Genomic DNA, 57,418 nt, shown 5'->3' on the forward strand with positions numbered 1-57,418 from the left:
AGCGGGAAGCCTGCGTACGGCCGCAGGGCTAACCGTGCGTTAGCGACATCCATTACCCCGGGCGACACTGCAAGGTCGATGTCTATGGTTTCCAACTGCCACATCAACTCTCGGATCCCGCGCTCGCCGAAGTGTTCGGTCCGAGCTACTGCTACAGTGTCCGCACCGCAGCCCACGGCCGCAGCCGCCGCACAGCTGTCGTCACCGAGAATCGGAATCGCCTGGCCGTGAACCTTCAGTGCCTCGCCGCGTGGCGGTCCATATCCCGGAATACAGGCACCAACCACGACGTAGCCGTCTTCCGGGTTACGGGTCAGTTCATCCGCCAGATGTAAGACGCTGGACCGGTCACCGATTGTCAGTACCTTCGTTTGGTATTCGCCCTGCGCTCGTTTCCGGCCGACGTACCTGCGCCACATGTTGCGGCTTGTCAGCAATCCCATCGTGCCGACGGGAAGAGCGACCGCCAAGTAACCCCGGGCCAGATCGATCTTGGCGAGCAGTGTGATCATCGCGATGAATCCGAATGTCTGGAACGACGCGTGCGCGATGCGGCGGTACTCGTCGATTCCCGCTCCGATGATTCGCGTTGACCGTGTTTGGAATATCGCGAGCGACGATAGCCAAAGCGCCGCGAACAGCACCGAGAACATCGTCATCACTCCGCCGGCGTAACCGGACGCGGATGGCGAACTCCCGAACCGGGCAAACTGCGCCAGCATCACCGATCCGGACACGATTGCCGTGTCGGTGATGCGCACTCCGTCCGCATACTTCGCCTGCCAGCGGCGGGGGCTGCGACCGCCGGTCCTTGGCAACGAGAGGGAGGCTGTTGGCGCGCTCCCGGTCGGGCGGCCTTGCAAGACGATTATGCTGGGCCGTTCTTTTAGTGGTGCGACCGCTCGTCCGTGCTGCATCGCATCCCGGATGGCGTGGCTCATTCGCTGAAGTGGACAAGCTGGCAGGGCGGTGACATACGCGCCGGGATAACCGATGGGTCATAGGTTGACGATTTGGCCAACAGTCGGTCTACGTCCATCATCACCGCGACTGCGCCGCGGGTGCAGCGGATTAGCTTGGCCTCGGCGTGCGGCGGCGCCTGACGGTGCAAGCCTCGCACCGTCCCTCGGGTGTGGGTAAAGGCGATGTTCGTCTGCACGACATCCGCGATCAGCCCAATGTCGGCAAATTCTTCGGCGCAGAAGGACTGTGAGACGAAGCCGCGATGATCGCAGCTGGGCTCGATGTCGATGATCGTCACTCCTGCGACAGTCGTGGGCGTGTACTTCACTTATGTCTCCTTTCAGAGCAGAAGGTCGTAGGGACGCGGTTGGTTTTGATGGTGCGCATGCCGCAGCTGCCGCAACTTGAGTGGCTATCCGTAACCGGCGGCCGGCGGCTGCGCCATGACGGTGGGGATCAGGCCATAGCGCGGACCCGGGGTGGCCCCCGCTCCATTCGTTGCCGCCCGCAAGGGCACTCCGCCCAACATGCTTGGTGGTGCAGCCGAGACACCACCTGCAGCGCCGTTGGGCAGGGACGAAAGGACACCGCCTAACGGTGACGGTGGAATCACGCTCGTCCATGCCGGCGGCACCGCCAACGGCCCCAGTGCGCTAGCCGAACCCATGCTGGCCAGCACGCCGCTCCCCGAGCCTCCCAGCGCGGTGGCTCCCGACGCGGCCTCGGCTGCGCCCGCCGCGGCAGCCGCTCCGAGGTCAGCGCCGACAGAGCCCGCGGCGAGCCCCATGGACTGGCCGCTCTGTGCGATCCCCAGGACGCTGGCCATCGCGTACAGCGGGGTGGGCGCCGCCATCATCCAGATGCCGGCTATGTTGCTGAGATTGGAGATCGACCCCGAATCAAACACTCCCGAGGCAGCGTCTCCGAGAACACTTGTTGACCCGACTCCCGTCGGCGTTGAAAACGCTTGCAGTGTCGAGGGAATGCTCTCCACCAGCCCCTTCAGTCCCGCTTGCTGTCCAGTCGAGATTCCGGTGGCTTTGGCGACCGCGGCCTGCTGGGCCATGCCGCTCTCGTTGGTCACGTGTGGTGCCGGGTTGAACTCGGTCACCGAGCACGCGGCGGCCGAGCCGGCGGCGTACTCATACATCGCCGCGGCGTCCTGCGCCCACATCTCGCCGTACTCCACTTCGGTGGCCGCGATCGCCGCCGCGTTCTGGCCGAAGAAGTTGGTCGCGACCAGCACCGCGAGCTGGGAACGGTTGGCGGCGACCGCTGGTGGCGGGACGGTCATCGCGAAGGCGGCTTCGTAGACCTCGACGGCGAGCCTGGCCTGACCGGCCGATTCTGCGGCCCGCGCGGCGGCGCCGGCCGTCCACGCCATGTAGGGGGCGAAGGCGGAGGCCATCGCCAAAGACGACGGGCCCATCCAGCGCTGGGTGGTCAAGCCCGCGATCACGGTGCGGTAGCAGCTGGACGCGGCGTGCAGTTCGGCGGCCAAACCGTCCCAGGCCACTGCGGCGGCGGTCAGTGACAGCGGGCCGGGGCCGGCGTACATCCTCAAGGAGTTGATCTCCGGGGGAAGCGCTCCGAAATCGATCATTTCAGACCGCGGCCGTCAGGCGGGCCGAGGCGGCGGTGGCGGCGGAGGAGGTGCTGCTGACCAAAGATGCGCCGATAAACCGCAGGTCAGCCGTGGTCTGGCGGTCGTATAAGACCTGTGACCAGCGGTTCGCCGTGACGAACGACATGTGCTTCCCCTTATGCGGTGCAGACGGCCGAGACGATGTTTAGGCGGTTTCCAAACTGACGATCTGACAATAGCCTATAAAACATACTAATGGTTTGACAAGAACGTGTGATCTAGACCTCAGGTATTTACGCGGGCGTCAACCGGGACAGCCGTATGACTGCTAACCTCAGAAGCGGACTGGATATCTTCGAGCGACGCGGGTGCGTGTTCGCTCCCAACCCTTGAAGAACCGAGGTAGTTGTGCCCTGCTTATGCAAGGCGTTTGTCGACGTGACGGCGGGTGACGCTGCCCGCGACGTCAGCCTCGGCCTGGACCTTTGCGTCAAGACTCCTGCCGCGGGGAATCCGAGTTCTCGATTGCGATGACGACCCACTCGACTGATGGACGAGCCGATGCGACCCGGCAACAGATACTGCGGGCCGCGTCTCATCAGTTCGCCCGACGCCCGTACCACGACGTCGGCCTCGACGACATCCTCGCCGAGGCCGAACTGACCAAGGGCGCGATGTACTTCCACTTCAAGTCGAAGCACGCGTTGGCGGTCGCGATCATCGACGGCCAGACCGAGGCCGGCGCCGAAGCCGTGCAAGAACTGCTGTCGCGCGGTCTCTCGGGCCTCGAGACCCTGATCGACTTCTCCTATCTGATCGCCATCAAGGACATCAAGACCGACGTCGTCAGGTCAGGACTGAACCTGATGGAGTCGGTCGGCCTGGCGGACGGGCTGCAGGAGAAGTTGTTCGATCAGTGGATAAAAGCGCTGGCCAGGGTCGCCGAGCGGGCCAAGACCGAGGGCGACATCAACGACGAGTGCGACCCGCAGGACATCGGCCGCTTGATGGTCTCGCTGCACATGGGCCTGCGGAAGACCAGCAATCTGGACGAACCGGAGCGATTCCTGCGCGACCTGGAAAAGTGCTGGTCTCTGCTCCTGACCGGGGTCCTGCAGCCGGACCGCACCGAATACTTCCGCCAATTCCTCAGGCGGCGTGCGGCGCTCGCCATCAACGCCAGTTCCGCGGATGTCGACTAGTGGCGGAAACGCCGGGGGGTTGCACAGGGGGATCGCCGTGGTGGCGGCTGATACTGTGGGCCGTCTTGCGAGCAAGGTGAAATCAGATGAGCGATCTGCGCATCCGATGAGACTCCGGAGGTGCGTGCACAATGGCGCGCCAAGTTCGCTCTGAAGCCACTCGCCGAAAAATCCTCGATTCCGCGATCGAAGTTTTCGGTGACGTCGGGTACGCCGCTGCTGGATGGAGCACCATCATCGAGCGCACGGGAATGACCAAGGGTGCTCTCTATCACCACTTCGATTCAAAAGAATCGTTGGCGTCGAACATCATCGAGGAAGGCTCGGACACACTTCTCGGCGCTTTCCGCAACGTGTGTGGGGCGTCGTCGCCGGGGCTGGAGAATCTGCTGCACGGCACATTCACGATTGTCGAGGTGTTGAGCTCGGACAGAATGGCCCGCGCGGCTGCGCAATTGGCCACGGCATTGACCGGATTTAACGGGGCGGCGTCGCGCTTCTTCGCCAATCTGATGTTGGAGACGGCGCAAGAGGCACGCCGCGCAATCAAGGAGGGCGACCTCCGCGGCGAAATCGATCCCGACGTGCTCAGTGCGTCGATCATCGGCACCATTTTCGGAGCCCGGTTGGTGGCCAACGCCATATCCAGCCACGGCAGAATCGGCGACATCATCGGCGACCCCACCGCGCGCCTGCATCAGATATGGAAGCTGCTGCTGCCCGGCGTCGTCTCGGAAGCGTCGCTGCCTTACTTCGAGCAATTCCTGCACCGCGAAGGAATGCGCCACGCGGCGGCCAGGGCTGCCCGCGACCAAGCCGCAGCGCAATCGGAAACCGAATAGCGCCCGAAGGTCGGGGTGGCTGATCTCGAAGAGGCGGCGCCAGATACCTTTTCGCGGTCGCGACGATTCCGTTATTGGGGTTGAAGCGCTTTCAACAATGCATACTGTTCCGGTGACGTACCGGAAATCTCTCCGCCGAGTATTTGCACTGGCCGGTATCGTCGGATTCTTGGTGATGAATGCCCCGGCATCGTGGCCGTGCCCGCCGATCACCGTCAGCGCGGTCGGGCCCCGCGACAAGCCGGCCAAGCTCACGCTGGACCCCGTGTTGCGGTTCGCCTCTCTCCGAACGGTTTTCAACCGCGGCCGGTCGCTGCTGGTCGCGACGTCCAACGGAGCGCCCGGACAGCTCGACAAGCTGATCAGGTGGTGTCCGGCCAAGACCCGGTGACCGTCGATCACCCGCCGCTGGCCGCCGGTGCGGCCGCCGCGTGGTCCGGAGCACGTTCCGACCTCGACTGGCTGTGGTGGTTCGGCGCCGGCTGGGTCGCCGTGGCCATCGTCGGTGCCGGGGTGATCCTGTGGCGCGTGAGACGCGAATCATGGCGGCGTCAATGGGGTTTGACGCCTGAAGGCACGAGTCAGGAGCGCGCTGATGCGCCCGGCCGTCAAGAACATCGCGGCCCGATTACCGTGCGCCGCCGGGGTTCCTGCGCTGGCGCGGCGACGGCACCGCGACGTGCTCGCCATCGTCATGTTCCATGGCGTCGAGGACCACCCGCTGTCGCCGCCGCGCGCACTGGCGATCACGTTCGACGACGGCACCCGCAACCTCGCGACACACGCGCTGCCGGTGCTGCGCGAGCTGAACCTGTCCGCGGTGGTGTTCCCCGCGACGGGCCCGATCGGCACCGGCGCGACCTTGTGGCCCGACTGGCTGTAGCTGGCGATCGCCCGCAGTACTGCCCCCGAAGTCGATTTGGCGCACTGGGACTGGGGACGCGCTCGCTCGGAGACAGCGCCAAACGTGGCGCTGTCTCCGCGGGAGATGGCCGCCGATCCTCCGGTGACGCTGTATCCGCACACGGTCACCCACCCCATCCTCGCGCGGTGCGGCGACGACAAAGCCGAGCAGGAGATCGCCGATTCCTGCGCGGCGCTGGAACGCGAGACCGGGCTGGCGCCAACAATTTTCGCCTACCCGAACGGCCGGCCTCAGGATTTCGACGCCCGAGCCATGGACGCGTTGCGCCGCCGTGGGGTGCGCTGGGCATTGTCCACCGCGCCGGGATTCGCCGATCGCCGCTGCGACCCGCTGGCATTGCCACGGTTGGCGGTGGGCAGCAATTCCTCGTTCGACTACTTCCGGCTCATGGTCTGCGGCGGCCTGCCGCGCCGGCGCGCGACGGCCGTTGCCACGCGCCGCTGAGGGGTTGGTACAGCTAGCGCGCTTCTTCCCAGAGCTGCTCGGTCAGATCCTGAAACGCCGCAAGGGCGAACTGGTCGTCCACCCGGCGCACGGCGGACTTGCTCATCAGCGCGCGCACAACCGAACCGTCCTTGTGCACCAACTCGACGACCTCGTTCGCCAGGGCATGAACGGTTGCCAACAGCGATTCCGAGGCCGGTGCGTGATGGAAGATCTGCTCGAATCGCAGGGACGTGGCCTCCTCGGGGTCGTAGCCCACCATGTCGGCAAATGCGGTGTTGGCGAATAAAATACTGCCGTCATCGCCGATGGCCAGCACGGGAACCGGCATCCGCTCCAGCACAACCAATGCGGGTAGCCCCTTCAAGGTCGTCATCGGCGATTGGCTCTGCTGCCTATTCTGGCGTCGTTCCACACCGAAGATTATGGTCCATACCCGAAGTTATGTTGGACGCTTTACTCCAACGGGGCAGAGAAGTGCTCGCGGTTGGCGCTGGACGCGCTTAGGTATTCACCCGACTGTCCGAGTTTTCGACCATGGGTCACTCGACTTCACGGTTCTGCTCACTCGACTCCGGTGTGGGATGCGCGTCTCGTTCGCATCACCGCACTTTGAGCGTTCCGCTCACTCGACTTCGGAAACCCGCTGGTAGCGGGGGAACACGGCCGCGGGCGCCGGCAGCGCGGTGCCGGGAGCCAGCCTTGTGCCGACGGCGGCAAACGCTCGCTGCTCTGACGGCTGGCCGAGCAGGTCCAGCAGCTTGCCGGCCGATTCGGGCATGACGGGCTGCACCAGAAGCGCGGCGATGCGGACCGCCTCGCAGGTGACGTACAAGACGGTGCGGAATCGTTCCTGATCGGCCGGGGAATCGCTCTTGCGCAACACCCACGGCTGCTGCGCCGAGAAGTACTTATTGGCCTCGCCGAGCATCAGCCAGATCGCTTCCAGCGCCAGATGCATCGCCTGCGAGTCGAAGCTGGCCCGCACCCGTTCCAGCAAACCGTCGGCCGTGGCAAGCAACTCGGTGTCGGCGGCAATCAGCTCACCGGGTTCGGGGACGACCCCATCGAGGTTCTTGGCGATCATCGACAACGACCGTTGGGCCAGGTTGCCCAGCTCGTTGGCCAGATCGGAGTTGATCCGGGTGACGATGGCGTCTTCGCTGAAGCTGCCGTCCTGGCCGAACGGCACTTCGCGCAGCAGGAAATAGCGCACCTGGTCAACCCCGAACGTGTCGATCAGGTTGATCGGGTCGACCACGTTGCCCACCGACTTGCTCATCTTCTCGCCGCGGTTGAGCAGGAACCCGTGCGCGAAAACCCTGCGCGGCAGCTCGATTCCGGCCGACATCAGAAACGCGGGCCAGTACACGGTGTGGAATCGGATGATGTCCTTGCCGATCATGTGCAGGTCGGCCGGCCAGTAGCGCCGGAACGGCTCGGATTCGGTGTCCGGGTAGCCGACCCCGGTCAGGTAGTTGGTCAGCGCGTCGACCCAGACGTACATCACGTGGTCGGGATGTTCGGGCACCTGCACGCCCCAGTCGAACGAGGTGCGCGAGACGGACAGGTCGCGCAGCCCGCCCGAGACGAAGCTGACCACCTCGTTGCGCCGCACGTCGGGCGCGATGAAGTCCGGGTTCGCCTCGTAGTGGGCCAGCAGCTTGTCGGTGTAGGCCGAGAGCCGGAAGAAGTAGGTCTGCTCCTCGGTCCAGGTCACCGGCGCGCCCGTCTCCACGGCCAGCCGGGTCCCGTCCTCGAGAAGTTTGGTCTCCGATTCGACGAAGAACCGCTCGTCGCGCACCGAGTACCAGCCCGAGTAGGTGTCCAGGTAGATGTCACCGGCCGCCGACATCCGGCGCCAGATCTCCTTGGACGCCTCGTGGTGGTCGGGATCGGTGGTGCGGATGAACCGGTCGAAGGAGATGTTCAACCGCTCCTGCAGCCGCTGGAACACATCGGAGTTGCGCCGGGCCAGCTCGGGCGTCGGGATGCCCTCGGCCGCCGCCGTTTCGACCATCTTGAGGCCGTGCTCGTCGGTGCCGGTCAGAAACCGCACATCGAACCCGTCGAGCCGCTTGAACCGGGCGATCGCGTCGGTCGCGATGTACTCGTACGCGTGACCGATGTGCGGATCGCCATTGGGGTAGGTGATCGCGGTGGTGACGTAATAGGGCCTCATCGCCCCCAACCTTATTTGGGGGCGACTTATTGTGTGCGCGTGAGTTCCAAACGCCGGCCGCCGCCGGCACCCGAGCCGTTGAGCCCGCTCGTCGATGCGCACACCCACCTGGATGCGTGTGGTGCCGCCGACGCCGAGGGCGTGCGGGCCATCGTGGACCGCGCCGCGGCGGTCGGGGTGGGGGCGGTCGTCACTATCGCCGACGACCTGGACTCGGCGCGCTGGGTCACCCGCGCCGCCGAGTGGGACCCGCGGGTCTATGCCGCGGTGGCCCTGCACCCGACCCGCGCCGGCGCGCTCGACGACGCCGCTCGCGCCGAAATCGAGCGACTGGTGGCCCACCCCAGGGTGGTGGCCGTCGGCGAGACCGGCCTGGACCTGTATTGGCCCGGCCGCCTGGACGGCTGCGCCGAGCCGGCCGTGCAGCGGGAGGCGTTCGCCTGGCACATCGACCTGGCGAAGCGGTGTGGAAAACCGCTGATGATCCACAACCGCGACGCCGACGAAGAAGTGCTCGACGTGCTGGCGGCCGAGGGCGCCCCGGACGCCGTGATCTTCCACTGCTTTTCCTCGGATGCCGCCATGGCCCGTCGCTGCGTGGACGCCGGATGGCTGCTGAGCCTGTCCGGCACCGCGAGCTTCCGCAACGCGCACGCCCTGCGCGAAGCCGTCCCCTTGATACCGCCGGAGCAACTACTGGTGGAGACCGACGCGCCATTCTTGACGCCGCATCCGTATAGGGGGGCGGCGAATGAGCCCTATTGCCTTCCTTATACTGTTCGGGCGATCGCCGAACTGGTGGATCGTCGCCCGGAAGAGCTGGCCGAGATAACAACGGGCAATGCTGCGCGGGTGTACGGATTGGTCACAGTGTGACGTAAACGACCAGGCGATTCGTTGATTTTCGCCGCGTCGGAGTTGCCCAACAGTGACCGGTTCGTTACCGTCTTGTGATCGAACGGTGGGGCCTTATGGGCCCTTAATTTGTGACTTGCTGCTGAATGATTGGGTTGTTGAGGGTTGGGTAGCGCGCGTTGAGTGTATTGACAAAACTTCATCAGTCCCCGTCGCCGATGTTGCGGTTTGTAGTCGGAGGGCTGCTGGTAGTCCTGGCATTCGCGGGCGGATACGCGGTCTCGGTGTGCAAGACGGTGACGCTGACCGTCGACGGGGTCGGCATGCAGGTGACCACCATGAAATCCCGGGTGATCGACGTCGTCGAGGAAAACGGCTTCGGCATCGACGAGCGCGATGACCTGTATCCCGCCGGTGATGTCGCGGTGCACGACGCCGGCAAGATCGTGTTGCGGCGCAGCCGTCCGCTGCAGATCTCGCTGGACGGCCATGACACCAAGCAGGTGTGGACCACCGCATCGACCGTCGACGAGGCGCTGGCCCAGCTGGCGATGACCGACACCGCCCCGGCCGCGGCCAACCGCGGCAGCCGCGTTCCGCTGGCCGGAATGGCGTTGCCCGTCGTCAGCGCCAAGACCGTCCGCATCAACGACGCCGGTGCGATCCGCAATGTGCACCTGGCGGCGCCCAACGTCGCCGGCCTGCTGAGCGCCGCCGGCGCGCCGCTGCTCGACAGCGACCAGGTGGTGCCCGCCGCGACGGCGCCGATCGTCGACGGGATGGAAGTCCAGGTGACCCGCAACCGGATCCAGCAGGTGACGGAACGGATCCCGTTGCCCCCCAACGCCCGACGCATCGAAGATGCGGGCATGAACATGAGCCGCCAGGTCGTGGAGGATCCGGGCAGCCCGGGCACGCAGGACGTCACCTTCTCGGTGGCCACCGTCAACGGCGTCGAGACCGGCCGGCTACCGATCGCCAACACGGTGATCACGCCCGCCCGCGACTCCGTGGTCCGCATCGGCACCAAGCCCGGCACCGAGGTGCCTCCGATCAGCGACGGTTCCATCTGGGACGCGATCGCGGGCTGTGAGGCCGGCGGAAACTGGGCGATCAACACCGGCAACGGGTATTACGGGGGTGTGCAGTTCGACCAGGGCACGTGGGAGCGCAACGGTGGTTTGCGGTTCGCCTCCCGCGCCGACCTCGCCACCCGCGAGGAGCAGATCACCGTCGCCGAGGTGACCCGTGAGCGCCAGGGTTGGGGTGCGTGGCCAGTGTGCAGCGGAAGAGCTGGTGCACGCTGACCATCCGGCTACTCGGGCGTACCGAGATCAGGCGGCTGGCCAAAGAACTTGATTTTCGGCCACGGAAATCCCTCGGCCAAAACTTCGTCCACGACGCCAATACGGTGCGCCGGATAGTCTCGACCTCCGGGGTGAGCCGGTCTGACCACGTCCTGGAAGTCGGGCCCGGTCTCGGGTCGCTCACCCTGGCGTTGCTCGACCGCGGCTCGCCCGTCACCGCCGTCGAAATCGACCCGGTACTGGCCGAGCGTCTGCCCCAGACCGTCGCCGAGCACTCCACCAGCGAAAGCCGGCGCCTAACCGTGATCAACCGCGACGTCTTGACCCTGCGCCGCGACGAGCTGGCCGTGCAGCCGACCGCCGTGGTCGCCAACCTGCCGTACAACGTCGCCGTCCCGGCGCTGCTGCATCTGCTTGCCGAGTTCCCGTCCATTCACACCGTGACGGTGATGGTGCAGGCCGAGGTCGCCGAGCGCCTGGCCGCCGAGCCGGGCGGCAAGGAGTACGGCGTGCCCAGCGTCAAGGTGCGCTTCTTCGGCCGAATTCGTCGTTGCGGCACGGTGTCGCCGACGGTGTTCTGGCCGATTCCGCGGGTCTACTCCGGGCTGGTGCGCATCGACCGCTACGCGACCTCGCCGTGGCCCGCCGACGAGGCGTTCCGTCGCGAGGTGTTCGCACTGGTCGACATCGCGTTCGGGCAGCGGCGCAAGACCTGCCGCAACGCATTCGTGGACTGGGCCGGCTCGGGCAACGAGTCGGCGGATCGGTTGCTGGCCGCCAGCATTGACCCCGCCCGCCGCGGTGAGACGCTGTCGATCGACGACTTCGTGCGGTTGTTGCAGCGATCCGCCGACCGCCCCCACAGCGCCGCCGAGACGACTCCGCACAGCGCCGAGCAGGGGGCGTCGGCCGGCTGACGGCGGACCTTCGGGGCGCCGTTGCGTGTGGTTAGCTCTCAGCAGCGATAGTCTGCTGCGGTGTCAGCGTCTGACGGCAACACCGCCGCGGCTTGGGTGCCCACCGGGTCGGTCACCGTTCGGGTCCCCGGAAAAGTCAACCTCTACCTGGCGGTCGGCGACCGCCGCGAGGACGGCTATCACGAGCTGAACACGATCTTTCAGGCCGTGTCGCTGCTCGACGAGGTGACCGTCCGCAATGCGGATGTGCTCTCGCTCGAGATCGTCGGCGAGGGCGCCGAGAAGCTGCCCACCGACGAACGCAATCTCGCCTGGCAGGCCGCCGAGCTGATGGCCGAACACGTCGGCCGGGCGCCGGACGTGTCGATCATGGTCGACAAGTCGATTCCGGTGGCCGGCGGGATGGCCGGCGGCAGCGCGGACGCGGCGGCCGTGCTGGTCGCGATGAACTCGCTGTGGGAACTCAACGTGCCGCGCCGCGATCTGCGCGCGCTGGCCGCCCGGTTGGGCAGCGACGTCCCGTTCGCGCTGCACGGCGGAACCGCGCTGGGCACGGGCCGCGGCGAGGAGTTGGCGACGGTGTTGTCCCGCAACACCTTCCATTGGGTGCTGGCGTTCGCCGACAGTGAGCTGCTGACGCCGGCCGTCTTCGCCGAACTGGACCGGCTGCGCGAGGTGGGGGACCCGCCCCGGCTGCCCGCTCCCGGGCCGGTGCTGGCCGCCCTGGCCGCCGGCGATGCCGAGCAGCTGGCGCCGCTGTTGGGCAACGAGATGCAGGCGGCCGCGGTGAGCCTGCACCCCGCCCTGCGACGGACGTTGCGCGCCGGCGTGGAGGCCGGGGCGCTGGCGGGGATCGTGTCCGGGTCGGGCCCGACGTGTGCCTTCCTGTGCTCTTCGGCGGCCGCCGCGGTCGACGTCGGCACCGAGGTGTCGGGGGCGGGTGTGTGCCGCACGGTGCGGGTCGCCAGCGGGCCGGTGGTGGGCGCGCGGGTGGTCCCCACGCCGACCGAGGTGTGAAAATTTTCCCAATTCGCGCATTGGTTTGGCGCCACCCTAAGGGGAGTTTAAGATAATCCGCGGTGACGGGAAGCGTTGAGCAAGATCACTTATGTCCATCGTCCGCCGGGCATTCCGGCGGGCGATTAATGCATCGGGCCCGGCCAGGTTTCTCCGGCCCGATTCGTGCTCATCGGGTGATCGAGCGCCGCCGCACTGCGGCGGGTGCGGACGCATCACCGATCCGAGACCTAACCGCCGCCCAACTGTGTTTGCGTGCTTGCGGCGAAGAGTTACCCGGCGGGCGGAACATGAGATTCCGGGCATTGGGACGAGGGCTGGAACCCAGGAGGTTTTTGTGAGCAGGTTTACCGAGAAGATGTACCGCAATGCCCGGTCCGTGACGACGGGCATGGTCACCGGTGAACCCCACGAACCGGTCCGCCACACCTGGGGCGAGGTCCACGAGCGCGCGCGCCGCATCGCGGGTGGCCTGGCCGCCGCGGGCATCGGGCCCGACGACGCGGTGGGCGTGCTCGCCGGCTATCCGGTGGAGATCGCGCCGACGGCGCAGGGCCTGTGGATGCGCGGGGCCAGCCTGACCATGCTGCATCAGCCGACGCCGCGCACGGACCTGGCCGTGTGGGCCGAGGACACCATGAACGTCATCGGCATGATCGAGGCGAAGGCCGTCGTCGTCTCCGAGCCGTTCCTGGTGGCCATCCCGGTGCTCGAGGAGAAGGGCATCAAGGTCGTCACGGTCGCCGACCTGCTCGCGGCGGAGCCCGTCGAGCCCGTCGAGGTCGGCGAGGATGCGCTCGCGTTGATGCAGCTGACCAGCGGCTCGACCGGATCTCCCAAGGCGGTGCAGATCACCCACCGCAACATCCATTCCAACGCCGAGGCGATGTTCATCGGCGCCCAATACGACGTCACCAAGGACGTCATGGTCAGCTGGCTGCCCTGCTTCCACGACATGGGCATGGTCGGCTTCCTCACCATCCCGATGTACTTCGGCGCCGAGCTGGTAAAGGTCACGCCGATGGACTTCCTGCGCGACACGCTGCTGTGGGCCAAGCTCATCGACAAGTACAAGGGCACCATGACCGCGGCGCCCAACTTCGCCTACGCGCTGCTGGCCAAGCGGCTGCGCCGCAACGCCAAGGCCGGCGACTTCGACCTGTCGACCCTGCGCTTCGCCCTGTCCGGTGCCGAGCCCGTCGAGCCCGCCGACGTCGAGGACCTGCTCGACGCCGGAAAACCGTTCGGCCTGAACCCCTCGGCGATCCTGCCGGCCTACGGCATGGCCGAGACCACGCTGGCCGTGTCGTTCTCGGAGTGCAACGCCGGCCTGGTGGTCGACGAGGTGGACGCGGACCTGCTGGCCGCCCTGCGCCGCGCCGTACCCGCAACCAAGGGCAACACCCGCAGGCTGGCCACGCTCGGCCCGCTGCTGCGCGACCTCGAGGCGCGCATCATCGACGAGAACGGCGACGTGATGCCCGCCCGCGGCGTCGGTGTCATCGAGCTGCGCGGTGAGTCGCTGACGCCGGGCTACCTCACCATGGGCGGCTTCATCTCGGCCCAGGACGAGAACGGCTGGTACGACACCGGCGACCTCGGCTACCTCACCGAAGAGGGTCACGTGGTGGTCTGCGGCCGCGTCAAGGACGTCATCATCATGGCGGGCCGCAACATCTATCCCACCGACATCGAGCGCGCCGCCTGCCGCGTCGAGGGGGTGCGGCCCGGTTGCGCCGTCGCGGTCCGGCTGGACGCCGGCCACTCTCGCGAGACGTTCGCGGTGGCCGTGGAGTCCAACGCCTTCCAAGATCAGGCCGAGGTACGTCGCATCGAGCACCAGGTCGCCCGAGAGGTCGTGGCCGAGGTCGACGTGCGGCCGCGCAACGTGGTGGTGCTCGGTCCGGGGACCATCCCGAAGACGCCGTCGGGCAAGCTGCGCCGGTCGACGTCCGTCAGCCTGGTCACCTAGTCCGGGCCGGCGGGGCTACCAGGCGTGGACGCTGTTCTGCGCGGGCTCTAGCCCCAGTTCGATCAGCAACTCGGTCGCGTCCGCGGCTTGCTCGCAGATGGTGGGAACCTCGGCGCGCTCGGCGGCGTTGAAGGCCTCCAGCACAAACGCTGCCGGATCCTTGCGTCCCGGGGGACGGCCGATCCCGATGCGAACCCGTTGAAAGTCCTTGCTGCCCAAGGCATTAGCAACTGAACGCAGGCCGTTGTGGCCGCCTTCGCCGCCACCGATCTTGAGCCGGATACGCCCGAAGTCCAAGTCGAGATCGTCGTGGATGACGATGACGTCGCCCGGTGTCACCGAGTAGAACTTCGCCAACGGGCCGACCTGACGGCCGGATTCGTTCATGTAGCAGCGCGGCTTGGCCACCACCACCGAGCGCCCGGCGAGCCGGCCGCTGACGATCTCGGCGCCGGAACGCTTGTGCGCCTTGAACTTCGAACCCATCCGCGCCGCCAGCAGGTCGGCGACCATGAACCCGACGTTGTGCCGGGTCCGGGCGTAGTTGTCTCCGGGATTGCCCAGGCCGACGACCAGCAACGGCTCGGCCACGTTGTGATCCGCCTACTCGGACTCGGCCTCGGCGGCCTCTTCTTCGCCGGCCTCGGCTTCTTCTTCGCCTTCGGCCGCTGCGGCCTCCTCGGTGACCTCGCCGGCGCCCTCTTCGGCGAGTTCCTCGGCCGTCGGCGCGGTGACCACGTTGACCACCAGGGTGTCCGGGTCGGAGATCAGGGTGACGCCCTTGGGCAGCGTGATCTGTCCGGCGGAGAACTGGGTGCCGGGCTCGGCGCCCTCAACCGACACCGTCAGCTGCTCGGGAATCGACAAGGCGTCGGCCTCGATCTCGATGGCGCTGGCGTCCTGGGTCACCAGGGTGCCCGGCACGGCCTCGCCCTCGATGAGGACGCGGACCTCGACGACCACCTTTTCGCCGCGGCGCACGACCAACAGATCGGCGTGCTGGATGGTGCGGCGGATGGGGTGGATGTCCAGCGACTTGGTCAGGGCCAGCTGCTCCTTGCCCTCGATGTCGAGGCTCAGCACCGCGTTCGTGCCCGCGTGCCGCAGCACCGCGGCGAAGTCATGGCCGGGCAGTTCCAGGTGCTGCGGGTCGGTGCCGTGGCCGTAGAGGACGGCCGGGATCTTGCCGGCGCGGCGGGCTCGCCGGGACGCACCCTTGCCGGTCTCGCCGCGGACCGCGACCTTCAACTGGTTGAGTGCTTGCTTGGCCATCGTGTCGCTCCTGTGTGCTCGCTCGTGTTTCGGGGCACGGCCAGGATCGCGACGATTCGTCGGTCTCCGTCGATAACGGTGCTGGCCAACCAGCCACCCTCGCCGTGACGCCCGGCCAGGTTAGCGCATCCGCACCTCAGAGGGGAAATTCGGAGAGCAGGCGCCGGGCCCGGGTGGCACCCCGTTGTCGCTCGAAGGCGGGCAAACGTCTATTGGTCGGCCGGGAGACTGACGTGGCGGACGCGACCGATGAGGCTCAGCGGCTCAGAGCGGGAACCTGGTCTTCGTGAGTTGCTCGGACAGCGACCAGAGCGCCGCCGCCGTGGCCGAATCCCGGGCACGCCGGCTGCGCCCGACCGGTTGGGTTCGGCCCATCTGGCCGAATCGGGGCCCGACGAAGGTGTCCCCGGGCAAATTCTGGGACGCCGCGTACAGCGTTTGCCGGGCGCCGAAATCGGCGTCGGTGGCGACCACCCGGGTGACCGCCGACATCAGCGCGTCACCCAGCTTGCGGCCGGAGGCGCCCTGCAGGTTGGTGTGCGAGTAGCCGGGGTGGGCCGCGAGCGCCCGCAGCGGGGAACCGGCCGCGACGAGCCGGCGCTGCAGCTCGCTGGTGAACAGCAGGTTGGCGAGCTTGGACTGGCTGTAGGCCAGCCACGGCGAATACCGCCGGTTCTGCCAATTCAGGTCGTCGAGGTTGATGCTTCCGGGCCAGTGCGCCATCGACGACACGGTCACTACCCGGTCGGTCAGCTTGGGCAGCAACAGGTTCGTCAGCGCGAAGTGCCCGAGATGGTTGGTGCCGATCTGGGTCTCGAAGCCGTCGACCGTCAGTGCGAAGGGCGCGGCCATGATGCCGGCGTTGTTGATCAGCACGTCGGCCTTGCTCACCCCGTCGGCGAACCGGCGCACCGACGACAGGTCCTGCAGGTCGAGCTCTCGCACCTCGACCTGGCCGGCCATCTGGCGGGCTGCCGTCTCGCCCTTGCGGATGTTGCGGACGGCCATGATGATCGTGGCCCCTCGTCGCGCCAGCTCGCGGGCGGTCACGGCGCCCAACCCGCTGTTGGCACCGGTGATGATGACGGTCCGTTCGGCGAACGACGGTAGATCTGCGGCGGTCCAGCCAGTCATGGCTGACAACACTAATCGCGACGCGCGCCGGAGCGCCCAGTGCCCGGCGTCGAATGCCGGCGGCAGGGTGCCGCTACTTCGCCGCGACGACGAATCCGTGGATGATCGCGTCGATGTCGCTCGACTGCGCGGCCGCCTGATTGGCGAAGCCGGTGATGGTCAGCTGCACGAGATAACGCTGGTGTGCGGGCGATGATCCGGTCGCAATGACGATGCGGTTCCAGCTGTGCAGCCGCATGCCACCGTCGAGGTCGTAGCTGCCCTGGATCATCGACGAGGGAAAGCCGTTGTAGGGCGCGCCCGAGGCGTCCAGTTGCTTGAAGTTCTCGAACAATTGCGCATCGTCGTTTCCGTGCTTGATCACCTGGGCCGGATCGAAGTCACCATTCAACTTGAAGACCACCAGCCGCGCCGTCGGGAACTTGCCGCCCTGCGAGATGATCAGCGTCTGGGGACTGATGTTCGGGCTGGTGAACGGCGACCAGCCCGGGGGTGTCGGGATCGACACCGTCAGGTCGGGCAACGATCCCGGTGCCACCGGCTCTCCGGTCACCCCGATGCTTTGCAGATACTGCGACAGGGGGACCGGCTTCTCCGCCGGCTTGGTGGTCGTGGTCGTCGGGGTCTTCGACAGGATCGATTGGTAATCAGGCGGTTTCGGTGCACAGCCGCTCGCGGAGAAGGCCACCGCAACCATCGCGGCAGCGGCCACGAGGCGGCCGAGCCGGTTCACAGAATCTCGCGGACCGCGTCGATCGGGCGGCCCAGCCGAGTGCCCTTCGGCGTGATGACGAAGGGTCGTTCGATGAGGATGGGGTGTTCGACCATGGCGTCGAGCAACTGATCATCGGTCGCGTCCGCGAGATTGAGCTCCTCGTACAGCGACTCGCGCTTGCGGGTCGCGGTGCGCACGCCGATGCCCGCGTCGCGGATCATCTTCACCAGCTCCGCCCGGGTCGGCGGGGTCTTCAGGTACTCGACCACGGTGGGCTCGAAGCCGTTGTCACGCAACAGGTCCAGCGTCTTGCGGGAAGTGCTGCAGCGTGGGTTGTGGAAGATAACGGCGTCGTCTGGCTTAACCGCCATCTAGGCGTCTCCGTCGAAAAGCCCGGTGACCGAACCGTTTTCGAAGACGGCGCGGATGGTGCTGGCCAGCAGCGGCGCGATGGACAGGACCGTCAGCTGCGGGAAACGCTTCTCCTCGCCGATCGGAAGCGTGTTCGTCACGATCACTTCCCGGGCGCCGCAGGCGGCCAGCCGCTCGGCGGCCGGATCGGAGAGCACCCCGTGGGTGGCCGCGATGATCACGTCACCGGCGCCCTCGTCGCGCAGTAGCTTCACCGCTCCGGCGATGGTGCCGCCCGTGTCGATCATGTCGTCGATCAGCACGCAGGTGCGTCCGGCCACCTCGCCGACGACGCGGTTGGACACCACCTGGTTGGGCACCCGCGGGTCGCGGGTCTTGTGGATGAACGCCAGCGGGACCCCGCCCAGCGAGTCGGCCCATTTCTCCGCGATGCGCACCCGGCCGGAGTCGGGCGAGACGACCACCATGTTGCCGTCGGGGTAGTTGTCGCGGATGTAGCCGGTCAGCAGGTTCTGCCCGCGCATGTGGTCGACCGGCCCGTCGAAGAAGCCCTGGATCTGGTCGGTGTGCAGGTCGACGGTGACAATCCGGTCGGCGCCCGCGGTCTTGAGCAGGTCGGCGACCAGCCGAGCCGAGATCGGCTCGCGGCCGCGGTGCTTCTTGTCCTGCCGGGCGTACGGGTAGAACGGCATGACCGCGGTGATCCGCTTGGCGCTGCCCCGCTTGAGGGCGTCGATCATGATCAGCTGTTCCATCAGCCAGTTGTTCACCGGGTCCGGGGCCGACTGCAGGACGAAGGCGTCGCATCCGCGCACCGATTCGTGGAATCGCACGAAGATCTCGCCGTTGGCGAACTCCCGCGCGGTCTGTGCGGTGACGTGGACGTCGAGCTCCTTGGCCACCTGCTCGGCCAGCTCCGGATGCGCACGGCCGGAGAAGAGCATCAAGTTTTTGCGGTTGTCGGTCCAGTCGTGGCTCAACGCACTGCCCTCGCCAAATCGGGGTGGGGGATGGAAGGCCCCATCGTACGAAGCGAATCGTACGGAAATGTGGCCGGGTTGCCAGGTAGCACATTCACGGTGTCTATTCGGCTTTTGGTGTGGAGCCCTCCGCAGGACTCTGACCAGCGGCTTTCTCGGCGGCCTCGGCCGCTTGCGCGGCCGCGCTGCCCGGGCGCTTGCGGTGCACCCAGCCTTCGATATTGCGCTGTGGACCCGCGGATACCGCCAGCGTTCCGGGCGGGACGTCGTTGCGCACCACCGTGCCCGCGCCGGTGTAGGCGCCGTCACCGACGGTCACCGGCGCCACGAACATGGTGTCCGAGCCGGTGCGCACGTGCGAGCCGATGGTGGTCCGCCGTTTGCTTTCGCCGTCGTAGTTGACGAACACGCTGGACGCGCCGATGTTGCTGTGTTCGCCGATGTCGGCGTCCCCGACATAGGTCAGGTGCGGCACCTTGGAGCCGGTGCCGATGGTGGCGTTCTTGGTCTCGACGAACGCGCCGAGCTTGCCGTCGTCGCCCAGCACGGTGCCGGGCCGCAGGTAGGTGAACGGCCCGACGGTCGCTCCGGCGCCGATCGACGACGCGGTGCCGTGGGTGCGGACCACCGAGGCGCCGTCACCGACGCTGACGTCGGTCAGGGTGGTGTCCGGGCCGACGACGCAGTGGCCGCCGACCTGCGTGCGGCCCAGCAACTGCGTCCCCGGCTGGACGACGGTGTCGCGACCGATGCTGACGTCGACGTCGATCCAGGTGGTGGCGGGGTCGACGATGGTGACGCCGGCCATCTGGTGGGCCGCGATGATGCGGCGGTTGAGTTCGGCGCCCAGCTGCGCGAGTTGGACGCGGTTGTTGACGCCGGCGACCAGCGCGCTGTCGTCGACGTGGCGGGCGTGGATGGCCAGGCCGTCACCGCGCAGGATGGCGATGACGTCGGTGAGGTAGAGCTCCTGCTGGGCGTTGTTGGAGCTCAACCGGTTCAGCGCCGAGCGCAGCGCCGCGGTGTCGAAGGCGTAGACGCCGGCGTTGACCTCACGGATCTCGCGTTGCGAGGGCGTGGCGTCGGCGTGTTCCACGATCGCCATGACCTCGTTGTCCTGGGTGCGCAGGATGCGGCCATAGCCGCTGGGGTCGCTCACGGTCGTGGTCAGCACCGTGACCGCGGCCGGCGCCGCGTTGTGGGAGGCGATCAGGTCGGCCAGGGTGTCGGCGTCCAGCAACGGGGTGTCGCCCGAGGTGACGACGACGACCCCGGCGTAGTCGTCGGGCAGCGCGGACAGGCCACACAGCACGGCATCGCCGGTGCCGCGGGGCCGGTCCTGCAGCGCGACGTCGATGGGACGTCCCAGCGCGTCGGCCCAGTCGGCCACCAGCGGTGCGATCCGTTCGTGGTCGTGGCCGAGAACGACGGCCAGGTGCTGAGGAACCACCTTGGTGATCGCGTGCAGGAGATGGGACAGCATGCTGCGTCCACCGATGTTGTGCAGGACTTTCGGGGTGTCCGACCGCATCCGGGTGCCCGGCCCGGCCGCTAGCACCAGGACCGCGGTATCACCAGGAGACGACATCGACCCTCCTCTTGGGTTCGTCCCGCGCGGGCTGCGCGCGGAAGCGCCGACACGCCGTCAAGCGTGTCACTTCAGCTGCGGTGTAGGCAAAAAAACGATGGGATATCGGAACCGGCAATCGAAGCTCCGTCGCCAGGACTCGAACCTGAACTATCTGAACCAAAATCAGAGGTGCTGCCGATTACACCACGACGGATCGCTAACCCATGGCGAGCGGCGGTTGAGACCTACCGCGCCATCAAGACTTTAGTCTGACGACGATGCGGGCCGCTTGTCGGCTGTTGACCGATACGCTGAACAACGTGGCCGTGCTGGACAAGGAACCGGACAAGGAGGGGCGGGCGCCGCGCGCGCGGATGACCGGCACCGAGCGCCGCCAACAGCTGGTCGGCATCGCGCGCACGCTGTTCGCCGAACGCGGGTACGAAGGCACCTCGATCGAGGAGATCGCCCTGCGCGCCAACGTGTCCAAACCGGTCGTCTACGAGCATTTCGGCGGCAAGGAAGGCCTGTACGCCGTCGTCGTCGACCGCGAGATGTCGGCGCTGCTCGACGGCATCACCTCGTCGCTGACCAACAACCGGTCCCGGGTGCGCGTCGAGCGGGTCGCCCTGGCGCTGCTCACCTACGTCGAAGAGCGCACCGACGGCTTCCGGATTATGATCCGCGACTCGCCGGCTGCCATCAGCTCGGGCACCTACTCCAGCCTGCTCAACGACGCCGTCAACCAGGTCAGCTCCATCCTGGCCGGCGACTTCTCCCGTCGCGGGCTGGATCCGGGGCTGGCGCCGCTGTACGCGCAGGCGCTCGTCGGCTCGGTGTCGATGACGGCGCAATGGTGGCTCGACACCCGCGAGCCCAAGAAGGAAGTGGTGGCCGCGCACCTGGTCAACCTGATGTGGAACGGGCTGACCCACCTCGAGGCCGACCCCCGGCTGCAGGACGAGTAGCCGGCCAACCCGATGGTGGCGACCCGCTGCGCCCGGCTACGCCGCGCTTGCGATCGCCACGAGCTAGCCGCAATCGCGGGCCAGCAGATCGGTGACGGTCTCCCGGCGAACCAGTTCGCGGGCCCGCCCGTCCTTGACGGCCACCAGCGCGGGGCGCCCGACCATGTTGTAGTTCGACGCCATGCTGTGGTGGTAGGCGCCGGTGCAGGCCACCGCCAGCAGGTCGCCGGGGTGCAAGTCCGCCGGAAGGTCGACGTCGCGGGCGATCTCATCGCCCGCCTCGCAATGCCGGCCCACGACGGTGACCCGCTGCTTGAGTCCCATCGAATGCCGGTTGGCCAGCGCGGCCGTGTATTGCGCGCCGTACAGCGACACCCGCGGGTTGTCGCTCATGCCGCCGTCGACCGCGACGAAGGTGCGTCCGCCCGGCTGGGTCTTGATCGAGCACACCCGATACAGCGTCACCCCGGCCCGGCCGCAGATGGCCCGGCCCGGTTCCACCACGATCTGCGGCCGCGGGAAATGCTCGGCGGCGCAGGCCTCATCGAGGACGTTCTCGATGACGTCGGCCAGTTCCTCGAGATTCAGCTCGCGATCGCCGGGGACGTAGGGGATGGCGTGCCCGCCGCCGATGTTCAGCTCGGTGAGTATGACGCCGTGCCGGGCACGGATATCGGCCATCGCGGCGATCAACCGGCGGATCGCCTCGCCGTACAGGGCCGGGTCGGCGACCTGCGAGCCGATGTGGCAGTGCAGGCCGACGAGGTCGAGAATCGGGTGCGACAGCACGCGCTGGGCCGCGACGTCGGCGCGGTCGCCTTGAAGCGTGAACCCGAACTTCTGGTCGCTGACGCCGGTGGTGACGGCGCGGTGTCCGTGAATGTCGATGTCGGGGGTCACCCGGATGAGCACGGGTTGGCGCCGTTGCGCCAGGCCGGCGAGGTAGGCGATCTCCATGCCGGAATCCAGCACGATGCGCCCGACGCCGACGCGCACCGCTTGGCGCAGCTCCTCGGGCGATTTCGCGTTGCCGTGCATGACGATGCGCGTCGGGTCGACACCACCGGCAAGGGCGACGGCCAGCTCGCCGCCGGAGCAGACGTCGATCCCGAGGCCCTCTTCGCTTGCCCAGCGGGCCACCGCGGTGCTCAATAGCGACTTTCCCGCGTAGACCACCTCGACGCCGCGCAGCGTCTTGCGGTAGCGGCGGGCGCGATGCCGGAAGTCGGTTTCGTCGATGACGTAGGCCGGGGTGTGAAACTCGTCGGCGATATCGGCCAGTGGTACACCGCCGACGCACAGCATGCCCTCCTCGTCGGGGTGGGCGGTGATCGGCCAGATGGCGGGATCGAAACGCCGGGAAGTCGCGTGACCGAGCGACGGCAGGATGTCCAGCAATGTCATGAATCCAACCTGCACCCGCGGGTATTCGGGTGGTGCCGTTCTTACGATCCCTTGACGGCGGCGACCTCAATATTGACGTGGTTCGGTGTGTCCGGCCCTGTCACTGAGGGCCCCTAGAATGGAATTCATCATGACCGCACCGGGGGCTGCTCGCCCAGAAACCCCGATCGCGGGGCTCGTTGAATTGGCGCTCACCGCGCCGACCTTCCAGCAGTTGATCGACAGCGCGGCCGCTTCGCCTGCCGAGTTGAGCCTGGTGGGTCCAGCCAGCGCACGGCTATTCGTCGCCTGTGCGCTGGCGCGGTTGGGTCCTCTGCTGGTAGTCACCGCGACCGGGCGCGAAGCCGACGACCTGACCGCTGAACTGCGCGGGGTCTTCGGCGATTCCGTCGCGGTCTTTCCGTCGTGGGAAACGCTGCCGCACGAGCGCCTTTCGCCCGGCGTCGACACCGTCGGCGCCCGGTTGACGGTGCTGCGCCGGCTGGCCCATCCCGACGATGCCCGGCTGGGTCCGCCCCTGCAGGTGGTGGTGACCGCGGTGCGTTCGCTGTTGCAGCCGATGACGCCGCAGCTGGGCCTCGTGGAGCCGGTCACGCTGAAGGTCGGGACGGAGATCGAATTCGAGGGCGTGATCACCCGGCTCGCCGAGCTGGCCTACACCCGGGTCGACATGGTCGGCCGGCGCGGCGAATTCGCCGTGCGCGGAGGCATTCTCGACGTTTTCCCGCCGACCGCCGAGCACCCGGTGCGCATCGAGTTCTGGGGCGACGAGGTCAGCGAGATGCGGATGTTCTCGGTCGCCGATCAGCGCTCGATCCCGGAGATCGAGGTCGACACCCTGATCGCGGTGGCCTGCCGCGAACTGCTGCTGACCGATGAGGTGCGGGAGCGCGCCGCCGAGCTGGCCGCCCGGCACCGGACCACCGAACCCGCCATCACCGGCAGCGTCACCGACATGCTGGCCAAGATCGGCGAGGGGATCGCGGTCGACGGCATGGAGGCTCTGCTGCCGGTGCTCCGGCCCGGCGAGCATGTGCTGCTGACCGACCAATTGGCCGAGCGCACACCGGTGTTGATCTGCGATCCGGAGAAGGTACGCACCCGGGCCGCCGACCTGATCAAGACCGGCAGCGAGTTCCTCGAAGCGTCGTGGTCGGTCGCCGCGTTGGGTACCGACGCCCCGGTCGACGTCGCGCAGTTCGGTGGGTCGGGGTTCGCCGAACTCGACGAGGTGCGGGCCGCGGCGGCCCGCGCCGGGCACCCGTGGTGGACATTGAGCCAGCTGTCCGACGAGTCGGCCGTGGAACTCGATATCCGCTCGGCGCCGTCGGCCCGGGGACATCAGCACGACATCGACGGCATCTTCGCGATGCTGCGCGCGCACGTCAGCACCGGCGGTTACGCCGTCGTCGTCGCACCCGGCACCGGCACCGCGCATCGCGTGGTCGAGCGGCTGGCCGAATGCGACACCCCGGCCGCCATGCTCGAATCGGGTGCCGCACCCAAGGCCGGCGTGGTCGGTGTGCTCAAGGGGCCGCTGCACGACGGCGTCATCATCCCCGGCGCCACGTTGGTGGTGATCACCGAGACCGACCTGACCGGCAGCCGGGTGACGGCCGTCGAGGGCAAGCGGCTGGCGGCCAAGCGGCGCAATACCGTTGACCCGTTGGCGCTCACCGCCGGTGATCTGGTGGTGCACGATCAGCACGGCATCGGCCGGTTCGTGGAGATGGTCGAGCGCACCGTCGGCGGCGCCCGCCGCGAGTACCTGGTGCTCGAATACGCGTCGAGCAAGAACCGTGGTGGTGCGGCAAAAAACACAGACAAGCTGTATGTGCCGATGGATTCGCTGGATCAGCTGTCGCGGTACGTCGGCGGGCAGGCGCCCGCGCTGAGCAAGCTGGGCGGCAGTGACTGGACCAACACCAAGACCAAGGCCCGCCGCGCGGTGCGCGAGATCGCCGGCGAGCTGGTGTCGCTGTACGCCAAGCGGCAGGCCAGCCCCGGACACGCGTTCGGGCCGGACACGCCCTGGCAGGCCGAGATGGAAGACGCGTTCGGCTACACCGAGACCGTGGACCAGCTCACCGCGATCACCGAAGTCAAGGGCGATATGGAAAAGCCGATCCCGATGGACAGGGTGATCTGCGGCGACGTCGGCTACGGCAAGACCGAGATCGCGGTGCGGGCGGCGTTCAAGGCGGTCCAGGACGGCAAGCAGGTCGCCGTGCTGGTCCCCACCACGCTGCTGGCCGACCAGCATCTGCAGACCTTCACCGACCGGATGACCGGGTTCCCAGTGACCGTCAAGGGTCTGTCCCGGTTCACCGACGGCGCGGAATCCAAGGCCGTGATCGAGGGCCTCGCCGACGGGTCGGTGGACGTGGTGATCGGCACGCACCGGCTGCTACAGACCGGGGTGCGCTGGAAGGACCTCGGCCTGGTGGTGGTCGACGAGGAGCAGCGGTTCGGCGTCGAGCACAAGGAGCACATCAAGTCGCTGCGCACTCACGTCGACGTGCTGACCATGAGCGCGACCCCCATCCCGCGCACGCTGGAGATGAGCCTGGCCGGAATCCGGGAGATGTCGACGATCCTGACGCCGCCCGAGGAGCGGTATCCCGTGCTGACCTACGTCGGTCCGCACGATGACAAGCAGATCGCGGCCGCCCTGCGACGCGAGCTGCTCCGCGACGGACAGGTCTTCTACGTGCACAACCGGGTCAGCTCGATCGACCGGACGGCGGCCCGGATCCGGGAGCTGGTGCCCGAGGCGCGGGTGGTCGTCGCGCACGGGCAGATGCCCGAGGAACGGCTGGAACGCACGGTCCAGGGATTCTGGAACCGCGAATACGACATCCTGGTGTGCACCACGATCGTGGAGACCGGGCTGGACATCTCCAACGCGAACACGCTGATCGTCGAGCGCGCCGACACCTTCGGCCTGTCGCAGCTGCACCAGCTGCGCGGACGGGTCGGCCGCAGCCGGGAGCGCGGCTACGCGTACTTCCTGTATCCGCCGCACTCGCCGCTGACCGAGACGGCCTACGACCGGCTGGCCACCATCGCGCAGAACAACGAGCTGGGCGCGGGCATGGCGGTCGCGATGAAGGACCTCGAAATCCGCGGTGCCGGCAACGTGTTGGGCGTCGAGCAGTCCGGGCACGTCGCCGGGGTCGGTTTCGACCTGTATGTCCGGCTGGTGGGCGAGGCGGTGGAGGCCTACCGGGCGGCCGCCGACGGCAAGACCGTCACGACGGCCGAGGAGCCCAAGGACGTGCGGATCGACCTTCCGGTCGACGCACACCTGCCGCCGGACTACATCGCCAGTGACCGGCTGCGCCTGGAGGGATACCGGCGGCTGGCCGCGGCGGCCTCCGACGGTGAGATCGACGCCGTGGTGGAAGAACTCATCGACCGGTACGGGGCGCTGCCCGAACCGGCCCTGCGGCTGGTGGCGGTGGCGCGGCTGCGGCTGCTGTGCCGCACCGCCGGCATCACCGAGGTGTCGGCGGCGTCGGCGTCGACCGTGCGGCTCTCGCCGATGACGCTGCCGGACTCGGCTCAGGTGCGGCTCAAGCGGATGTACCCGGCCGCGAGCTACCGCGCCACGACGTCCACCGTGCAGGTTCCGATACCGCGGGCCGGCGGGGTGGGCGCACCGCGACTGCGCGATCTCGAGCTGGTGCAGATGGTCGCCAACCTGGTGACGGCACTGCAGGGCAAACCGCAGACCGACATTGGTATAACGAGTGAACTACCTGCGTCTATGGCAAGTGAGGAGCGACAGGCGTGATCCGCGCCCGCGACGATGCGGTGGGGGTACCGCCCGCTTGCGGGGGACGAAGCGATGAGGAGGGGCGCCTGTGATCGTCGTCTTGTTCGACCCCCGCCGGCCCTCGCTGGTGCCCATTGAAGCCATCGAGCACCTCAGCGGCGAGGTGCAGTACACCGAGGAGATGCCCGTCGCGGTGCCGTGGTCGCTGTCCGCGGCGCGCCCGGTGCACTCCGGCGAGGACGCCCCGGTGTTGCTCTCGTCGGACCCCGACCACCCCGCCGTCGTCGCGCGGTTGGCGGCCGGGGCCCGGCTGATCGCGGCGCCCGACACGCCGCGCGGTGAACGGTTGGTCGATGCCGTGGCGATGATGGACAAGCTGCGCACCGCCGGGCCGTGGGAGAGCGAGCAAACCCATGATTCGCTGCGCAGGTTTCTGCTGGAGGAGACCTACGAGCTGCTGGACGCGGTCGGCAGCGGCAATGCCGACCAGTTGCGTGAAGAGCTCGGCGACGTGCTGCTGCAGGTGCTGTTCCACGCCCGCATCGCCGAGGATGCGTCGCAGTTCCCCTTCACCATCGACGACGTCGCCGCCACCCTGATGCGCAAACTGGGCAACCGGGTGCCGGGAGTGCTTGCCGGGCAATCGATTTCGCTCGAAGAGCAGTTGGCCCAGTGGGAAGAGCGCAAGGCGGCCGAGAAGCCGCGCAAATCGGTGATGGACGACGTGCACACCGGGCAGCCCGCATTGGCGCTGGCGCAGAAGGTCATTGCGCGTGCCCGCAAAGCGGGCCTGCCCGCGGACCTGATTCCTGAAGCGGTCACCTCGATCTCGGTGTCGGCCGACGTCGATGCCGAAAGTGCCCTGCGCAGCGCCGTTCTGGAATTCGTGGAGGCGGTCCGCGGAGTCGAGCGGGTGATCGCGGCGGCGCGCCGAGGCACCGGTGTTCCCGAGGAGTTCGACGTCGCGCCGCTCGGCGAGATCTCCGAGGAGGAGTGGCGCGGGCACTGGCCGACCGAGGAGCCTGCGGTCGACGATCGGGAGTCGGCGCCCGAGACCGACGGCGAGGTCGACGTGTCCGTCGATGTGGTCGAGGAAGAATCCACCGCGGACGCCACGGTCGACGACGCCTGACGGGCCGGCGACTCCCGTACCGCGGCGCCGCGGCGCACTAATTCGCACTTTCGGCGATTGAGTCGGAGCGATCACCGGAATGTTTGCCGCTTTTGTCATCGGCCGCTCGGTACTATCGCGGATGAGGTTGCGAATCCCCGTGGTCGGCGAAGGTCTGACTGCGCTAGCCGAGGCGACGAGCAGCTAACCGAGAATTAGCTGAAACCGACGATAGGTCGGGGCGCCGAGGCCCGAGGCAACCGGGTAGTTCCCGAACGCATGGGACGATGGTGTGGCGGAAGTTGGTGCAGGCGAGTGTGGGGAGCTCAGGAAAGCATGGTGTCGCCGAGGCGTTGGATGCGCGCGGCCGCCGTGATCGGCGCGACCGCGATCGTGCTGGCCTCTAGCTGTACCTGGCAGCTCAGCCTGTTCATCCCCGACGGCGTCCCGCCACCGGCCGGGGATGCCGTGCCGGCGGTAGACACCCATGCCAGCGGCCGGCCCGCGGATCAGTTGCGGGAGTGGGCCCAACAGCGGTCGGCGGGGCTGGAGATCCCGGTTATCGCGCTCGAGGCCTACGCCTACGCGGCCCGGGTCGCCGAAGTCGAAAACCCGAAATGCCACATCGCGTGGACGACCCTGGCCGGCATCGGCCAGGTCGAAAGCCACCACGGCACCTACCGCGGTGCGCGGCTGGCCCCCAACGGCGATGTGAGCCCCCCGATTCGGGGTGTCCGCCTCGACGGCAGTGGCGGCACCCTGCGCATCGTCGACACCGAGGAATCCGTCACTGACGGAGACGGCGTGACGCGCGCCATGGGGCCGATGCAGTTCATCCCGGAGACGTGGCGGCTCTATGGTGTCGACGCTCACAATGACGGCCGGGTCAGCCCGGACAATATCGATGACGCCGCGCTCGCGGCGGCCGGCTATCTGTGTTGGCGCGGAAAGGATCTCGGAACGCCGCGCGGGTGGATCACCGCGCTGCGCGCCTACAACAATTCCGGTGTCTACGCCCGGGCGGTCCGCGATTGGGCGACCGCTTACGCGAAGGGCCACCCGCTGTAGCAGGATGTATCGCTGACCGGAAAAAGCACGCACCGGCGACGACGCAAGGAGAACTCAGTGCCGATTATCGAGCAGGTGGGGGCCCGCGAGATCCTCGATTCCCGCGGTAACCCGACAGTCGAGGTCGAGATAGCCCTGATCGACGGGACGTTTGCCCGCGCGGCGGTGCCGTCCGGCGCGTCGACGGGCGAGCACGAGGCCGTCGAGCTGCGCGACGGTGGCGAGCGTTACGGCGGCAAGGGCGTGCGGAAAGCGGTGCAGGCCGTGCTGGACGAGATCGGTCCGGCGGTGATCGGGCTGAACGCCGACGATCAGCGGCTGGTGGACCAGGCGCTGCTGGATCTGGACGGCACCCCCGACAAGTCGAGGCTGGGCGGCAACGCGATCCTGGGCGTGTCGCTGGCCGTGGCCAAGGCCGCCGCCGATTCCGCCGAGCTGCCGCTGTTCCGCTACCTCGGCGGCCCGAACGCGCACATCCTGCCGGTGCCGATGATGAACATCCTCAACGGCGGCGCGCACGCCGACACCGCCGTCGATATCCAGGAGTTCATGGTGGCGCCGATCGGTGCGCCCAGCTTCGCCGAGGCGTTGCGCTGGGGCGCCGAGGTGTACCACGCGCTGAAGTCGGTGCTGAAGAAGGAGGGCCTGAGCACCGGCCTGGGCGACGAGGGCGGTTTCGCCCCCGACGTCGCGGGCACCGTCGCGGCCCTGGACCTGATCAGCCGGGCCATCGAGTCGGTCGGTTTCAAGCTCGGCTCCGACGTGGCGCTCGCGCTCGACGCGGCGGCCACCGAGTTCTTCACCGACGGGACCGGCTACAAGTTCGAGGGCGCCACCCGCACCGCCGAACAGATGGCGGACTTCTACGCCGGGCTGCTCGGCTCGTATCCGCTGGTGTCGATCGAAGACCCGCTGTCAGAAGACGATTGGGACGGCTGGGTGACCCTGACCGCGTCGATCGGTGACCGGGTGCAGTTGGTCGGCGACGACATCTTCGTCACCAATCCCGAGCGCCTGGAAGAGGGCATCGACAAGGGGGTGGCAAACGCGTTGCTGGTCAAGGTGAATCAGATCGGCACGCTGACCGAGACCCTGGACGCCGTCGCGCTCGCCCACCACAGCGGCTATCGCACGATGATTAGCCACCGCAGCGGCGAGACCGAGGACACCACGATCGCCGACCTGGCAGTGGCCGTCGGCAGTGGGCAGATCAAGACCGGTGCACCGGCCCGCAGCGAGCGCGTCGCCAAGTACAACCAGTTGCTGCGGATCGAGGAGGCGCTCGGTGACGCCGCGCGCTACGCCGGCGACCTGGCTTTTCCGCGGTACGCCGTGGAGGCGAAATAGCTTGACGTTCAACGGCTGACATGGCTGACGCGAAACGCCCCGATTCGAAACGGCGCTCCCCGGCATCCCGCCCGGGGAAGGCCGGCGATTCGGGTCGGGGCCGCCGCACGCCCAAGCCGTCCTCCAAGCCGTCTTCGCGGACGTCACCCACGGCGAACCAGTCCGGCCGGACCGCCACGCGAACGCAGCAAGAGCATGTCGTCGAGCCCATCACACGCAAGGCCGCCGAATCGGTGGAGCAGCGCTCCGAGCAGCGGCTGGGTTTCACCGCGCGCCGCGCGGCGGTGCTGGCCGCGGTGATCTGCGTGCTGACGTTGACCATCGCCGGACCGGTGCGCACCTACTTCGCGCAGCGCACCGAGATGAACCAGCTGGCCGCCAGCGAAGCGGCGCTGCGCCGCCAGGTCGCGGACCTAGAGCAGCGCAAGGCCAAACTCGGTGACCCGGCCTACATCGCGGCGCAGGCGCGCGAGCGGCTCGGCTTCGTCAAGCCCGGCGACATCCCGTTCCAGGTTCAGCTTCCGCCGTCGGCGGCCGAGCCCGCGCAGCCGGGATCACCGTCAGCGAAGCCAGCCAACGGTGACCCCTGGTACACGTCGCTGTGGCACACCATCGCCGACACCCCGCACCTGCCGCCGGCCAAAGCGCCTGCGCCCGAAGCCCCGCCGGCCGAACCGGGATCACCCGGCCCGGTGCCCGCACCGAATCCCGCGGGTTCCGGTGGCTGATCATGCCGACCTGGAAGCGGTGGCGGGCCAGCTCGGGCGTGAGCCGCGCGGGGTACTCGCAATCGCCTACCGGTGTCCCAATGGTGAACCCGGTGTGGTGAAGACAGCGCCGAAACTGCCTGACGGCACGCCGTTTCCGACGCTCTACTACCTGACCCATCCGGCCTTGACGGCCGCCGCCAGCAGACTGGAGACCACGGGGCTGATGCGTGAGATGACCGAAAGGCTGGGCCAGGACCCGGAATTGGCGGCCGCCTACCGGCGCGCCCACGAGTCGTATCTGGCCGAACGGGACGCGATCGAACCGCTGGGCACCACGTTCTCCGGCGGCGGAATGCCCGACCGGGTCAAGTGTCTGCACGTGCTGATCGCCCATTCGCTGGCCAAGGGCCCCGGCGTGAACCCCTTCGGCGACGAGGCGCTGGCGATCCTGGCCGCCGAGCCCGCCATGGCCGGCATCTTGGCGGCAGGCCAATGGTGAACGGCAGGCTCGCGGGAATCGACTGCGGTACCAACTCAATCCGATTGCTGATCGCCGACTTTGACGGCGGCCGGCTGCGCGACGTGCACCGGGAGACGCGGATCGTGCGGCTGGGTCAGGGTGTCGACGCGACCGGTGAGTTCGCGGCGGACGCGATCGCCCGCACCCGCGCGGCGCTCACCGATTACGCGGCCCTGATCGAAGAGCATGGCGCGCAGCGGGTGCGGATGGTGGCCACGTCGGCCGCCCGCGATGTCGCCAACCGCGACGCGTTTTTTGCGATGACGGCCGAGGTGTTGGGCGCGGTGCTGCCCGGGACGGTTGCCGAGGTGATCACCGGCGCCGAAGAGGCCGAGCTCTCGTTCCGGGGAGCGGTTGGCGAGTTGGACAGTGCGGCTGGCCCTTTCGTCGTCGTCGACCTGGGTGGCGGCTCTACGGAAATCGTGGTCGGCAGCGACGCGGTGACGGCCAGCTACTCGGCCGACATCGGCTGCGTGCGGCTGACCGAACGCTGCCTGCATTCGGACCCGCCGACGCCCGAGGAGGTGGCGGCGGCCCGGCAGGTGGTGCGTGAACGACTCGAGGTCGCGCTGGGCGTGGTGCCCGTGGAGGGGGCGAAGACCTGGGTCGGACTGGCCGGGACGATGACCACGCTGTCGGCGCTGGCCCACAACATGACGACATATGACTCCGCGGCCATTCATCTTTCGCGTGTCGCCGGCGATGACCTGCTGTCGGTGTGCGAGCGGCTGATCGGCATGACGCGGGCCGAGCGCGCAGCGCTGCCGCCGATGCACGAGGGCCGGGCCGACGTGATCGGCGGGGGCGCGATCGTCGTTGAGGAGCTGGCGCGCGAGCTGCGCGCCCGTGCGGGGATCGACGAGTTGACCGTCAGCGAGCACGACATCCTGGACGGCATCGTGCTGTCGATCGCGGGTTGAGTGTGCATCCAGGGGTTTGAGTCTGCGATGAGGGCGGAGATTTAGCCGTATTCATGCCATGAGAGCACACTCGACGCGAACGGGCGGCTCACACCTCGAATCGATAACCCATGCCCGACTCGGTCAGCAGATGTTTGGGGTGCGACGGGTCGTCTTCGAGTTTGCGACGCAGCTGCGCGAGATACACACGCAGGTAATGAGTTTCGGTGGCATACGCCGGGCCCCACACCTCCTTGAGGAGCTCCTCGCGGCCCACCAACTTGCCGCGATTGCGGACCAGGACTTCGAGCATCCCCCATTCGGTCGGGGTGAGGTGGACTTCGCTGCCGTTCTTGGTGGCCTTCTTTGCGGCCAGGTCCACCGTGAACGACTCCGTTTCGATGACCGGTTGCTCGAGCTCGGAGGCAGCGGTGTTGCGCCGGACGGCGGCGCGCAGCCGCGCCAAGAACTCATCCATCCCAAAAGGTTTGGTGACGTAATCGTCGGCGCCCGCGTCCAGTGCCTCCACCTTGTCCGACGAATCGGTGCGGGCGGACAACACGATCACCGGTGCGGTGAGCCAGCCGCGTAGGCCGGCCAGCACGTCGATGCCGGAAATGTCGGGCAGGCCGAGGTCGAGTATCACCACGTCAGGCTTGTGCTCGGCGGCGGCGCGCAACGCGCCGCCCCCGCTCGACGCGGTCACCACCTCGTAGCCGCGCACGGACAGGTTGATACGCAGCGCACGCAGGATCTGGGGTTCGTCGTCGACCACCAGGACTCGAGTCACTGCACGCCCATCGATTGCGGCGCAGCCAGGTCCACGATCACGGTCAGTCCGCCGCCCGGTGTGTCGGTGGCCGTGATCGTCCCTCCCATCGCCTCGACGAAGCCCCGCGCGACTGACATCCCCAGGCCGACGCCAATGGTGTTGTCGTGATCATCGAGCCGCTGAAAGGCGGCGAAAACCTGGTCCTCGGTTCCGTGCGGAATTCCGGGGCCCTCGTCGATGACGTTGGTCAGGACGCGATCGCCCACTCGCCCTGCGTTGACGCGAACCACGCAGTCAGGCGCGTATCGCAGCGCATTGTCGATCAGGTTGGCAAGGACGCGTTCCAGTAACCCGGCGTCGGCCATCACGATCGCGTCGCCCACGTCGACCTTGACCCGATCGATAGCCGACCGATTGAAGCCGGTGGCGCCCTTCCCGATGCTGACCAGCGCGCGTTGCACGGTTTCCTCGAGGTACACCCGGCTCATATCCGGGTGGATCACGCCTGCGGCCAGCCGGGACGAATCGAGCAGATTTCCGACCAACGCGGTCAGCTGGTCGATCGACTCCTCGATGGTGGCCAGCAGTTCCGCGGTGTCGGCGGGGGAGAAGGCGACGTCTTCGGCGCGCAGGCTGGACACCGCGACTTTGGCCGCGGCCAGCGGTGTGCGCAGGTCATGACTGACCGCGGAAAGCAGGGAGCGCCGCAGCTCGTCGGCGCGCACGATCGCCTCGGTCCGGCTCGCCTCTTCGGCGAGCTCGCGTTGTCTGATCAAACCCGCGGCCTGCCTGGCCACCGCGCCCAGTACTCGCCGGTCACGCGCGAAGAGCTTCCGGCCGGCGAGCAACATCCAGAACTCGTTGTCGCCGACTTCGATAGCGGTGTCGGCAAAATCGACGATGACACACGGATCTCTGCCGACGCTCGCGATGACGTCGCTCTTCTGGCCGTTGGCGCGCTGTTCCTCGCTGGGTTCGCGCAGCATCGTGACCGCCCGCTGGGCGTAGGTCTCTCGCACGCGTTCCAGCAGCGTCTCGAGATCGGCACCACGCAGCACCGAACCCGCGAACAGGGTGAGCAGCTCGGCCTCTTGGGAGGCGAGTCGCGCTTCCCAGGCCCGTTTGGCCGCGAAATCGACCAGGACCGCGACTGCGACCGCGATAAGCAACAGCACCAATTCGGTGATGGCGCTGCTGGGTTCATCGATGTTGAAGCTGTGTCGCGGGGGGATCAAGTAGTAGTTGAGCAACAGCCCGGACAGCACCGCCGAAAGTGCGGCGGGCGCAATACCTCCCAGTAGTCCGACCAACAACACCCCGACGAAGAACAATGCGCTCTCGCCTGCGGTATCCAGATACCGGTCCAGCAGCGTGACGTTGGTCGCGCAGATGACCGAGGGGACGATGACGGCAGCCAACCAGGACGCGATCCGTTGCCCCCGGCGCGACAGTGTCACCGCGCTTCGGGCGCGTTTGGCTTCCTGCTCATGGGTGACGATGTGGACATCGATCTTCCCAGACCGCTCGACGACGGTCTGTTCGATGCCCTCGTCGAAGATGCGTGCCAACCGCGACCGGCGGGAGGTCCCGATGACCAACTGGGTGGCGTTGATCTCGCGGGCGAAATCGAGCAGGGCCGTGGGTATGTCGTCGCCGACCACCGTGTGCATCGAGGCGTCGAGGCTGTTCGCGAGCTCGCGGATCCTGTTCATCCGCGTTTCCGATAGCCCGGCCAGCCCGTCACCGCGGATGACGTGCACCACCATCAGCTCTGCGCTGGACTTCGACGCGATCCGCGATGCCCGCCGTATCAGCGTCTCGGAACCCGCACCGCCGGCGACCGCCACCACGACTCGCTCGCGCGCCTCCCACACGTCGGTGATCTTGTTCTCCGCGCGATACTTCGCCAGCGCGGTGTCGACCTGATCGGCGAGCCACAGCAACGCCAATTCCCTGAGCGCGGTGAGGTTTCCGGGTCGGAAGTAGTTGGACAGCGCCGCATCGATGCGTTCCGGCGCGTAAATGTTGCCATGGGATAGCCTGCGGCGCAGCGCTTCCGGTGTGATGTCGATGAGCTCGACCTGTGCCGCCTGCCGCACAACAGAGTCGGGTATCGTTTCTTTCTGCTCAATGCCGGTGATCTGGGCGACAACGTCGTTGAGGCTCTCGAGGTGCTGGACGTTGACGGTGGAGATCACCGTGATCCCAGCGTCGAGCAATTCCTCGACGTCCTGCCATCGCTTGGCGTTCTTACTGCCCGGCGTGTTGGTATGGGCGAGCTCGTCGACCAGGACCACCTGCGGCCGACGTGCCAACACGGCCGGCACGTCGACCTCGGCGAAACTGGCACCACGGTATTTGAGGTACCGCGGCGGGATCACCTCGATGCCTTGAATCAGCTCAGCGGTCTTCCGGCGCCCGTGCGTCTCGATGACCGCGGCCACCACGTCCGTGCCGCGCTCCAGGCGTCGATGCGCTTCGCCGAGCATCGAATAGGTCTTGCCTACACCCGGCGCCGCGCCGAGGTAGATGCGCAGCTCCCCGCGTTTCGGATGATCGTTGCGGCCCCTCACCTGAACCATCATCCCCCACGGCGCTAGCTCGTGAACGGATACTTGCTGTCGAGTTGCAAGTTTAATTGCAGCACGTTGACGCTCGGTTCACCGAAGAACCCGAGGCCACGGCCGTGACTGTTCTGCGCTACCACCTCACGGATCTGATCTGGGCTGACGTGACGCACCTTGGCCACCCGGCCCACCTGGATAGCGGCGTAGGCGGGGGAGATGTTCGGGTCCAGGCCGCTACCGCCGGCGGTGACCGCGTCGGCCGGTACCACGGGGTCAGCCGGTGCGGCGCCGCGGACGGGCACGATCTGGCCGATCGAGTAGTCCACGCCGTATTTGGCGCATTCGACGCGTACTCCCTCGTAGAGCGCGAGGAATGGCGCGGCCACCGATTCGCACGGTTCGTTGACGCTGACCACCCGGGTGGGATGGGTGACGTTTCCACGCGTGTCGCGGGGACCGATGACCGACAGCGCCGCTCCGACACCGCCGCCGGTGCAGAACGGACGTGATCCGTTCACGCCTTCGAGCTTGCCCACCGCGGCGCTGCGCGAGCATACCGTCGTCAGCAGGCTCGGCTTGAAGCCCGCATCCGACGCGGACTTTCCGGCCGTCAGTTGCGAAGGGTCGGCCGGTGTGTCGACGATGCTCTCCGGCCCGAGGTTGCTGCCGCCTGAGGCCATCGGGTCGTAGCCATTTCCGGCGCTCGACGGACGACTCTGGAAATACTGGGGCAGCGCGTTGCCGTCCTTATCGGTGAACAGCTGACCGATCAGTCTGCTGCCGACGGGCTTGCCGTTGGCGGTCAGGATCGACCCCTCGGCTTTGTCGTGCAGACCAGGGAGCTGCGCGGCCAGCCAGATGAGCAGCGGGTAGGCCAGACCGGTGATGACGGTCAGCACCAGCAGGGTGCGCAGCGCCGCCCAGTGCATGCGAACGAAACTGGAAAACGTCATGTCAGGACATCCCCGGGATGAATTGAACGATCAGGTCAATCGACTTGATTCCGATGAACGGGGCGACGATGCCGCCGAGGCCATAGATGTAGAGGTTGCGGCTCAACAGCTTTGACGCGCTGCTTGGCGTATACCGCACGCCGCGCAGCGAAAGCGGGATCAGCATGACGATGACGATCGCGTTGAAGATGACCGCGGACAGGATTGCCGACTGCGGGCTGTGCAACCGCATGACGTTGATCAGGTCTAAACCTGGGAACAGTGCCACGAACATCGCCGGGATGATCGCGAAGTACTTCGCGATGTCGTTGGCGATGGAGAAAGTGGTCAACGCGCCGCGGGTGATCAGCAGCTGCTTGCCGATCTCGACGATCTCGATGAGCTTGGTGGGATCGGAGTCGAGGTCGACCATGTTGCCGGCCTCTTTGGCGGCCGATGTGCCGGTGTTCATCGCCACCCCCACGTCGGCTTGAGCCAAAGCGGGTGCGTCATTGGTGCCGTCGCCGGTCATCGCGACCAGTTTGCCGCCCTCTTGCTCGCGCCTGATCAGCGTGAGCTTGTCCTCCGGCGTGGCCTCGGCCAAGAAATCGTCGACACCGGCCTCATCGGCAATCGCCCTGGCGGTCAACGGGTTATCGCCGGTGATCATCACCGTACGGATGCCCATCTTGCGCATCTCGTCGAATCGCTCACGCATGCCCTGCTTGACGACGTCCTTGAGGTGGATGACGCCCAGGACCGCCGCCTCATCGTTGACGCTCTCCCCGACGACCAGCGGGGTGCCGCCGCCGGCGGAGATGCCGTCGACGATCTCGCCAAGCTGGCCCGGAACCTTTCCGCCTTGGCTGCGAACCCATTCCGCGACCGAGCTGGCCGCTCCCTTGCGCAGCTGGTGCCCGTCGAGGTCGACACCCGACATCCGGGTGGCGGCCGAGAAGGCGACCCAGTGGGCTTGCGAGAGTTCACCGGGTGTGCGGGCCCGCAACCCGAAGTGCCGCTTGGCGTATACGACGATCGAACGACCTTCGGGTGTCTCGTCGGCGAGGCTGGACAGCTGCGCGGCGTCGGCCAGTTGACCGGGGGTCACTCCGTCCAGGGGGACGAAGGCGGCGGCCTGCCGGTTGCCGAGCGTGATGGTGCCGGTCTTGTCCAGCAGCAGTGTGTTCACGTCGCCGGCGGCTTCCACCGCGCGCCCGGACATGGCGAGCACGTTGCGCTGCACCAGCCGGTCCATGCCGGCGATGCCGATCGCCGACAGCAGCGCACCGATAGTGGTCGGAATCAGACACACCAGCAGAGCCACCATCACGATGCCTGTGACACCGTTTGCGTTGAGCGCCTGGCTATCCGGGACGCCTGGGTTGTTCATCTTGGAGTAGATCGCCAGCGGCTGCAGGGTTGCCACGGCGAAGACGAAGATGATGGTCAACGCGGCCAGCAGGATGTTCAGCGCGATCTCGTTCGGGGTTTTCTGGCGGTTGGCGCCCTCGACGAGCGCGATCATCCGGTCAATGAAGCTCTCCCCGGGCTTCTGGGTGATCTGCACGACGATGCGGTCGCTCAGCACGGTGGTGCCACCAGTGACCGCGGAACGGTCGCCGCCGGACTCGCGGATCACCGGTGCCGACTCCCCGGTGATCGCCGATTCGTCCACCGAGGCAATGCCTTCCACGACGTCACCGTCCCCCGGGATTCCCTGCCCCGCCTCGACCACGACGATGTTGCCCTGCTGTAACTGCGGCGCGGCGACCGCTTCCTCGACGGCGGTGGCGCCGGGCGCCCAGTCCTTGAGCCGCCGGGCCATGGTCTGGGTCTTGGCCCGGCGCAACGTTTCGGCCTGGGCCTTGCCACGGCCTTCGGCCACCGCCTCGGCGAGGTTCGCGAACAGCACGGTCAGCCAGAGCCAAATCACGGTCAACCACGCGAACCACGTCGGGCTGGTGATCGCCAGCACTGTGCTCCAGGCGGCGCCGATTTCGACGATGAACATCACCGGGTTGCGCCACAGGGTGCGCGGGTCGAGCTTGCGCAGCGCATCCGGTGTCGATCTCAAGAGCACCTTCGGATCCAGCAAGCCGCCATGGACCCGTTTGGAGCTGGGGTGGTTCGCCGGCTCTTCCTGCTCGGCCCGGTTGATCGCGGTCGCGGTCATCAGTGGATTCCTTCAGCGAGAGGCCCGAGCGCGAGCATGGGCAGGAAAGTGAGGGCGACGACGATCAACGTGACGCCGGCGACCATTCCGACGAACTGCGGCCGATGGGTCGGCAGGGTGCCCGCCGAGTCCGGCGTGCTGCCCTGGTTGGCCAGCGAGCCGGCCAATGCGAGCACGAGCACGATGGGCAGGAATCGGCCGAATGCCATGGCCAGGCCGAGGGCGGTGTTGTACCAGTCGGTGTTGGCGCTCAATCCGGCGAAGGCCGAGCCGTTGTTGTTGGCCGCGGAGGTGAATGCGTAGAGAATCTCCGAAAGCCCGTGCGGGCCGCTGTTGGCCATGCCGGCCCGTTCGCCCGGCAGAGCCATCGCGATCGCGGTGCCGGTCAGCACGATCAGCGGCGTGACCAGGAAATAGCTTGCGGCCAGCTTGATCTCGCGCGGGTTGATCTTCTTGCCCAGATATTCAGGGGTTCGCCCGACCATCAACCCCGCGACGAAGACGGTGATCACCGCAAGCACGAGCATGCCGTACAGGCCCGACCCGGTACCGCCGGGGGCAACCTCGCCAAGTTGCATGTTGAACATGGCGATCATGCCGCCGAGGCTGGTGAGCGAGTCGTGGACCGAGTCGACGGCACCGGTGGAGGTGAGCGTTGTCGAGTCGGCGAACACCGCCGAGTTGGCGGTGCCGAACCGCTGCTCGACTCCCTCCATCGCCGAGCCGATCGCGATCGGGACCGTGCCGTGATGCTGCAACTGGAACCACAACATGAACGTCACGCTGGTCGCGTACAACGTCGCCATGACCGAGGCGATCGCGAAGCCCTGCTTCGTGCTGCCCACCATGCGGCCGAAGGTGCGCGGCAGCGAGAAGCTGATCGCCAGCAGCAGGAAGATCTCCAGCCAGTTGGTCCACGCGGTCGGGTTCTCAAACGGGTGGGCTGAGTTCGCGTTGTAGAAGCCGCCGCCGTTGGTGCCCAGCTCCTTGATGACCTCCTGGCTGGCCACCGGGCCGCCGGTGATGGTCTGCCGGGTGCCGGCGACGGTGTCGACAATCTGGTCATGCAAGTGGAAATTCTGGATCGCCCCGCCGGCCACCAGCAGGATCGCGCCGACGATCGCGATGGGCAGCAGAATGCGCAGCGTTCCGCGCACCAGGTCGACCCAGAAGTTGCCCAGCTCGCCGGTGCGCCGGCGAGCGAAGCCGCGCACCAGCGCGATCGCCACTGATATGCCGACGGCGGCCGAGGCAAAGTTCTGTACCGCCAGCCCGGCCATTTGTACGAGATGACCCTGTGTCGTTTCGCCGGAGTACGCCTGCCAGTTGGTGTTGGTGACGAAGCTGACGGCGGTGTTCCAGGCCAGCCCGGGGGTCATCTTTGTGGCCGGATCATGCAGATGCAGCGGTAACTTCCCCTGCACCAGCTGAAACACGAACAGGAAAAGGATGCTGACCGAAGAGAACGCCAAGGTGCTTCGGGCGTAGGCGCCCCACGTTTGCTCCGAGCGTGGGTCGACACCGATCAGCCGATAGACCACCCGCTCGACGGAAGAGTCCTTCTCCGAGCTGTACACGCGAAACATGTAGTCACCCAAAGGCACATGCACCACTACCAGCGCCAGAACCAGTACGGCGAGGAAAATGATCCCCGCTGTTGCTGTGCTCACTAAAACCCCTCCGGGAACAGCAGCGCGCCAGCGAGATACAGCGCGATGAGGATGGAAAGCACCAAACCGACGATATTTTCGTAGCTCATAGCCGTTCGACCAACTTCTGGGCCAGGCCGAGTACGGCGAACACCGCCACTGTCAGCACGATGTAGACCACCACGCCCATCTTGTCTCCGTTCCGCGCAGATGACCTGCGTACGAAAAGACCTCATCGAGGTCAGCAGCAATGCAGTCCTCGGAGGCAGGATCAGCTTGAAATTAGCTGGGCCCGCTCCGCACGGGTCTTGGGTTGACGTTTTCCTAACGAGGTCGCGGATCACCTTTACGCTTTGTTAACGCCCTCCGTCGAGCCCCGCCGGTTGCCCGCGCTGAGTCGTTTCTCGCCCCGTCCGGTGCCAGAGGATCAACCGCATCTCGAATCAGCCAGTGCGACTGAGGAAGTGGGGTTCCACCAGGCATCTGGTCGACAGCCATAATGGCGCTCCGGGGAAAGGCGGCTTCGATGTCGAGGCGATAAGGCTGCGTAAAATTCGGCGCAATTAACGTAAGAGTGGTGTTTGGGTGGTCGCGGGCGCCATTGAACCGGCGTAATGCTGAGCCATGCGAACCGCCCGGCACCCAGATATTCAACTCGGCGTCACTGAACCGCCCCCGGCGCAGCCGCCGGCTCCGTGGTGGTGGACGCGGCTGATCGACGGCGCGCACCCCTGGGGTTCGTTCGATGCCGGGGTCGGCCGACACGGTGTGCGGCGCTACTGGTTGGTCGTCTATCCGCCCGGAGCCAGCACCGCCGAGCGACGGTTGGCTCGGCTATGGCGGGGCTGGCCGCTGACGGGTGCCGCGTTGGGCGTGGTCGCGTTGATGTTGCTGGGCAACGCGGAAGCCCCGCCCACGACGGTGCTGGCGATGGTGGTGGCCGCCTACGTCGGCGTCGGTGCCCTGCTGTTCATGCGAGTCGGACACGGCCGTGTGAACGTCAGGTCCATGCCGGTCATCCTCGCACCAGGAACCGCCGATGACGATGAGCGGCGCAAGTACGGCGAATGGCAGATCCTCGTCCACATTCTCACCGCGGCCGACGGTATGTTGACGACCGGTGCGATCTCCCCGGCGGAGTACAAAGCCACCTGGCGACATGCTTATCATCGCCTGGAATCGATTTAGCCTGTCTGACAAGATGTCTCAGGCACCAGAGATCGCACTGCGGCCGTGGCTTCGCTAACCGTCCAGGGGCTCCGCTGCGGGCGGTTACCCGGCTAGTCGGCGTGTGGGACCGGGTTTTCGATCCTCGGCAGACGGACCAGGAAAACCGTTCTGCCCGGGGCGGATTCGGCGGTGACCGAACCATGATGGGCCTTGACGATCGAACTGACGATGGCCAGACCCAGCCCATTGCCCGTGCCGTTGGATCTCGACTTATCGGCCCGAACGAACCGTTCGAACAACTTGGGCAACAGCTCCGCGTCAATGCCCGGACCGTCGTCGGTGACGGTCAGTTCCGCGTAGGGCGCCCCGGGACCGTCACGGCGGCAGGTGATTCCGGTCGTCACCGTGACCCCTGGCGGGGTGTGCACGCGGGCGTTGCTGAGCAGATTGCTAACCAGTTGATGTAACCGGGCGTGATCGCCGCGCACCCATACCGGCTCGTCGGGCAGATCTTTGACCCAGTGATGTGTCGATGCCGCCACGGTCGTGTCGTTCACCGCATTGCCGACCACCTCGGCCAGGTCGACGTCCTCGGACTGCAGGTCTTGCCCTTCGCCCAGGCGGGAGAGCAGCAGCAACTCGTCGACGAGCGAAGCCATCCGTCGGGCCTCGGACTCGATTCGGGCCAACGCGTATTCGGTGGTCGGCGGGAGCGCCGAACTGTCCTGGCGGGTGAGCTCCGCGTAGCCCTGAATGGCAGCGAGCGGTGTGCGCAATTCGTGGCTGGCGTCAGTGATGAACTGGCGCTGCCGTAGATCCGAGTCGACCCGATGCGCCAGCGCACTGTCGACGTTGTCCAGCAAGCGGTTCAGCGTGTGCCCGACGATCCCGACCTCGTTTTGCGGGTTGGTGTCCTGCGGTGGCACCCGGACGCTGATCCGGTGGTCGTCGTCGGTGAGCGGCATGGCTGCGACACCGGCGGCGATCGCCGCCAGCCGGCGCAGCGGACGGAGCGTGTAGCCGACTACCCATATGGTGAGCCCGGCGGTGATCACCAACGCCGCCGCGGTGAGCACGATGGTGGTGAGCTGTTTGCGGGCGATGATCCGGTCGGCGAGGTTCTGCGACACCCCGACGACCAGGACGTCGGACCCGGCGACGGTGCTGTCGACGCGGTAAGGCCCCAGCCTGCCGAGGATTTCGGTGCGGGGCGGCCCGTCACTCCATGTCTGCGCTTGCAGGTCGCGGACGACGTCGGCCGGCGCGGGCTTGGGTTCGTCTTCGGAGAAAACCGCCGACGCGATCACGGTGCCGTTGTGCAGCACGGCGATCAGGTTTCCGGGCGTCTGCCCGGTGAACTCCAGCATCGCCTGTGCGATCGGCGGGGTGCCGGGGTGCGGCGAAACATGTTCGCCGTTGCGGTATTTGGTGTACTGGTGGCTCAATGCGTCCAGGGACTCGGCGACATCGGCATCGCTCATGGCGTTGACATAGCCGCGCAGGCTCAGCACCGAGACGATCCCGACGGTCACCAGCACCACGCTGACCACGGCCAGCACACCCAACAGCAGTTGACGGCGTAGCGAATGGGGGAACCACCGCGGAAACCCCCCGAATGTGGTGTCCAGGTCTCGGGTCATTCCGCAGGCCGCAGCATGTACCCCACACCGCGGACGGTATGAATCATCGGTTCCCGGCCCGAGTCGATCTTCTTTCTCAGATAGGAGATGTAGAGATCCACGATGCTGGTGCGGCCGGCGAAGTCGTAATTCCAGACACGGTCCAGGATCTCGGTGCGGCTCAGCGCACGGCGGGGATTGCGCATGAGAAAGCGCAGCAATTCGAACTCGGTGGAGGACAGCGATATCGGGTCGCCATCGCGGGTGACTTCCCGGCTGGCGCTGTCGACCTTGAGGTCGCCGACCTTAAGGGTTTCTGCCGTCGGCGTGGGCTGCTGGCCGGAGCGGCGGAGCAACCCACGCAGCCGGGCGACAAGCTCCTCGAGGCTGAACGGCTTGGTCATGTAGTCGTCGGCGCCCGCGGTCAGGCCGGTGACGCGGTCCATCACCGAGTCGCGCGCGGTGAGGAAGAGCGTGGGGGTGTAGGCGTCGGATTGGCGAATGCGTTCCAGGATCCGCAATCCGTCCACGTCGGGAAGCATGATGTCGAGGACGAGGACGTCGGGACTGACCCGATCGAACTTGGCCATGGCCTCGCGCCCGTTGTGGGCGATGTCGACAACCCAGCCTTCGTAGTGCAGCGCCATCTTCACCAGATTGGTCAGCGCGGGCTCGTCGTCGACCAGCAAAACCCTGATGGGTGACCCGTCGGCGCGGTAGATCCTGGGCAGCTGCCCCAGGATGGCTTGGCGTGGGCGCTGCGCGCCTGAGTATCCCGACATTGCGGTCATGCTCCTGCATTCTGGCAAGCCACACACGGGAGTGTCACGGAGTTCATAGAATTCTCAAATGTAGGCCTGTTTGCCAGATCGCACCTGGCGGCACTCAAATATGTGTTTTCTATGTGCGCGTGTGTCACCTTGAGATCAATCGAACTTCGAAAAATACTGGAATGCAGAGTCGTTGGTTTGACGGACGCGATCCGGTACCTGGTCATGGTCGCTAAACCAACGGTGCCAGAATTGATTTCATCTAAATCGCAAGAGCTGCGGTGTAGCGAATGTCGTCGATTGTTCAAAACATGAGTACGACGGCAAGCGACGATGGTGTCCCGATCATCATAACTTTCAGTCACATCGTGTTACGAATAGTGGGTCATTGACGTGTTTTTCGTGACGCAGCCCGTCTGCGCGAAGTCCCAGACATTGAGCGCGGTGCCGACCCGGACCGGTGGCGATGCCCCGACGTGCACGACGGTGGCCATCGCGGATACGGCGCATCGTGTCCACGTAGGCATCGCGTTCCGGGCCGCCCAACAGCCGTCGACCGGTGGAGCCAAAGGTTGGCCCTTACCCGCCGGTGCTGCATCGGCCGCGCACCACGCGGGACCGCACGGGCTGCCGGGCGTCATGCGGCGACTGCGTCGCCGTGGGCCGGCGCCGTTCGTCGTATCCGGCCGGCCCAGCAAACTTTTCTAGGATTAAGGAAGGCAATGGATTTCGGCGCGTTGCCCCCGGAAGTCAACTCCGGGCGGATGTATCTGGGGCCGGGCCCCGCGACGCTACTGGCCGCCGCGGCGGCATGGGACGCCCTGGCCGCTGAACTGGGCGCCGCCGCGGGCGGCTACGAATCGGTGGTCACGATCCTGACGAACGAGTGGCTGGGCCCGACATCGATGTCGATGGCGGCCGTGGTCGCGCCCTACGTGCTGTGGATGCGGGCCATTGCCGAGCAGTGCGAGCAGGCGGGCATCCAGGCCGCGGCCGCCACGGCCGCCTACGAAACCGCGTACGCGATGACGGTGCCGCCTCCGCTCATCGCAACCAACCGTGCTCAGCTCATGGCGTTGATCGCGACCAACTTTGTCGGGCAGAACACCCCCGCGATCATGGCCGCCGAGGCTCAGTACGGCGAGATGTGGGCCCAGGACGCCGCCGCGATGTACAGCTACGCGGCCGCGTCGGCCGCTGCCTCGACCTTCAGCGCGTTCACGTCGCCACCGCAGACGACGAACCCGGGTGGGGCGGCGGGCCAGGCCGGCGCCGTCGCCCAGGCGACCGCCACGCAGGCCGGCGGCCACGTCCAGACCGCTTCGGCGCACGCGATGTCCTCGGTGCCGCAAGCGCTGCAGGGTCTCGCGACCCCGGGATCGTCGTCGAGCGGCACCGGCCTGTCGTCGGCGGCGATGGGCACCGGGGCGTCACTGGGATCGTCGGGGGCTTCCACGCCACTCGGTGCGCTGTCGAGCCTGACCGGCACGAGCAAAGGTGCCGGCAAGGGCGCAAGCACCGGGCTGGGGGCCGTGCAGGGCGTCAGCTCTGCTCTCGGTGGTGCGGCGGGATCCGGTGACACGGCCGGCCTGGCGTCGGACGCAATCGGCCTGGGTTCCGACTTTGCCGGCCTGGGCGCCGATGGTGCCGGATTGGGCGGCGACGGCGCCGGGGTCGGTATGGACGTCTACGGCTTGGGACTCGACATGGAGGGCGCGGGTTCGATCATCGGCGCCGAAGGGGGCGTGGCCCCGGGCTTGGGGAACCTGGGCAACCTGGGCGCACTGGGAAACCTCGGGCCGATCGGCGGCCTCGGCGCCACCACATCGGCGAGTGTGGGCCAAGCGTCCGCGCTCGGAACGCTGTCGGTGCCGCCGACCTGGGCCGAGACGGTGTCGTCCGTCGCGCCGCTGCCGGCTTTCGATGCTCCGGTAGCGGGATCGGTGGGCGCGGTGCCGTCGCCGGCAACCGGAACGGGCATATCCAAGTTGCCGCTGGGCGCGATGGTCGGCCGTGAGTCCGACGGCGCAGTTCACCGCATCGGCTTGCGCCCCTCGCTGTTTCCTCGTTCGCCGGTGGCCGGATAGTCCAGGCCGGCAACAAATCGGGCTTGCGCCGTTGCGGCCCAAGCCCACTCGTCTACCAAAAACGAGGCCGCACGCCATCTGGCGTGCGGCCCCGCTGTCGAGACGAGGTGTCAGGCCCAGCTGGACCCGACGGCGCTGTCGGTGCTGGCCATGTTGCTGCCCGCGGACTGGACCTTCTGCCCGTGGGAGTTGGCCTGCTCGTAGATGACCTGGAAGTTGCGACCCAACTGGGTGATGAACTCCTGGCATGCCACCGAACCCGCACCGCCCCAGAAGTCGCCGGCAGCAAGCACATCGCGAACGATGGCCTGGTGCTCGGCCTCCAAGTTGGCTGCCTGGGCGCGAATCAGCGCACCGTGGGCGTCCACGTCGCCGAACTGGTAATTGATGCTCATTTGCTTGGCTCCTTAAAAGTGTTGGGCTGCAGCCGCTTCGACTGCTAGCTGCCGAGGATCTGCTGCGAGGCCTGCTCTTGCTGCTCGTAGTTGTTCGCGTCGCGGATCAGTCCGTCGCGCACTCCGTGGAGCATGTTGACGATATTGCGGAAGGCCTGGTTGACCTGACCCATGGTGTCGTACGAGGTGGCCTGGGCCTGACCGCTCCAGCCCGAGCCGGCGATGTTCATCGACGACGACCACATCTTGCGAGCCTCGTCCTCAACGGTCTGGGCGTGCACCTCGAAGCGGCCCGCCATCGCCCGCATCTCGTGCGGGTCGGTCATGAAACGTGTTGCCATGTCGGCTATCTCCTATCTTGAAGCTTCAGTTCGCCGAAGTCGTAACAGTTGTAATTGATGCAGTGGTGGCCGCGTTGTGAAGAGACTGCGGCGCGCCGATTAATTGCTCGCCTCAAATGGGTGACATGTACCCCCTTTTCCCATATCAGCGGTCCTTGTCAGACGACGACCTGCTTGGGCATGACGATCGGCTTGAAGCCGTACCGCGGGCCGGACCCGTAGGCGCCGGCACCCTTTGCCGCCCCCGCCATTCCGGGCATGCCGGGCATCGCGGTGACGGGCTCGGCCGCCTCGGAGGCGACCGTCCAGCCGGAGCCCTCGAGTGGTGCGGTCGCCGAGGCCAACTGCGTCGCCGGCGCGGCCGCGGACCAACCGGGGGGCACCGACAGACGGCCGACCATGGACGCCTCCCCGGTGGCCGCCGAGGCGGCCGCGCCCAGGCCGGCTCCCGGCGTCACCGAGCGCACCATGGTGCCTTCGGTGATGCCCGCGACACCGTCGGGCGCCACGTCGCCGACGGCGATGGCCGGCACGGCACCGAGGGTGTGACCCAGCGACACCGCCGTCGGGATCGTGTTCATGACGAACCAGGCCGCGGTGTTGACGGCGCCGTTGATGCCGTTGAACACGGCGGGCGTGCCGATGAAGTTGTCGATCGAGCCCAGAATTCCAGGGAACGTGTTCGCCCCCCAGGGAGGACTGGGAATCAAATCCGCCGCATTGGAGACGGGGCTGAATAGCGCCTGGGCTGTGCCGCCCGTCGAGTCCGCGCCGAGGGCGGCGTTGTCCACGACCGAGGCGGCCGCCGGATCGGTGGTCGACGTCAACGGCGTCACCGGGGTCAGCACCCCGGCCGCCGCCGAGGCCGCCTGGTACGCGGCCATGGCGGCGGCGTCCTGCGCCCAATACTCGGCGTACAGGGTGTCCAACGCCACGATCGCGGGGGTGTTCTGGCCCAGCACATTGCTCGCGACGAGCGCCGCCTGGGTGGCTCTGTTCGTGGCGATCACCGGCGGCGGCACCACCGCAGCGAAAACCGCCTCGAACGCCGCCGCCGACGCCGTGGCCTGGGCGCTCGCCTGCTCGAGCGTCGAGGCCGTCTCGGTCAGATAGGTGACGATGGGCTGGGCCGCCGTGGCCGCCGCCGCCGATCCGCCGCCCGTCCACTGCTCGCTGGTCAGCAACGAGATGATCGACTCCCACTGGGTGGCCGTGGTGCTCACCTCGGCCGCCAGGTTGGCATAGGCGGTCGCGGCCGCCATCAGGGGCGCGGCGCCCGCACCGGAGTAGATGAGCGAGGAGGTGATCTCCGGGGGTATTGCTGCAAAACTCAGAACCATTTTGTGTCCCGCTCCTTTTGTCTGTTCGAATTCGACGTTTGACTGTGACCGCGGGTTAGACCGCGGTCGGCTTCGGCATGACGATCGGCTTGACGCCGTAGCGCGGCGCGCCGAAGCCGGCGCTGCTGCGGCCGGCCGAGGCCATTCCGGGCATGCCGGGGACAACGGTCCCGGCGCCGGCCTGCGGCGCGGCGGCGGTCCAGCCCGCCGTTTGGATCGCGCTGACGGGCGTGACGACCGGGGCGGGTGCACCGGCCCAGCTCGGCGGCACCGCCAGGTTGCTGACCATGGTCGCGGAGCCCATCGAGGCCACCGGCATTGCGCCCATGCCGACCATGCCGCCGGCCGCAACGCCGGTGGCTCCGAGCCCGGGCGAGGCGGCGACGTCCGCGGCCAATCCGGCGCCGGCGGCATCGCCGGACGTGTCGAGCAGACCACCACCGGCCAGCCCCAGCAGGTCGGACGCGGCCGAGGACCAGTTGCCGCCACCGATGTTCAAGATGTTGGCACCGTTACTCGACAGGCCGAACAACCCGCCGAGCATGTTCGGGTTGGTGCCGTTGCCGGTGCTGCCGAGCAGGTATGCAAGCCAGTCGAGGGGAGTGCCCCCCGAAGAAGTGCTCGCAGGCGTGTCGAGCGGCCCAGCCGTCACGTTCGACAGCACGGCCTGGCTCGCGTTGACCGCCTCGGTGTCGCCGTAGCTGTTGGAGCTGATGCCCAGGGTTTGCGCATACTGTTCCAGCTGCGCCTGCGCTTGGGCGGCGATCGTCTGGTACGTGGTGCCGTAGGTCGAGAAAATGGCCGCCTGCTGGGCCGAGACCGGATCGGCCGCCGCGGGAGCGATCACGGTGGTAGCCGACGCGGCGCCGGCGTTCTGCGCTGCCAGGTTGGTGTTGATCCCGCTGAGCAGCTGCTCCGCGGCTAACATTTCTTCGGTTTGTGTTGTCAGAAATGACATCCGTTGCTCCTAGTGTTGGAACCGGCCGACCCCCTACGGTGAGTCGGCCTGTGTGTTCACGTCACGTCCCCTGTGCGTAGGCAAAGGCTAACGACTCACGGACTCCACGTTCCCGTCGAAAAGGCACACGTGACAGCCGTTTACGGCTTCTTAACGCCGAGTGTCATAGTTTTAACAAGCCCCTGTCGGTCGACACCGCGACGTCACCTGAACGCCGAGGCCATCTGAAGATATCGCGCGGGGCGCGGGGATAATAGTCCACCGCCGTCCGCGCCGCACATTAGACATCTGGCTAATTACGGACGGGTGGCCGCGCCCGCGGGTGGTCGCCCCGCGCCGAGCCCGCGATGGCCCGATCGGCGACGGGAGACGGAGCCCAGAATCCCCAGCGCCGCTTGGAGTTCGGCCGTGGCGGGACGTTGCGGCCGCGCTTAATTGACGCGGATCACGGGTCCGGCGACGCTCGGCCGGGGCCGATATCGCGCAAACCGGCATGGCATGGTCATCCCGGACCGCCGGTGGCTGCTCCCTACATCAGGTAGCAAACCCGCGAGCCGCTGGAAGGGGCCAGGGGATCTTGCTCTGGAACTTTGCGCGGCCAGTGGCCGTCGCAGCACCCGATGATGGTGCCACTGCCGCCGTTGGCGGCCCTACAATTTGCTGCGGTTTTGCGGGCAGTACGCCGCAACCGCCGCGCCCACGATGATGTTGGCGCCGCCGCTGCTCAACCCGAGCGACTTCTTCACATCGCCGATGGTCTGGGCCGCGGTGTCCCCGCCGTCGAAGTCCGTGCACACGGCATGCCCCACATTGATCATCGATTGATCGGCGCCATCCGCCCAGCTGAGGCCGCGCAACCGCAACGTTTGCAGGTACTGGTCATCCGCCGCGTCGGCGCTCGCGATCGGCGCGGCGACGATGCCAACGACACCAGCCACAACGACAGCGACCGGGCCGGCCAAACGTGCCGCGTTTCTCACTCGTCGACTCCTCCGTGGCAGTTGTGCGTGCAGGACCGAATCCTAATTGTGTCCGGCAAATCTGTCTCGACGTGTTAACCAGCGGTTTCTCGACGCCGCGATAGCGGAGGCTTGTAAGTTTGTCGCGACCACCAAGACATGTCAGGACGACCGACCCGTCGCAAAGGAGCCAGCGCCGAAGTGACCGAGGATCCGCGCGGTGACGGCGTTTCCCGCCAATACGATCGGTGGGAATACCCACCCCCGGTGGCCGACCTCGCGGCGTGGAGCGAAACCCACTGGGACTGGGTCGATCCGTTCTGGGCCCACCGGGTGCTGTGGCCGGACCGCCAATACAAACCGGACCTCGACATCCTCATCGCGGGTTGCGGCACCTATCAGGCCGCCCTTTTCGCCTTCAAGAACCCCGGCGCCACGGTGCTGGGTATCGACGTCAGCCAGAATGCCCTGAACCACCAGAGGCGGCTGAAAGACAAGCACGGCCTGGCGAATTTGGAGCTGCAGCTGCTGCCGATCGAAGAGGTCTCGGCGCTCGGGCGCGACTTCGACCTCATCGTCTCCACCGGCGTGCTGCACCACTTGGCGGATCCGCTGGCCGGGCTGACGGCGCTGGGCGAATGCCTGCGCAGCGACGGGGTCCTGGCCGTCATGCTTTACGCGAAGTACGGCCGGATCGGCGTCGACATGCTCGAATCGGTGTTTCGCGACCTCAACCTGTCGCAGGATGAAGCGTCGGTTGAACTGGTCAAAGAGGCCCTCGCGGCGCTACCGGCCGACCATCCGGTGCGCAGCTATCTGAAAGCGGCGCGCGACCTTGTCTCCGACGGCGCCTTGGTCGACACGTTCCTGCACAGTCGCGCGCGAAGCTACACCGTGGCGGAATGCCTGGACCTGGTCGCTGCGGCCGGACTCGCGTTCCAGGGTTGGTTGCAGAAGTCGCCGTATCACCCGCACGACATGCTCGCACCGGTAAGTGGCTTCCAATCGGCGTTGAACCGATTGCCCGACGCCGAACTGTGGTCCGTGATGGAACGCCTGCAGCCGACCAACGCCACCCATTTCTTTCTGGCTTGCCGGCCGGAACGCCCCGCGGAGCACTACGCGATAGATTTCTCGTCGCCGGCTTCACTCGGCTACGTTCCGCTGCTGCGCACGGCGTGCCTGTTGTCCGGTGACGAGATCCATTGGCCGGGTGGGAAGCAGAAGCTCAACCCGGCCCAGCTGCCCTTCGTCCAGCACGTCGACGGCCACCGCACCATCGCAAAGATCATCGAATGTGTGGCACACGCCGGTGGCATCGCCGATGAGCACAGGGTCCTGCTGCAAGATTTCGGGCACAAGCTGTTCCAAGGTCTTTGGCGCCTGGACTTTCTGGCGATGGCGCTGAACACCGACCCCACCGGGTAGCTGGACCACCGTCGGCTACATTCGCGACCGGGCCCCCATAGCCCAATTGGCAGAGGCAGCGGACTTAAAATCCGTCAAGTGTCGGTTCGAGTCCGACTGGGGGCACTGCGTGGAACCTGCCGTCGGCCTGCGACGACGGCAGGTGATGGCGCAGGGGAGTTAGACGTGGACGGCGGCTGGCGCACCGTGGGGCGCACGCCGGCACCGGTTGGCCACGTCGCGTTTGGCGAAGCTGAGCGCCGGACCTGCGATCGGCACCGTCTTGCGGCAGCGGAGCCGGCCGCCACCAACTACCAGGCGAATCATATTGCGATCACGGCTTTTTCGCCGTCCGTGCTGGTGATCGAGCTGATGTTAGTCCTGCCGATCAGACGCCGGACGCTGACGACGTTGTTGCGGCATCCGCGCTCGAGGAATTCGCCGAAGGAGTCAATTGTGGTTCGGCCAGCCAGCCGTAGCCGACACCGGTCGCTTTCGCGCCCGAGTTGCCGCCGCTATGCGGGCGGCCACGTCGTAGGCCACTATTTGCACAGAAGCGCCCGGAATGCGGCTGATGAGTCGGGCCATCTTATCGGCGGTGCGGTCGTGCAGCAGCCGGCCGACCAGCGGATTGTATTCCCTGCGCGGCAACAGCACGGTGACCTTGGCGTCCGGATGGTCTGCGACCGTCTGCCGGACCAGCTGCTCTGCGACCAGGCTGAGCCGGTGGTCCGGGCAATCGACCATCTGCAGCCGGGTGCCGTGCTCAAACCGGCTCCAGTATTCCTGCAGCCGCGCCGCCCGGCTCGGGTCCAACACGAAATGCACGACCGTCAGGTCATCGGCATGCAGGCTTTGCGCGTAACGCATCGCTTCGATTTCGGCGAGGTCGATCGAATCCACAAAGAGGAACACACGATGCCGCGGATACCTGGCCCACTCCGGTCGTTCCGCGAGCGACATCTGCAGAACCGAGGCTTCGGCCCGATACTTTCGGTTCAGCCGAATGAGGATGAATACCAGGACCGGAAAGACCACGACGACCAGCCAGGCGCCCTCGGTGAACTTTGCCACCGCGAAAATACCCACGACGAGTGTCGACAAAATACCCGCGGACAGGTTGACCATCAGCTTGTAGCGCCAGCCACGCTCGCGATTGCCGAGGTGGTATTTAGCCATGCCGTAGCCCGCCATGGCAAAAGCACTGAACACGCCCATCGCAAAGAGTGGTACCAGCGCGTTGACCGATCCGCCCGTCGCCATCAGCAGCGCCAACGCCAGTGCGGTCAGCGCGATGATGGCGTTGGAGAACACCAGCCGGTGGCCGCGTTTCATCAGCGGCCGTGGCAGAAAACTGTCTGCAGCAACGAAATTCGATAATGCGGGAAAGCCGTTGAAGCTGGTGTTGGCGCCGTTGTACAAGATCGCTGCGCTGGACGCCTGCAAGAAAAAGTACGCGATGTTCCCGAGTATGCCGTTGCCGAAAACTGCCCGGCCGATCTCGGAGAGCATGGACGGGTAGCCGGCCTCGAACGGTGTGGCGTGGGTGGCGAAGGCGAGCCATGCGACACCGGCCAACAGAAATCCGAGCAGCCAGGCCATGATCGTGAGGACCCGACGCGCATTAGGTCCCTCAGGAGCACGAAAGAGGTTGACTGTGTTGGAAATTGCCTCCACTCCGGTCAGCGATGAGCCGCCGTTGGCAAAGGCCCGCAATATCACCAGCACTGTCGCGCCCATGATCAGGCCATTGCCATGCTGGACCGGCACCGCGCCGACCAGATGGTGTGGATCGTAAGTGGGAAGACTCCCGAAGATTTCCCGGACGGTGCCGGCCACGATCGTCAAGGTGAGCATGAACACGAAGGCATAGGTTGGAACCGCAAACGTCCGGCCCGCCTCGCGCAGTCCGCGCAGATTCGCGAAAGCGAAAACAAGCACGGCAGCCACGCTGATGTGCAAGCTGTATGGACCCAGGAAGGGTATCGCCGAGACCACGGCTACCGTACCGGCCGCGCACTGGATTGCGACCGTGACGACGTAGTCGATCAGTAACGCCGCAGCGGCGACTTGGGCCACTCGGGGACCGAAGTTCTCCCGCGCGACGATGTACGAGCCACCGGCCCGGGTATAGACCTTGACCACCTGGCGATACGACATGGCCACCAGTGCCAGGATCACCAGAATGACACCGGTGATCGGCAACAGCAGAACGAACGAGGCCATGCCGGCCGCAGGCAGCAGTTCGACCATGATCTGCTCGGGGCCGTAGGCGGTCGACGAAATCGCATCCGGTGAAAGTGCGCCCAGTGCAACGGTGTTCGACAACTTCTCGTGTTCGAGATCCGCAGTGACCTTGGGCTTGCCCAGAAAGATCCGCTTGTACCGGTCGGCGAGAGACGGCGCGATCGTCTGGCGCTCGGCCAAGTCGGTCATGATCAATGTCTAACTGATCTGTTGACCGGGGGGATTGTTTCTTAACGGGATCTTGATGACCCACACTTGACGCGGCTCGATGACACCGTCGGTCCCCGAGACGGGACGGACCAACGTTTTGTCCCAGCCGCCGACGGGCCCGCAAACCGTCATCCATACACTGACCCAGCATGGGCATGCTGTTCGGCCTCGCGCCGTGGATCGTGTATTGGGTACTCGTTGGTAACGTTCCGTTCGCCGCGGCCGTGCTGGTCGCATTGGCGATCGCCGCCGCCAGCCTGGGCCTGAGCGGCGCGGTGGGCAGGAAGTGGCAGTTCTTCGATTTTGCTTCCGTCGCAGCGCTTTTGATTCTCGCCGTGCTGGCCTTCACGCTCAGCGATTCGTTCCTCGAGCGGTGGATACTGCCGCTGAGCAACGCCGGGATCTTCCTGGTGACACTGATCGGGATGCTGGTCGGCAAGCCCTTCGTGGCCGAATTCGCCGCGGCGGAACAAGCCGCCGACGTCGTCAAAACCGAGCTGTTCGGCCGGGTCGTCAAGTTCCTGAGCTGGCTGTGGATCGCGACGTTCGCCGGGATGACGGTGTCGTCGGTGATCCCGTCGATCCTGGAAGGTCCCGCCGGGCCCGCCGCCGCCCTGATGCTGGACACGAAGACCCCACTGTCGTTTCTCTGCTACTGGATCATTCCCTTCGGGTTGCTGGGGCTCGCGGCGGTCGCGTCGCGACTGCTGCCCGACCGGATGCTGGTCGGCATCGACGACGTCGCGCGGGAAACCTCGTTCGTCGCCTACGACGAAGCCACCATCGACGAGCTCTACTTTTTGGCCCAGGAACACGCCAACCGCGAGGTCGGCCCCGGCAAGGAGGCGTACGCCGTCAAGGTCGGCGGGATGGGAACCCCGTTGACCGGAGACGAGTCCCGCAAGTCGTGGCCCTCGACCTATAAGGTGCGCGACAAGCGGCACTGAGCCCGCAGCGCGATTCGGCTACGTTGGTTCTCGGCGGAGCGGCCCAGGACCTGCCGCAGCGCTCCGCATCCGGGTGGCGGGGCAATGCCCACCGGAGCGGAGAAAGGGAGTCGCGATGAACGCACCCAGCGCAGACGCCATCCGCGCAGAAACCATCACCATCACCGGCCACGGCGGCGACGAGATCGAGGCCTACCAGGCCGTCCCGCTCGCGCAGGCCTCGCGCGGCGGTGTCGTGTGGATCCACCACATGCCCGGGTACGACCGGGAGACCAAGGAGTTCGTCCGCCGGCTCGCTGTGAGCGGCTACAACGCCGTGGCGCCGAACCTCTACTCCCGCGAAGCTCCGGGTGCCACGCCCGATGACGCGGCCGCCGCGGCGCGCGCCGCCGGCGGGGTGCCCGACGAACGATTGGTCGGCGACGTCGCGGGCGCGGTGGAGCACCTGCGCGAGTTGGACGGCGCCAACGGCAAGTTCGGTGTCATCGGGCACTGCTCGGGCGGACGGCACGCGTACCTGGCAGCGTGCTCGCTGCCGTTCGATGCGGCGGTGGACTGTTACGGGGCCTTCATCGTCGAGGATCCGCCCGAGGGCATGCCCAAGGCCATGAAGCCGATCCTGGACCTGGCCGCCAACCTCAGCTGTCCGCTGCTGGGCCTGTTCGGGCTCGATGACCGGTTTCCGGCGCCCGCCGCGGTGGCCACCCTGGACGCCGAGCTCAACAAGCTGGACAAGCCGCACGAGTTCCACTCCTACGAGGGCGCGGGCCATTCGTTCTTCTCCGTCGACCGCCCGGCGTACCGGCCGGAGGCCGCGGTGGACGGCTGGCGGCGCATTGACGAGTTCTTCGCCACCTACCTGAAGGGCTAGGCATCTCCCATGTGCACCTATCTCACCGAACATGTTGAGATCGACGGCAGCGGCAAAGGCGCGACGGGATGGTTCGGCGCCAACCGCGCGACGGTGTATGTCGACCACCCCGTCCACGCGCCCTACGGCCACACCGTCAACATCGACGTGATCAACCCGCAGCTCGGCCCGTCGGCGCGGGTGGCCCTGGAACTGACCGAGGAAAGCGCGCTGGCGCTGGCCGACGCCATCCGCAAGGCCATCGGTCATGCCCCGGCCGGACTGGCCTCCAAGGACCAGTAGGTCAGCGATGACCGCCGGCACCGGCTACCCACAGATGGCCGCCTCGCGCGGCAGGATCGAACCCGCCCCGCGGCGGGTCCGTGGTTATCTCGGCGACGCGCTGGTCTTCGACACCACCGCCGCCCGGTACGTGTGGGAAGCTCCGTACTACCCGCAGTACTACATCCCGCTCGACGACGTCCATTCCGAGTTCCTGCGCGACGAAAACCACGCCCAGAAGGTGCAATTCGGCGCGTCGCGGCTCTACTCCCTGGTGGGTGTGGGCCAGACGCATGAGTCCGCCGCGCGGGTATTCGACGCCGACGGGGACGGCCCGCTGGCCGGAACAGTGCGGTTCGAGTGGAACACGTTGCGCTGGTTCGAAGAAGACGAGCCGATCTACGGCCACCCGCGCAATCCGTATTCGCGGGTCGACGCCCTGCGCTCGCATCGGCACGTCCGCATCGAGCTCGATGGAATTGTCTTGGCCGACACAACAACTCCTGTTTTGCTGTTCGAAACAGGCTTACCGACAAGGTATTACATCGATCCGACCGACGTCGCCTTTGAGCACCTGGAATCCAGCCCCACGCAAACGTTGTGTCCGTACAAGGGGGTTACGTCAGGTTATTGGTCGGTGCGCGTGGGTGACGCCGTGCACGAGGACCTGGCATGGACCTACCACTATCCGCTTCCCGCGGTCGGTCAGATTGCCGGTCTAATCGCTTTCTACAATGAGAAACTCGACATCACCGTCGACGGGGTTGGGTTGGCGAGGCCGCAGACGCAGTTCAGCTAGCCTCACAGCAATCCGAAATAAATTCTTAAAATCGCGCTCACACAGGCGAAACATTGCCATTCGACGCTTCACCCGTCGACGGCGTCACTTCTCACCGCAGCTGATTCTCGAAGGCCTACCGGCCCGAATTGGGGTGTGTCTGAACCATGTTGCCTTATCCAGATTGGGTGAATCCCGGAGACAACGCCTGGCAGTTGGTGGCGGCAACTCTGGTCGGCCTGATGAGCATTCCTGGCATCGCCGTCCTATACGGCGGAATCGTGCAGAGAAAGTGGGCCGTCAACACCATGTTGATGGCCTTCACCGGGTTCTCTTTGGTGCTCGTCGTGTGGGTGCTCTGGGGTTTCAAGATGGGCTTCGGCGAACCGCTGAAACTCGGGCCGGGCATCCTGCAGTCGGCGGTCGGGAAACCCAGAACCATCCTGAGTAGCAACAACCAGCAGATCGCGTATATCCCGCTGCTGGACGGCACCATGCCGTCTTTCCGGTTCTCGGAGACCACGCTGGCGTACTTCCAGTTCGTCTTCGCCGCTATCACGCCGCTACTTTTTCTCGGCAGCGTGATCGGGCGGATGAGCTTCAAGGTCTGGCTGATCTTCGTGCCGCTGTGGTCGACGTTCGCCTATTCAGTCAATGCTTTTCTGTTGTGGGGCGGCGGCTGGTGGTCACACGCGGGTGCCCTCGATTACAGCGGCGGCTACGTGATTCACCTCGCCGCCGGGACTTCCGGATTCGTCGCCGCTGCGGTGATAGGGCCGAGGCTGGCGCGTGACCGGGAACGTGCGGTGCCGAACAACCTGCCCCTGGCCGCGGTCGGTGCCGGCGTTTTGTGGTTGGGCTGGAACGGCTTCAACGGGGGTGACCCGTATTTTTCGGGTGCCGACG

50 protein-coding genes, 2 tRNA genes and 5 pseudogenes (2 of these 57 only partly in view) are annotated in these 57,418 nt (G+C 66.8%); 27 read left to right on the forward strand and 30 right to left on the reverse strand.

All coding sequences use genetic code 11. The features are described 5' to 3' along the window. The 4 genes and pseudogenes from B8W69_RS10830 to B8W69_RS30575 form a co-directional block, all read right to left on the reverse strand. On the reverse strand, positions 1-917 hold the 5' portion of the coding sequence (locus B8W69_RS10830; RefSeq protein ID WP_110881896.1) for a sugar transferase. 634 nt of this gene lie to the left of the window's left edge; 917 of the gene's 1,551 nt are visible here — the first part of the coding sequence; its start codon is at positions 915-917; its stop codon lies beyond the left edge, outside the window. A gap of 113 nt (positions 918-1,030) precedes the next feature. Next, positions 1,031-1,291: pseudogene (locus B8W69_RS10835) on the reverse strand (dTDP-4-dehydrorhamnose 3,5-epimerase family protein); the annotation flags it as partial. Between the two features lie 84 nt (positions 1,292-1,375). Continuing rightward, a complete protein-coding gene (locus B8W69_RS10840) occupies positions 1,376-2,566 on the reverse strand; it encodes a PPE family protein (RefSeq protein ID WP_085289824.1) in 1,191 nt (396 codons plus the stop codon). 1 nt (position 2,567) lies between these two features. Beyond that, complete coding sequence (locus B8W69_RS30575) at positions 2,568-2,714, reverse strand: hypothetical protein (RefSeq protein ID WP_165762589.1); 147 nt, start codon at positions 2,712-2,714, stop codon at positions 2,568-2,570. Between the two features lie 364 nt (positions 2,715-3,078). Between B8W69_RS30575 and B8W69_RS10845 the strand changes: the two genes are divergently transcribed. From B8W69_RS10845 to B8W69_RS10860, 4 genes and pseudogenes are all read left to right on the forward strand, one after another. After that, complete coding sequence (locus tag B8W69_RS10845; protein WP_085289825.1) at positions 3,079-3,750, forward strand: TetR family transcriptional regulator; 672 nt, start codon at positions 3,079-3,081, stop codon at positions 3,748-3,750. Between the two features lie 131 nt (positions 3,751-3,881). After that, on the forward strand, positions 3,882-4,592 hold the full coding sequence (locus tag B8W69_RS10850; RefSeq protein WP_085289826.1) for a TetR family transcriptional regulator: 711 nt from the start codon (positions 3,882-3,884) through the stop codon (positions 4,590-4,592). A gap of 187 nt (positions 4,593-4,779) precedes the next feature. Next, a pseudogene (locus B8W69_RS10855) lies at positions 4,780-5,147 on the forward strand (hypothetical protein); the annotation flags it as partial. A 40-nt stretch (positions 5,148-5,187) separates the two neighbouring features. Further along, a pseudogene (locus B8W69_RS10860) lies at positions 5,188-5,961 on the forward strand (polysaccharide deacetylase family protein). 13 nt (positions 5,962-5,974) lie between these two features. Here B8W69_RS10860 and B8W69_RS10865 read toward each other — a convergent pair. Further along, entirely contained in the window at positions 5,975-6,337 is a 363-nt protein-coding gene (locus B8W69_RS10865) for a PAS domain-containing protein (RefSeq protein WP_085289827.1), read from the reverse strand. A gap of 249 nt (positions 6,338-6,586) precedes the next feature. Continuing rightward, positions 6,587-8,143 carry a methionine--tRNA ligase gene (gene metG, locus B8W69_RS10870; RefSeq protein ID WP_085289828.1) on the reverse strand — a complete coding sequence of 519 codons (1,557 nt, stop codon included), beginning with the start codon at positions 8,141-8,143 and terminating at the stop codon, positions 6,587-6,589. Positions 8,144-8,176: 33 nt separating this feature from the next. On the opposite strand from metG, the gene B8W69_RS10875 reads away from it, so the two are divergent. From B8W69_RS10875 to B8W69_RS10900, 5 genes are all read left to right on the forward strand, one after another. Beyond that, complete coding sequence (locus tag B8W69_RS10875) at positions 8,177-9,019, forward strand: TatD family hydrolase (protein WP_085289829.1); 843 nt, start codon at positions 8,177-8,179, stop codon at positions 9,017-9,019. 158 nt (positions 9,020-9,177) lie between these two features. Then, on the forward strand, positions 9,178-10,305 hold the full coding sequence (locus B8W69_RS10880; protein WP_220084551.1) for a resuscitation-promoting factor: 1,128 nt from the start codon (positions 9,178-9,180) through the stop codon (positions 10,303-10,305). After that, positions 10,269-11,222, forward strand: coding sequence for a 16S rRNA (adenine(1518)-N(6)/adenine(1519)-N(6))-dimethyltransferase RsmA (gene rsmA / locus B8W69_RS10885; RefSeq protein ID WP_085289831.1), 954 nt, complete (start codon positions 10,269-10,271; stop codon positions 11,220-11,222). The genes B8W69_RS10880 and rsmA overlap by 37 nt, the downstream gene beginning before the upstream one ends. Positions 11,223-11,282: 60 nt before the next feature. Continuing rightward, the gene (locus tag B8W69_RS10890; protein WP_085289832.1) at positions 11,283-12,239 is read left to right on the forward strand and encodes a 4-(cytidine 5'-diphospho)-2-C-methyl-D-erythritol kinase; all 957 of its coding nucleotides are present in this window, start codon (positions 11,283-11,285) and stop codon (positions 12,237-12,239) included. Between the two features lie 337 nt (positions 12,240-12,576). After that, positions 12,577-14,211: a fatty acyl-AMP ligase gene (locus tag B8W69_RS10900; RefSeq protein ID WP_085289833.1), complete on the forward strand. Its 1,635-nt coding sequence runs from the start codon at positions 12,577-12,579 to the stop codon at positions 14,209-14,211. 15 nt (positions 14,212-14,226) lie between these two features. Here the strand turns inward: B8W69_RS10900 and pth are convergent, their stop codons facing one another. The 8 genes from pth to B8W69_RS10940 form a co-directional block, all read right to left on the reverse strand. Beyond that, positions 14,227-14,802, reverse strand: a complete 576-nt coding sequence (gene pth, locus B8W69_RS10905) for an aminoacyl-tRNA hydrolase (RefSeq protein ID WP_085289834.1) — start codon at positions 14,800-14,802, stop codon at positions 14,227-14,229. A gap of 12 nt (positions 14,803-14,814) precedes the next feature. Continuing rightward, positions 14,815-15,483 carry a 50S ribosomal protein L25/general stress protein Ctc gene (locus B8W69_RS10910; RefSeq protein ID WP_085289835.1) on the reverse strand — a complete coding sequence of 223 codons (669 nt, stop codon included), beginning with the start codon at positions 15,481-15,483 and terminating at the stop codon, positions 14,815-14,817. A gap of 264 nt (positions 15,484-15,747) precedes the next feature. Next, positions 15,748-16,617: an oxidoreductase gene (locus B8W69_RS10915; RefSeq protein ID WP_085289836.1), complete on the reverse strand. Its 870-nt coding sequence runs from the start codon at positions 16,615-16,617 to the stop codon at positions 15,748-15,750. A gap of 73 nt (positions 16,618-16,690) precedes the next feature. Beyond that, a complete protein-coding gene (locus B8W69_RS10920) occupies positions 16,691-17,314 on the reverse strand; it encodes an LpqN/LpqT family lipoprotein (RefSeq protein ID WP_181447371.1) in 624 nt (207 codons plus the stop codon). 32 nt (positions 17,315-17,346) lie between these two features. After that, positions 17,347-17,703 carry an arsenate reductase (glutaredoxin) gene (arsC, locus tag B8W69_RS10925; protein ID WP_085289838.1) on the reverse strand — a complete coding sequence of 119 codons (357 nt, stop codon included), beginning with the start codon at positions 17,701-17,703 and terminating at the stop codon, positions 17,347-17,349. Then, on the reverse strand, positions 17,704-18,684 hold the full coding sequence (locus B8W69_RS10930; RefSeq protein WP_064953125.1) for a ribose-phosphate diphosphokinase: 981 nt from the start codon (positions 18,682-18,684) through the stop codon (positions 17,704-17,706). Between the two features lie 103 nt (positions 18,685-18,787). Then, positions 18,788-20,272 (reverse strand): bifunctional UDP-N-acetylglucosamine diphosphorylase/glucosamine-1-phosphate N-acetyltransferase GlmU, encoded by a 1,485-nt coding sequence (glmU, locus tag B8W69_RS10935; protein ID WP_085289839.1) that lies wholly within the window; start codon positions 20,270-20,272, stop codon positions 18,788-18,790. Positions 20,273-20,396: 124 nt separating this feature from the next. Then, positions 20,397-20,468 (reverse strand) — tRNA-Gln (locus B8W69_RS10940). Between the two features lie 160 nt (positions 20,469-20,628). Between B8W69_RS10940 and B8W69_RS10945 the strand changes: the two genes are divergently transcribed. Further along, positions 20,629-21,222, forward strand: coding sequence for a TetR/AcrR family transcriptional regulator (locus tag B8W69_RS10945; protein ID WP_007776775.1), 594 nt, complete (start codon positions 20,629-20,631; stop codon positions 21,220-21,222). A gap of 63 nt (positions 21,223-21,285) precedes the next feature. Here the strand turns inward: B8W69_RS10945 and lysA are convergent, their stop codons facing one another. Continuing rightward, entirely contained in the window at positions 21,286-22,626 is a 1,341-nt protein-coding gene (gene lysA / locus B8W69_RS10950) for a diaminopimelate decarboxylase (protein ID WP_085289891.1), read from the reverse strand. 118 nt (positions 22,627-22,744) lie between these two features. Between lysA and mfd the strand changes: the two genes are divergently transcribed. From mfd to B8W69_RS10985, 8 genes and pseudogenes are all read left to right on the forward strand, one after another. Then, positions 22,745-26,422: a transcription-repair coupling factor gene (gene mfd, locus B8W69_RS10955; protein WP_085289840.1), complete on the forward strand. Its 3,678-nt coding sequence runs from the start codon at positions 22,745-22,747 to the stop codon at positions 26,420-26,422. A gap of 2 nt (positions 26,423-26,424) precedes the next feature. Continuing rightward, positions 26,425-26,496: pseudogene (locus B8W69_RS31350) on the forward strand (hypothetical protein); the annotation flags it as partial. Then, a pseudogene (locus tag B8W69_RS10960) lies at positions 26,493-27,577 on the forward strand (nucleoside triphosphate pyrophosphohydrolase). The pseudogenes B8W69_RS31350 and B8W69_RS10960, both read left to right, overlap by 4 nt. 277 nt (positions 27,578-27,854) lie before the next feature. After that, a complete protein-coding gene (locus B8W69_RS10965; protein WP_110881898.1) occupies positions 27,855-28,583 on the forward strand; it encodes a lytic transglycosylase domain-containing protein in 729 nt (242 codons plus the stop codon). Positions 28,584-28,640: 57 nt separating this feature from the next. Beyond that, positions 28,641-29,930 carry a phosphopyruvate hydratase gene (gene eno, locus B8W69_RS10970; RefSeq protein ID WP_085289843.1) on the forward strand — a complete coding sequence of 430 codons (1,290 nt, stop codon included), beginning with the start codon at positions 28,641-28,643 and terminating at the stop codon, positions 29,928-29,930. A gap of 20 nt (positions 29,931-29,950) precedes the next feature. After that, positions 29,951-30,658 carry an FtsB family cell division protein gene (locus B8W69_RS10975; protein WP_085289844.1) on the forward strand — a complete coding sequence of 236 codons (708 nt, stop codon included), beginning with the start codon at positions 29,951-29,953 and terminating at the stop codon, positions 30,656-30,658. Beyond that, the gene (locus tag B8W69_RS10980; RefSeq protein ID WP_085289845.1) at positions 30,651-31,139 is read left to right on the forward strand and encodes a DUF501 domain-containing protein; all 489 of its coding nucleotides are present in this window, start codon (positions 30,651-30,653) and stop codon (positions 31,137-31,139) included. Before B8W69_RS10975 ends, B8W69_RS10980 begins: the two co-directional genes overlap by 8 nt. Beyond that, the gene (locus B8W69_RS10985) at positions 31,133-32,080 is read left to right on the forward strand and encodes a Ppx/GppA phosphatase family protein (RefSeq protein ID WP_085289846.1); all 948 of its coding nucleotides are present in this window, start codon (positions 31,133-31,135) and stop codon (positions 32,078-32,080) included. The genes B8W69_RS10980 and B8W69_RS10985 overlap by 7 nt, the downstream gene beginning before the upstream one ends. A gap of 88 nt (positions 32,081-32,168) precedes the next feature. Here the strand turns inward: B8W69_RS10985 and B8W69_RS10990 are convergent, their stop codons facing one another. Genes B8W69_RS10990 through B8W69_RS31970 form a run of 7 tightly spaced genes read right to left on the reverse strand, consistent with a single transcriptional unit; the run spans position 32,169 to position 40,342 of the window. Further along, positions 32,169-32,849, reverse strand: a complete 681-nt coding sequence (locus tag B8W69_RS10990; RefSeq protein ID WP_085289847.1) for a response regulator — start codon at positions 32,847-32,849, stop codon at positions 32,169-32,171. Further along, positions 32,846-35,416, reverse strand: a complete 2,571-nt coding sequence (locus tag B8W69_RS10995; RefSeq protein ID WP_085289848.1) for a DUF4118 domain-containing protein — start codon at positions 35,414-35,416, stop codon at positions 32,846-32,848. Before B8W69_RS10995 ends, B8W69_RS10990 begins: the two co-directional genes overlap by 4 nt. Positions 35,417-35,427: 11 nt before the next feature. Beyond that, positions 35,428-36,351, reverse strand: coding sequence for a potassium-transporting ATPase subunit C (locus B8W69_RS11000; protein WP_085289849.1), 924 nt, complete (start codon positions 36,349-36,351; stop codon positions 35,428-35,430). A 1-nt stretch (position 36,352) separates the two neighbouring features. Then, positions 36,353-38,503, reverse strand: a complete 2,151-nt coding sequence (gene kdpB, locus B8W69_RS11005) for a potassium-transporting ATPase subunit KdpB (protein WP_085289850.1) — start codon at positions 38,501-38,503, stop codon at positions 36,353-36,355. After that, complete coding sequence (kdpA, locus tag B8W69_RS11010; RefSeq protein ID WP_085289851.1) at positions 38,503-40,173, reverse strand: potassium-transporting ATPase subunit KdpA; 1,671 nt, start codon at positions 40,171-40,173, stop codon at positions 38,503-38,505. Before kdpA ends, kdpB begins: the two co-directional genes overlap by 1 nt. Continuing rightward, positions 40,173-40,262: a K+-transporting ATPase subunit F gene (locus B8W69_RS29865; protein ID WP_110881887.1), complete on the reverse strand. Its 90-nt coding sequence runs from the start codon at positions 40,260-40,262 to the stop codon at positions 40,173-40,175. Before B8W69_RS29865 ends, kdpA begins: the two co-directional genes overlap by 1 nt. Next, complete coding sequence (locus B8W69_RS31970; RefSeq protein ID WP_110881888.1) at positions 40,259-40,342, reverse strand: potassium ABC transporter ATPase; 84 nt, start codon at positions 40,340-40,342, stop codon at positions 40,259-40,261. The genes B8W69_RS29865 and B8W69_RS31970 overlap by 4 nt, the downstream gene beginning before the upstream one ends. 434 nt (positions 40,343-40,776) lie before the next feature. Here B8W69_RS31970 and B8W69_RS11020 point away from each other — a divergent pair, with 434 nt between their 5' ends. After that, complete coding sequence (locus B8W69_RS11020) at positions 40,777-41,340, forward strand: DUF6611 family protein (protein WP_085289853.1); 564 nt, start codon at positions 40,777-40,779, stop codon at positions 41,338-41,340. Between the two features lie 92 nt (positions 41,341-41,432). Here the strand turns inward: B8W69_RS11020 and B8W69_RS11025 are convergent, their stop codons facing one another. Both B8W69_RS11025 and B8W69_RS11030 read right to left on the reverse strand, forming a co-directional pair. Then, complete coding sequence (locus B8W69_RS11025; RefSeq protein WP_085289854.1) at positions 41,433-42,962, reverse strand: sensor histidine kinase; 1,530 nt, start codon at positions 42,960-42,962, stop codon at positions 41,433-41,435. Next, positions 42,959-43,732 carry a response regulator transcription factor gene (locus B8W69_RS11030; protein ID WP_085289855.1) on the reverse strand — a complete coding sequence of 258 codons (774 nt, stop codon included), beginning with the start codon at positions 43,730-43,732 and terminating at the stop codon, positions 42,959-42,961. Before B8W69_RS11030 ends, B8W69_RS11025 begins: the two co-directional genes overlap by 4 nt. Before the next feature lie 701 nt (positions 43,733-44,433). Between B8W69_RS11030 and B8W69_RS11035 the strand changes: the two genes are divergently transcribed. After that, positions 44,434-45,798, forward strand: coding sequence for a PPE family protein (locus tag B8W69_RS11035; RefSeq protein ID WP_085289856.1), 1,365 nt, complete (start codon positions 44,434-44,436; stop codon positions 45,796-45,798). A 110-nt stretch (positions 45,799-45,908) separates the two neighbouring features. On the opposite strand, the gene B8W69_RS11040 is transcribed toward B8W69_RS11035, so the two are convergent. From B8W69_RS11040 to B8W69_RS11060, 5 genes are all read right to left on the reverse strand, one after another. Further along, complete coding sequence (locus tag B8W69_RS11040) at positions 45,909-46,193, reverse strand: WXG100 family type VII secretion target (RefSeq protein WP_085289717.1); 285 nt, start codon at positions 46,191-46,193, stop codon at positions 45,909-45,911. Positions 46,194-46,237: 44 nt separating this feature from the next. Continuing rightward, positions 46,238-46,534 carry a WXG100 family type VII secretion target gene (locus B8W69_RS11045; RefSeq protein ID WP_064881136.1) on the reverse strand — a complete coding sequence of 99 codons (297 nt, stop codon included), beginning with the start codon at positions 46,532-46,534 and terminating at the stop codon, positions 46,238-46,240. Between the two features lie 158 nt (positions 46,535-46,692). After that, complete coding sequence (locus B8W69_RS11050; RefSeq protein ID WP_085289857.1) at positions 46,693-47,874, reverse strand: PPE family protein, SVP subgroup; 1,182 nt, start codon at positions 47,872-47,874, stop codon at positions 46,693-46,695. Positions 47,875-47,929: 55 nt separating this feature from the next. After that, positions 47,930-48,832 carry a PPE family protein, SVP subgroup gene (locus B8W69_RS11055; protein ID WP_085289858.1) on the reverse strand — a complete coding sequence of 301 codons (903 nt, stop codon included), beginning with the start codon at positions 48,830-48,832 and terminating at the stop codon, positions 47,930-47,932. 650 nt (positions 48,833-49,482) lie between these two features. Further along, positions 49,483-49,794, reverse strand: a complete 312-nt coding sequence (locus tag B8W69_RS11060) for a DUF732 domain-containing protein (RefSeq protein ID WP_165762591.1) — start codon at positions 49,792-49,794, stop codon at positions 49,483-49,485. Positions 49,795-49,992: 198 nt separating this feature from the next. Between B8W69_RS11060 and B8W69_RS11065 the strand changes: the two genes are divergently transcribed. Both B8W69_RS11065 and B8W69_RS11070 read left to right on the forward strand, forming a co-directional pair. Next, positions 49,993-51,219, forward strand: a complete 1,227-nt coding sequence (locus B8W69_RS11065) for a class I SAM-dependent methyltransferase (protein ID WP_085289860.1) — start codon at positions 49,993-49,995, stop codon at positions 51,217-51,219. 31 nt (positions 51,220-51,250) lie between these two features. After that, positions 51,251-51,324, forward strand: a tRNA-Leu gene (locus tag B8W69_RS11070). 324 nt (positions 51,325-51,648) lie between these two features. Here B8W69_RS11070 and B8W69_RS11075 read toward each other — a convergent pair. Then, positions 51,649-53,634, reverse strand: coding sequence for an APC family permease (locus tag B8W69_RS11075; protein ID WP_085289861.1), 1,986 nt, complete (start codon positions 53,632-53,634; stop codon positions 51,649-51,651). A 170-nt stretch (positions 53,635-53,804) separates the two neighbouring features. Between B8W69_RS11075 and B8W69_RS11080 the strand changes: the two genes are divergently transcribed. The 5 genes from B8W69_RS11080 to B8W69_RS11100 all read left to right on the forward strand — a co-directional run. Beyond that, the gene (locus tag B8W69_RS11080; RefSeq protein WP_085289862.1) at positions 53,805-54,602 is read left to right on the forward strand and encodes a hypothetical protein; all 798 of its coding nucleotides are present in this window, start codon (positions 53,805-53,807) and stop codon (positions 54,600-54,602) included. Between the two features lie 115 nt (positions 54,603-54,717). Further along, on the forward strand, positions 54,718-55,473 hold the full coding sequence (locus B8W69_RS11085) for a dienelactone hydrolase family protein (RefSeq protein ID WP_085289863.1): 756 nt from the start codon (positions 54,718-54,720) through the stop codon (positions 55,471-55,473). A 9-nt stretch (positions 55,474-55,482) separates the two neighbouring features. Beyond that, entirely contained in the window at positions 55,483-55,755 is a 273-nt protein-coding gene (locus B8W69_RS11090) for a DUF6295 family protein (protein ID WP_065054221.1), read from the forward strand. Positions 55,756-55,762: 7 nt separating this feature from the next. Continuing rightward, positions 55,763-56,533, forward strand: coding sequence for a DUF427 domain-containing protein (locus B8W69_RS11095; protein WP_085289864.1), 771 nt, complete (start codon positions 55,763-55,765; stop codon positions 56,531-56,533). A 167-nt stretch (positions 56,534-56,700) separates the two neighbouring features. Continuing rightward, positions 56,701-57,418: the 5' portion of an ammonium transporter gene (locus B8W69_RS11100; RefSeq protein WP_245843195.1), read on the forward strand. It continues 677 nt past the right edge of the window; only the first 718 of its 1,395 coding nucleotides appear in the window; its start codon is at positions 56,701-56,703; its stop codon lies off the right edge, out of view.

Source organism: Mycolicibacterium vulneris, from assembly GCF_002104765.1.
Taxonomy (GTDB): domain Bacteria; phylum Actinomycetota; class Actinomycetes; order Mycobacteriales; family Mycobacteriaceae; genus Mycobacterium; species Mycobacterium vulneris.

Coding starts and splice junctions, on each gene's coding strand:
- B8W69_RS10840 (WP_085289824.1), bottom strand. CDS start 2,566: ATGATCGATTTCGGAGCGCTTCCCCCGGAGATCAACTCCTTGAGGATG.
- B8W69_RS30575 (WP_165762589.1), bottom strand. CDS start 2,714: ATGTCGTTCGTCACGGCGAACCGCTGGTCACAGGTCTTATACGACCGC.
- B8W69_RS10845 (WP_085289825.1), top strand. CDS start 3,079: ATGACGACCCACTCGACTGATGGACGAGCCGATGCGACCCGGCAACAG.
- B8W69_RS10850 (WP_085289826.1), top strand. CDS start 3,882: ATGGCGCGCCAAGTTCGCTCTGAAGCCACTCGCCGAAAAATCCTCGAT.
- B8W69_RS10865 (WP_085289827.1), bottom strand. CDS start 6,337: ATGACGACCTTGAAGGGGCTACCCGCATTGGTTGTGCTGGAGCGGATG.
- metG (WP_085289828.1), bottom strand. CDS start 8,143: ATGAGGCCCTATTACGTCACCACCGCGATCACCTACCCCAATGGCGAT.
- B8W69_RS10910 (WP_085289835.1), bottom strand. CDS start 15,483: ATGGCCAAGCAAGCACTCAACCAGTTGAAGGTCGCGGTCCGCGGCGAG.
- B8W69_RS10915 (WP_085289836.1), bottom strand. CDS start 16,617: ATGACTGGCTGGACCGCCGCAGATCTACCGTCGTTCGCCGAACGGACC.
- B8W69_RS10920 (WP_181447371.1), bottom strand. CDS start 17,314: ATGGTTGCGGTGGCCTTCTCCGCGAGCGGCTGTGCACCGAAACCGCCT.
- arsC (WP_085289838.1), bottom strand. CDS start 17,703: ATGGCGGTTAAGCCAGACGACGCCGTTATCTTCCACAACCCACGCTGC.
- glmU (WP_085289839.1), bottom strand. CDS start 20,272: ATGTCGTCTCCTGGTGATACCGCGGTCCTGGTGCTAGCGGCCGGGCCG.
- B8W69_RS10945 (WP_007776775.1), top strand. CDS start 20,629: ATGACCGGCACCGAGCGCCGCCAACAGCTGGTCGGCATCGCGCGCACG.
- lysA (WP_085289891.1), bottom strand. CDS start 22,626: ATGACATTGCTGGACATCCTGCCGTCGCTCGGTCACGCGACTTCCCGG.
- mfd (WP_085289840.1), top strand. CDS start 22,745: ATGGAATTCATCATGACCGCACCGGGGGCTGCTCGCCCAGAAACCCCG.
- B8W69_RS10975 (WP_085289844.1), top strand. CDS start 29,951: ATGGCTGACGCGAAACGCCCCGATTCGAAACGGCGCTCCCCGGCATCC.
- B8W69_RS10985 (WP_085289846.1), top strand. CDS start 31,133: ATGGTGAACGGCAGGCTCGCGGGAATCGACTGCGGTACCAACTCAATC.
- B8W69_RS10995 (WP_085289848.1), bottom strand. CDS start 35,416: ATGATGGTTCAGGTGAGGGGCCGCAACGATCATCCGAAACGCGGGGAG.
- B8W69_RS11000 (WP_085289849.1), bottom strand. CDS start 36,351: ATGACGTTTTCCAGTTTCGTTCGCATGCACTGGGCGGCGCTGCGCACC.
- kdpB (WP_085289850.1), bottom strand. CDS start 38,503: ATGACCGCGACCGCGATCAACCGGGCCGAGCAGGAAGAGCCGGCGAAC.
- B8W69_RS29865 (WP_110881887.1), bottom strand. CDS start 40,262: ATGAGCTACGAAAATATCGTCGGTTTGGTGCTTTCCATCCTCATCGCG.
- B8W69_RS31970 (WP_110881888.1), bottom strand. CDS start 40,342: ATGGGCGTGGTGGTCTACATCGTGCTGACAGTGGCGGTGTTCGCCGTA.
- B8W69_RS11020 (WP_085289853.1), top strand. CDS start 40,777: ATGCGAACCGCCCGGCACCCAGATATTCAACTCGGCGTCACTGAACCG.
- B8W69_RS11025 (WP_085289854.1), bottom strand. CDS start 42,962: ATGACCCGAGACCTGGACACCACATTCGGGGGGTTTCCGCGGTGGTTC.
- B8W69_RS11030 (WP_085289855.1), bottom strand. CDS start 43,732: ATGACCGCAATGTCGGGATACTCAGGCGCGCAGCGCCCACGCCAAGCC.
- B8W69_RS11035 (WP_085289856.1), top strand. CDS start 44,434: ATGGATTTCGGCGCGTTGCCCCCGGAAGTCAACTCCGGGCGGATGTAT.
- B8W69_RS11040 (WP_085289717.1), bottom strand. CDS start 46,193: ATGAGCATCAATTACCAGTTCGGCGACGTGGACGCCCACGGTGCGCTG.
- B8W69_RS11045 (WP_064881136.1), bottom strand. CDS start 46,534: ATGGCAACACGTTTCATGACCGACCCGCACGAGATGCGGGCGATGGCG.
- B8W69_RS11050 (WP_085289857.1), bottom strand. CDS start 47,874: ATGGTTCTGAGTTTTGCAGCAATACCCCCGGAGATCACCTCCTCGCTC.
- B8W69_RS11055 (WP_085289858.1), bottom strand. CDS start 48,832: ATGTCATTTCTGACAACACAAACCGAAGAAATGTTAGCCGCGGAGCAG.
- B8W69_RS11075 (WP_085289861.1), bottom strand. CDS start 53,634: ATGACCGACTTGGCCGAGCGCCAGACGATCGCGCCGTCTCTCGCCGAC.
- B8W69_RS11080 (WP_085289862.1), top strand. CDS start 53,805: ATGGGCATGCTGTTCGGCCTCGCGCCGTGGATCGTGTATTGGGTACTC.
- B8W69_RS11085 (WP_085289863.1), top strand. CDS start 54,718: ATGAACGCACCCAGCGCAGACGCCATCCGCGCAGAAACCATCACCATC.
- B8W69_RS11090 (WP_065054221.1), top strand. CDS start 55,483: ATGTGCACCTATCTCACCGAACATGTTGAGATCGACGGCAGCGGCAAA.
- B8W69_RS11095 (WP_085289864.1), top strand. CDS start 55,763: ATGACCGCCGGCACCGGCTACCCACAGATGGCCGCCTCGCGCGGCAGG.